Source organism: Qipengyuania seohaensis (assembly GCF_002795865.1).
In the GTDB taxonomy this organism is placed as follows: domain Bacteria; phylum Pseudomonadota; class Alphaproteobacteria; order Sphingomonadales; family Sphingomonadaceae; genus Qipengyuania; species Qipengyuania seohaensis.
In genome coordinates this window covers 1981128-2038232 of sequence record NZ_CP024920.1, presented here as the reverse complement: position 1 = coordinate 2038232, position 57105 = coordinate 1981128, and the positions used below count along the sequence as shown (strand labels likewise).

General features: G+C 62.7%; 52 protein-coding genes and 1 tRNA gene (2 of these 53 running past the window's edge). 32 read left to right on the top strand and 21 right to left on the bottom strand.

Annotation, left to right across the window (positions count from 1 at the left end; all coding sequences use genetic code 11):
• On the top strand, nt 1-1512 hold the 3' portion of the coding sequence (locus CVE41_RS09975) for a putative bifunctional diguanylate cyclase/phosphodiesterase (protein WP_232725643.1). The gene continues 27 nt to the left of window position 1, outside the view; only the last 1512 of its 1539 coding nucleotides appear in the window; its start codon lies beyond the left edge, outside the window; its stop codon occupies nt 1510-1512.
• 106 nt (nt 1513-1618) lie between these two features.
• Nucleotides 1619-2965 (top strand): methyl-accepting chemotaxis protein, encoded by a 1347-nt coding sequence (locus CVE41_RS09970; RefSeq protein ID WP_100260508.1) that lies wholly within the window; start codon nt 1619-1621, stop codon nt 2963-2965.
• Nucleotides 2966-2998: 33 nt separating this feature from the next.
• Here CVE41_RS09970 and CVE41_RS09965 read toward each other — a convergent pair whose 3' ends face one another.
• Both CVE41_RS09965 and CVE41_RS09960 read right to left on the bottom strand, forming a co-directional pair.
• A complete protein-coding gene (locus CVE41_RS09965) occupies nt 2999-6325 on the bottom strand; it encodes an amidohydrolase family protein (RefSeq protein WP_100260507.1) in 3327 nt (1108 codons plus the stop codon).
• 85 nt (nt 6326-6410) lie between these two features.
• Nucleotides 6411-7430 (bottom strand): LacI family DNA-binding transcriptional regulator, encoded by a 1020-nt coding sequence (locus CVE41_RS09960; protein ID WP_100260506.1) that lies wholly within the window; start codon nt 7428-7430, stop codon nt 6411-6413.
• 125 nt (nt 7431-7555) lie between these two features.
• On the opposite strand from CVE41_RS09960, the gene CVE41_RS09955 reads away from it, so the two are divergent.
• The 6 genes from CVE41_RS09955 (at nt 7556) to CVE41_RS09930 (ending at nt 16119) form a co-directional block, all read left to right on the top strand.
• Entirely contained in the window at nt 7556-7855 is a 300-nt protein-coding gene (locus CVE41_RS09955) for a PilZ domain-containing protein (protein ID WP_157799474.1), read from the top strand.
• A 210-nt stretch (nt 7856-8065) separates the two neighbouring features.
• Nucleotides 8066-9301, top strand: coding sequence for a hypothetical protein (locus tag CVE41_RS09950; RefSeq protein WP_157799473.1), 1236 nt, complete (start codon nt 8066-8068; stop codon nt 9299-9301).
• A gap of 45 nt (nt 9302-9346) precedes the next feature.
• A complete protein-coding gene (locus CVE41_RS09945) occupies nt 9347-10807 on the top strand; it encodes an O-antigen polymerase (RefSeq protein WP_100260503.1) in 1461 nt (486 codons plus the stop codon).
• 36 nt (nt 10808-10843) lie between these two features.
• A complete protein-coding gene (locus CVE41_RS09940; RefSeq protein ID WP_232725641.1) occupies nt 10844-12346 on the top strand; it encodes a flavin-containing monooxygenase in 1503 nt (500 codons plus the stop codon).
• 33 nt (nt 12347-12379) lie between these two features.
• Entirely contained in the window at nt 12380-13135 is a 756-nt protein-coding gene (locus CVE41_RS09935; protein WP_100260501.1) for a competence/damage-inducible protein A, read from the top strand.
• A gap of 56 nt (nt 13136-13191) precedes the next feature.
• The gene (locus CVE41_RS09930; RefSeq protein ID WP_100260500.1) at nt 13192-16119 is read left to right on the top strand and encodes a DUF2339 domain-containing protein; all 2928 of its coding nucleotides are present in this window, start codon (nt 13192-13194) and stop codon (nt 16117-16119) included.
• Between the two features lie 116 nt (nt 16120-16235).
• Here the strand turns inward: CVE41_RS09930 and rplA are convergent, their stop codons facing one another.
• Both rplA and rplK read right to left on the bottom strand, forming a co-directional pair.
• Complete coding sequence (gene rplA / locus CVE41_RS09925) at nt 16236-16928, bottom strand: 50S ribosomal protein L1 (protein ID WP_100260499.1); 693 nt, start codon at nt 16926-16928, stop codon at nt 16236-16238.
• A gap of 4 nt (nt 16929-16932) precedes the next feature.
• Nucleotides 16933-17364, bottom strand: a complete 432-nt coding sequence (rplK, locus tag CVE41_RS09920) for a 50S ribosomal protein L11 (RefSeq protein ID WP_100260498.1) — start codon at nt 17362-17364, stop codon at nt 16933-16935.
• Between the two features lie 443 nt (nt 17365-17807).
• On the opposite strand from rplK, the gene CVE41_RS09915 reads away from it, so the two are divergent.
• Together CVE41_RS09915 and CVE41_RS09910 are read left to right on the top strand one after the other, a co-directional pair.
• Nucleotides 17808-18464: a PspA/IM30 family protein gene (locus CVE41_RS09915; RefSeq protein WP_100260497.1), complete on the top strand. Its 657-nt coding sequence runs from the start codon at nt 17808-17810 to the stop codon at nt 18462-18464.
• Between the two features lie 111 nt (nt 18465-18575).
• Nucleotides 18576-19358 carry a CPBP family intramembrane glutamic endopeptidase gene (locus tag CVE41_RS09910; protein ID WP_100260496.1) on the top strand — a complete coding sequence of 261 codons (783 nt, stop codon included), beginning with the start codon at nt 18576-18578 and terminating at the stop codon, nt 19356-19358.
• A 79-nt stretch (nt 19359-19437) separates the two neighbouring features.
• Here CVE41_RS09910 and nusG read toward each other — a convergent pair whose 3' ends face one another.
• Together nusG and secE are read right to left on the bottom strand one after the other, a co-directional pair.
• Nucleotides 19438-19974: a transcription termination/antitermination protein NusG gene (gene nusG, locus CVE41_RS09905; RefSeq protein WP_100260495.1), complete on the bottom strand. Its 537-nt coding sequence runs from the start codon at nt 19972-19974 to the stop codon at nt 19438-19440.
• 47 nt (nt 19975-20021) lie between these two features.
• On the bottom strand, nt 20022-20228 hold the full coding sequence (secE, locus tag CVE41_RS09900) for a preprotein translocase subunit SecE (protein ID WP_100260494.1): 207 nt from the start codon (nt 20226-20228) through the stop codon (nt 20022-20024).
• A gap of 239 nt (nt 20229-20467) precedes the next feature.
• Between secE and CVE41_RS09895 the strand changes: the two genes are divergently transcribed.
• Nucleotides 20468-21991, top strand: a complete 1524-nt coding sequence (locus CVE41_RS09895; RefSeq protein ID WP_100260493.1) for an alanine/glycine:cation symporter family protein — start codon at nt 20468-20470, stop codon at nt 21989-21991.
• Nucleotides 21992-22086: 95 nt separating this feature from the next.
• Here the strand turns inward: CVE41_RS09895 and CVE41_RS14765 are convergent, their stop codons facing one another.
• The 3 genes from CVE41_RS14765 to CVE41_RS09885 form a co-directional block, all read right to left on the bottom strand.
• Entirely contained in the window at nt 22087-22236 is a 150-nt protein-coding gene (locus CVE41_RS14765) for a hypothetical protein (protein ID WP_177201804.1), read from the bottom strand.
• 119 nt (nt 22237-22355) lie between these two features.
• Complete coding sequence (locus tag CVE41_RS09890; RefSeq protein ID WP_100260492.1) at nt 22356-24152, bottom strand: DUF885 domain-containing protein; 1797 nt, start codon at nt 24150-24152, stop codon at nt 22356-22358.
• A 22-nt stretch (nt 24153-24174) separates the two neighbouring features.
• Nucleotides 24175-25995 (bottom strand): DUF885 domain-containing protein, encoded by a 1821-nt coding sequence (locus CVE41_RS09885; RefSeq protein WP_100260491.1) that lies wholly within the window; start codon nt 25993-25995, stop codon nt 24175-24177.
• A 315-nt stretch (nt 25996-26310) separates the two neighbouring features.
• On the opposite strand from CVE41_RS09885, the gene CVE41_RS09880 reads away from it, so the two are divergent.
• Together CVE41_RS09880 and CVE41_RS09875 are read left to right on the top strand one after the other, a co-directional pair.
• Nucleotides 26311-28371, top strand: coding sequence for a S9 family peptidase (locus tag CVE41_RS09880; protein WP_232725639.1), 2061 nt, complete (start codon nt 26311-26313; stop codon nt 28369-28371).
• A 73-nt stretch (nt 28372-28444) separates the two neighbouring features.
• A complete protein-coding gene (locus tag CVE41_RS09875) occupies nt 28445-28966 on the top strand; it encodes a hypothetical protein (protein ID WP_100260490.1) in 522 nt (173 codons plus the stop codon).
• Here the strand turns inward: CVE41_RS09875 and CVE41_RS09870 are convergent.
• Nucleotides 28963-29847 carry a MipA/OmpV family protein gene (locus CVE41_RS09870; protein WP_100260489.1) on the bottom strand — a complete coding sequence of 295 codons (885 nt, stop codon included), beginning with the start codon at nt 29845-29847 and terminating at the stop codon, nt 28963-28965. The two genes, CVE41_RS09875 and CVE41_RS09870, sit on opposite strands and share 4 nt — an antisense overlap.
• 124 nt (nt 29848-29971) lie before the next feature.
• Here CVE41_RS09870 and crtY point away from each other — a divergent pair, with 124 nt between their 5' ends.
• The 6 genes from crtY to CVE41_RS09840 are packed head-to-tail and all read left to right on the top strand — an operon-like array spanning nt 29972 to nt 37858.
• Nucleotides 29972-31156 carry a lycopene beta-cyclase CrtY gene (gene crtY / locus CVE41_RS09865; protein WP_100260488.1) on the top strand — a complete coding sequence of 395 codons (1185 nt, stop codon included), beginning with the start codon at nt 29972-29974 and terminating at the stop codon, nt 31154-31156.
• Nucleotides 31153-32694: a phytoene desaturase gene (locus tag CVE41_RS09860; RefSeq protein WP_100260487.1), complete on the top strand. Its 1542-nt coding sequence runs from the start codon at nt 31153-31155 to the stop codon at nt 32692-32694. The genes crtY and CVE41_RS09860 overlap by 4 nt, the downstream gene beginning before the upstream one ends.
• Complete coding sequence (locus tag CVE41_RS09855; RefSeq protein ID WP_100260486.1) at nt 32691-33272, top strand: LOG family protein; 582 nt, start codon at nt 32691-32693, stop codon at nt 33270-33272. The genes CVE41_RS09860 and CVE41_RS09855 overlap by 4 nt, the downstream gene beginning before the upstream one ends.
• A 29-nt stretch (nt 33273-33301) precedes the next feature.
• Nucleotides 33302-34288: a phytoene/squalene synthase family protein gene (locus CVE41_RS09850; RefSeq protein WP_232725638.1), complete on the top strand. Its 987-nt coding sequence runs from the start codon at nt 33302-33304 to the stop codon at nt 34286-34288.
• A gap of 52 nt (nt 34289-34340) precedes the next feature.
• On the top strand, nt 34341-36251 hold the full coding sequence (locus tag CVE41_RS09845) for an acetyl/propionyl/methylcrotonyl-CoA carboxylase subunit alpha (protein WP_100260485.1): 1911 nt from the start codon (nt 34341-34343) through the stop codon (nt 36249-36251).
• Nucleotides 36252-36307: 56 nt separating this feature from the next.
• Nucleotides 36308-37858, top strand: a complete 1551-nt coding sequence (locus CVE41_RS09840; protein WP_100260484.1) for an acyl-CoA carboxylase subunit beta — start codon at nt 36308-36310, stop codon at nt 37856-37858.
• Here the strand turns inward: CVE41_RS09840 and CVE41_RS09835 are convergent.
• Nucleotides 37855-39120 carry a multidrug effflux MFS transporter gene (locus tag CVE41_RS09835; protein ID WP_100260483.1) on the bottom strand — a complete coding sequence of 422 codons (1266 nt, stop codon included), beginning with the start codon at nt 39118-39120 and terminating at the stop codon, nt 37855-37857. The two genes, CVE41_RS09840 and CVE41_RS09835, sit on opposite strands and share 4 nt — an antisense overlap.
• 65 nt (nt 39121-39185) lie before the next feature.
• Between CVE41_RS09835 and dinB the strand changes: the two genes are divergently transcribed.
• Complete coding sequence (gene dinB / locus CVE41_RS09830) at nt 39186-40304, top strand: DNA polymerase IV (RefSeq protein WP_100260482.1); 1119 nt, start codon at nt 39186-39188, stop codon at nt 40302-40304.
• Here the strand turns inward: dinB and CVE41_RS09825 are convergent.
• The 6 genes from CVE41_RS09825 to CVE41_RS09805 all read right to left on the bottom strand — a co-directional run bounded on the left by CVE41_RS09825 (nt 40301) and on the right by CVE41_RS09805 (nt 43905).
• Nucleotides 40301-40771, bottom strand: coding sequence for an NUDIX domain-containing protein (locus CVE41_RS09825; RefSeq protein ID WP_100260481.1), 471 nt, complete (start codon nt 40769-40771; stop codon nt 40301-40303). The two genes, dinB and CVE41_RS09825, sit on opposite strands and share 4 nt — an antisense overlap.
• Complete coding sequence (locus CVE41_RS09820; protein WP_100260480.1) at nt 40759-41379, bottom strand: 6-phosphogluconolactonase; 621 nt, start codon at nt 41377-41379, stop codon at nt 40759-40761. The genes CVE41_RS09825 and CVE41_RS09820 overlap by 13 nt, the downstream gene beginning before the upstream one ends.
• A 72-nt stretch (nt 41380-41451) precedes the next feature.
• The gene (locus CVE41_RS09815; RefSeq protein WP_100260479.1) at nt 41452-41913 is read right to left on the bottom strand and encodes a Dps family protein; all 462 of its coding nucleotides are present in this window, start codon (nt 41911-41913) and stop codon (nt 41452-41454) included.
• A 107-nt stretch (nt 41914-42020) separates the two neighbouring features.
• Nucleotides 42021-42575: a hypothetical protein gene (locus CVE41_RS09810; RefSeq protein ID WP_100260478.1), complete on the bottom strand. Its 555-nt coding sequence runs from the start codon at nt 42573-42575 to the stop codon at nt 42021-42023.
• Between the two features lie 10 nt (nt 42576-42585).
• On the bottom strand, nt 42586-42747 hold the full coding sequence (locus CVE41_RS14985) for a hypothetical protein (protein ID WP_332835712.1): 162 nt from the start codon (nt 42745-42747) through the stop codon (nt 42586-42588).
• A gap of 24 nt (nt 42748-42771) precedes the next feature.
• Nucleotides 42772-43905 carry an alkaline phosphatase PhoX gene (locus CVE41_RS09805; protein ID WP_332835711.1) on the bottom strand — a complete coding sequence of 378 codons (1134 nt, stop codon included), beginning with the start codon at nt 43903-43905 and terminating at the stop codon, nt 42772-42774.
• Between the two features lie 89 nt (nt 43906-43994).
• Here CVE41_RS09805 and CVE41_RS09800 point away from each other — a divergent pair, with 89 nt between their 5' ends.
• A complete protein-coding gene (locus CVE41_RS09800) occupies nt 43995-44789 on the top strand; it encodes an SDR family oxidoreductase (protein WP_100260477.1) in 795 nt (264 codons plus the stop codon).
• A 5-nt stretch (nt 44790-44794) separates the two neighbouring features.
• Here CVE41_RS09800 and CVE41_RS09795 read toward each other — a convergent pair.
• A tRNA-Gly gene (locus tag CVE41_RS09795) sits at nt 44795-44868 on the bottom strand.
• A 113-nt stretch (nt 44869-44981) separates the two neighbouring features.
• On the opposite strand from CVE41_RS09795, the gene CVE41_RS09790 reads away from it, so the two are divergent.
• The 11 genes from CVE41_RS09790 (at nt 44982) to mmsB (ending at nt 54723) form a co-directional block, all read left to right on the top strand.
• Nucleotides 44982-46055 (top strand): PLP-dependent cysteine synthase family protein, encoded by a 1074-nt coding sequence (locus CVE41_RS09790; RefSeq protein ID WP_100260476.1) that lies wholly within the window; start codon nt 44982-44984, stop codon nt 46053-46055.
• A gap of 27 nt (nt 46056-46082) precedes the next feature.
• Nucleotides 46083-47297 (top strand): DUF819 family protein, encoded by a 1215-nt coding sequence (locus tag CVE41_RS09785; RefSeq protein ID WP_100260475.1) that lies wholly within the window; start codon nt 46083-46085, stop codon nt 47295-47297.
• A gap of 89 nt (nt 47298-47386) precedes the next feature.
• Nucleotides 47387-48883: a CoA-acylating methylmalonate-semialdehyde dehydrogenase gene (locus CVE41_RS09780; RefSeq protein ID WP_100260474.1), complete on the top strand. Its 1497-nt coding sequence runs from the start codon at nt 47387-47389 to the stop codon at nt 48881-48883.
• Between the two features lie 120 nt (nt 48884-49003).
• Nucleotides 49004-49429, top strand: a complete 426-nt coding sequence (locus tag CVE41_RS09775; protein WP_100260473.1) for a hypothetical protein — start codon at nt 49004-49006, stop codon at nt 49427-49429.
• Nucleotides 49430-49433: 4 nt separating this feature from the next.
• Nucleotides 49434-49922 carry a hypothetical protein gene (locus CVE41_RS09770; RefSeq protein WP_198507645.1) on the top strand — a complete coding sequence of 163 codons (489 nt, stop codon included), beginning with the start codon at nt 49434-49436 and terminating at the stop codon, nt 49920-49922.
• Between the two features lie 2 nt (nt 49923-49924).
• On the top strand, nt 49925-50221 hold the full coding sequence (locus CVE41_RS09765; RefSeq protein ID WP_100260472.1) for an I78 family peptidase inhibitor: 297 nt from the start codon (nt 49925-49927) through the stop codon (nt 50219-50221).
• Nucleotides 50218-50607 carry a RidA family protein gene (locus CVE41_RS09760; protein ID WP_100260471.1) on the top strand — a complete coding sequence of 130 codons (390 nt, stop codon included), beginning with the start codon at nt 50218-50220 and terminating at the stop codon, nt 50605-50607. Before CVE41_RS09765 ends, CVE41_RS09760 begins: the two co-directional genes overlap by 4 nt.
• A gap of 48 nt (nt 50608-50655) precedes the next feature.
• The gene (locus CVE41_RS09755; protein WP_100260470.1) at nt 50656-51801 is read left to right on the top strand and encodes an acyl-CoA dehydrogenase family protein; all 1146 of its coding nucleotides are present in this window, start codon (nt 50656-50658) and stop codon (nt 51799-51801) included.
• An 8-nt stretch (nt 51802-51809) separates the two neighbouring features.
• The gene (locus tag CVE41_RS09750; protein WP_100261477.1) at nt 51810-52865 is read left to right on the top strand and encodes an enoyl-CoA hydratase/isomerase family protein; all 1056 of its coding nucleotides are present in this window, start codon (nt 51810-51812) and stop codon (nt 52863-52865) included.
• A complete protein-coding gene (locus CVE41_RS09745) occupies nt 52862-53644 on the top strand; it encodes an enoyl-CoA hydratase-related protein (RefSeq protein WP_100260469.1) in 783 nt (260 codons plus the stop codon). Before CVE41_RS09750 ends, CVE41_RS09745 begins: the two co-directional genes overlap by 4 nt.
• 212 nt (nt 53645-53856) lie before the next feature.
• Entirely contained in the window at nt 53857-54723 is an 867-nt protein-coding gene (mmsB, locus tag CVE41_RS09740) for a 3-hydroxyisobutyrate dehydrogenase (RefSeq protein WP_100260468.1), read from the top strand.
• On the opposite strand, the gene CVE41_RS09735 is transcribed toward mmsB, so the two are convergent.
• The 3 genes in view from CVE41_RS09735 to gcvPA are tightly spaced (at most 16 nt apart) and all read right to left on the bottom strand, a layout consistent with a single transcriptional unit that may run on beyond the window.
• A complete protein-coding gene (locus tag CVE41_RS09735) occupies nt 54710-55444 on the bottom strand; it encodes an Nmad3 family putative nucleotide modification protein (protein WP_100260467.1) in 735 nt (244 codons plus the stop codon). The two genes, mmsB and CVE41_RS09735, sit on opposite strands and share 14 nt — an antisense overlap.
• 16 nt (nt 55445-55460) lie before the next feature.
• Nucleotides 55461-57068, bottom strand: coding sequence for an aminomethyl-transferring glycine dehydrogenase subunit GcvPB (gene gcvPB, locus CVE41_RS09730; protein WP_100260466.1), 1608 nt, complete (start codon nt 57066-57068; stop codon nt 55461-55463).
• Nucleotides 57065-57105, bottom strand: partial view of an aminomethyl-transferring glycine dehydrogenase subunit GcvPA gene (gcvPA, locus tag CVE41_RS09725; protein ID WP_100260465.1) — the end only. Its footprint extends 1327 nt past the window's final position; the window shows 41 of its 1368 coding nt (coding positions 1328-1368); the start codon falls outside the window, past its right edge; the stop codon is at nt 57065-57067. Before gcvPA ends, gcvPB begins: the two co-directional genes overlap by 4 nt.

The following is a 57105-nucleotide window of genomic DNA, read 5'->3' as shown; positions in this document are numbered from 1 at the left end:
CACCGCACGCAATTCTTGCTGTTCGCACCTATGGTGGTGTTAGCCGCGATCGTGTGCGCGACCGCAATCGGCGCGACGATGGCGATGTACAATTCGCTCGAAATAATACCCCTGATTTTCCTCGGGGGAACCGCCGCCTATACCCTCGCGACAGCAGCATTCGGGCTCATGGGCGCGCGGCACATGAAGAACCTGGAGACGCTCAGCAACACCGACAGCCTGACATTCCTGCCAAATCGGCGCGCGCTTCATTCCAGCATCCAGCGCGAAATCCGGAACGAGCAGGAAGTGGCCCTGGCAATGATCGATCTGGACGGCTTCAAGCTGCTCAACGATCACTACGGCCACTTTGTCGGTGATACTGCGATCAAGGAAGTCGGAAGCATCCTCGAAGAGGTCTGTGACGGCAACGCGCTGGTTCACCGTCTCGGCGGCGACGAATATGCAATCATGATGTCTGGCAACCTGGCCGGCACCCTTCTGGAGGGCATCTGCCGCCGTGTCATCGAACGTCTCGCCAAGCCCGTGGCCGTTGAGGACCGGCGACTGACCCTTGGGGCCAGCATTGGCCTGGTCCGTCGTATCCCGCGCGATTCCCTCACTTCCAGTGAACTGCTGCGCCGCGCCGACGTTGCCATGTACGCTTCCAAGCGTGGCGGGAAGATGCGCTGCACCTGGTTCTCCGAAGCATTCGACCAAAGCCGCGAGCAGCTCAAGGAACTGGACGACGAGCTGCGTTCCGCTCTCGCCAATGGGGAATTCCTCCTGAACTACCAGCCGCTGGTGGACAGTCAGACCCGCAAGGTGGTCGCAGTGGAGTGCCTGATGCGTTGGGAGCGTCCGGACGGCAAACGCGTCGGTCCGAATATCTTCATTCCGGTCGCAGAAGAATCGGGCCTGATCAATCCGATCGGGCTCTGGGTCCTTCGCAAAGCCTGCCAGGATGCGCTGGCGTGGGACGGCATTACTCTTTCGGTGAACATCTCGGCCGCCCAGCTGCGCAATCCCGAATTCCCGATCCAGCTCGGTCATATCCTGGAAGAAACCGGCTTCGATCCCGAGCGCCTGGAACTCGAGATTACCGAGACTTGCCTGGTGCTCGACCCGATCGTGGCAGAACGCAGCCTTGCCGTGATCCGCGGCTTCGGTGTGCGCGTGGCACTCGACGATTTCGGCACGGGATATGCTTCGATCGGCTTCCTTCGCCAGTTCCGCTTCGAAAAGCTCAAGCTTGATCGCAGCCTGGTGGTCCAGGCAGGCGAAGATGATGCCAGCCGCGCCATGATGCTCTCGAGCATCACGGTGGCCCGCGCCATGAAGATGGGTGTCACTGCCGAGGGTGTGGAAACCGAGGAACAGGCCGATCTGGTCCGGGCCGCAGGTTGCGACCAGATCCAGGGTTGGCTCTATTTCAAGGCCATGCCGGCCGAGGAAATCGAGCAGCACCTCGATCGACCGATTGCGATCGCGACCACCACCGCGATCGATCCCGGCAAGGCCAACGCAGCCTAACCGATCTTAACGCACGGTTTTCAAGAAAGACCGGCGCGAAGGCAACCGCGTTTACCATATCGAAAGCCTGTCTGGTTACCACGAGCTGTTCCTCAGAGGGGTAGTCATGAACGCCATCAGCAATTTCGACAAAGATCTGTCCGACGAGATCGCAAGTGTCAGCCTTTCGAACGAGGCGCCGGAAGTGGAAGAGTACCGCTACTGGCTGGCGAGGTGGTTCAATTCCCAGACCCTCGCGAACAAGATGAAGCTTGCCGTTCTCGCGCCGATGATCGGCACCTTCCTCATCTCGATTTTCGCTTACATCGGTTTCAGCAGCGATGCCGCGCAACCCGTTATGAGCGGGCTGATCGTCCTGGCGGCAGTGATCTGCCTGGTCCTGGGATATCTGGCGACACGCAGGATGATCCTGGACACGATCCGCCCCCTTAAAGCCGTTTCAGCCGGAATGGATGCCTTGGCCAAAGGTGATCGCGACATTTCGATCATCGGTACATCCCGCAACGACGAGATCGGCGATCTGGCCCGTGCACTGGAAATTTTCCTCAAGTCGGGCCACAAGCTCGACGAGTTGTTCGCTGGCCGCAAGGAGGCCGCAGAGCGCCGTAAGCGCGATATCGCAAAGCTGGCCGGATCTTTCGAACACGAAATCGGCGAGGTCGTCTCCGGCGTCGCCGCCGCTTCCAGCCAACTTCACCGGACCGCCGAAGAAATGGCCGCCACTGCTGAAGTGGCCGCGGTCAAGGCTTCCGAAGTCAGCGGGGCAATGGAACAGGCGTCGAGCGGGGTCACCGCAGCTGCCGCTGCATCGGACGAGTTTGCCATGTCCATCGGCGAAATCAGTCGCCAGGCGGCGCACTCTGCCGAACTGGCACGCAAGGCTGCCGATGACGCTGGCAGTGCCGACCAGACGATTTCGGCTCTCGCCTCTTCCGCCGAACAGGTCGGGCAGATCGTGGAGCTGATCCAGTCGATCGCCAAGCGCACCAACCTTCTCGCACTCAACGCCTCCATCGAGGCCGCGAGAGGCGGCGAAGCAGGCCGCGGCTTCGCTGTGGTCGCCAGCGAGGTCAAGGAACTAGCCACGCAGACCAGCCGGGCGACCGAGGAAGTGGCCGAGCAGATCCGCACCATGCAGAATTCGACCGGCGCCAGCGTGAATGCGCTGCGCTCGATCGGCGACCAGATCAAGCAGCTGGAGACGACTGCAATTTCGATCGCAAGCGCGGTCGATCAGCAGTCCGTCGCCGGTCAGGACCTGGCCCGCAGCATCGACCTGGCCGCTCGCGGGACCGACGATGTCGCCACCCATATCGGCGCGATGCGCGATACCAGCCTGGCGACCGGCGCCTCGGCGAGCCAGGTGCTCGCTTCGGCCAACGATCTCGAAGGCCAGGCATCGACGCTGCGCAGCCGTGTCGACAACTTTCTCGTCAACGTCCGCGCAGGCTGAAAAACGGGTCGCGGGTCGCTCCCGCGACCAGCCTTACTCCCACCAATAGGGCATGCGCTTCGCACTGCCGGTATCCACCTCGTTCATGCTGCGCGCGTCGTAAAGACGGCCGCCCAGCATGACCTGTTCGATATTGTCGGAGTTGTGAATGTCCGCGGCCGGATCGTCGGTCAGCACGACCAGATCGGCCAGTTTGCCGACTTCCAGGCTGCCCACGTCGCGTTCCATCCCCAGCGACTTTGCCGGTTCGATCGTGCCAGCACGCAAGGCTTCGACAGGGCTCATACCGCCTCTCGCGAAGCTCCACAGTTCCCAGTGCGCGGCAATGCCGGGCTGCTGGCCATGCGCACCGATGCTGACCTTGACGCCCCGCTGCGCCAGCTTCCGGGCTTCGCGCGCTGAATTGTCATCGACGAAAGCCCATTCCGGTGCCTTGGTCCGCCGCGCGGTGCTGGCAAGCAACAGCTTTGGCGGCGTGTGAACCAGCAACGGATTGTCGAACACGTCCGTCGCCTGGCGCCAATAGGGATCGCCGGCGAGACCGCCATAGGTGACCGTGAGCGTGGGCGTGTAATTCGTGTCCGACTGCGCGAACATCTGCAGCACATCCTCGTACATCACGTCGAGCGGGATATTGTGCTCCAACGTCGAATTGCCGTCCACGATCAGGTTCATGTCCATGCCGAACAGCGAACCGCCTTCTGCCACGACCAGCATGTTCTCCGCGCGCGCAGCAGCGGCAACCTGCTGGCGTTGTTCGCGGCGGGGCTGGTTATAGTTTTTCACCGAAATGCCGCCCTGCGCCTTGATCCGGCGGACATGGGCGAGCGCGTCCTCGTAGCTGTCGACGCGCGCATAAACGCTTGGTGCCTTGGCCCCGTAGATGATCTCTCCGGTCGAGAAGATGCGCGGGGCAAGCAGCGTTCCTGCCTGCTGGCGTTCAGCCGCAGCAAAGATCATGCTGGCAGAGGATGAGGGATCGTGGATCGTGGTCGTCCCCATCGCCAGGTTCTGGACGAGCGACCAGTTCTGCTGCGGGATAAGGTCGCCGGTCCCTTGCGGCCCGTGGGCGTGGGCATCGACAAGGCCCGGAATGATGGTCTTGCCACTCGCATCGATACGGACCGCACCGTTCGGCACATCGACCTGAGATGCAGGCCCGATAGCCGCAATACGGTCGCCATCGATGAGGATAGTCGCGTCCTCGATGGTTCCGGCACCATCGCCGGCCATGGTGTGCACGCGCGCTCCGGTGATGGCCACCAGGCCGCTCGACTTGTCGGCCGCGATCGTACGCGCCATCGACGTACCGGTGTCCGGCGGCGAGAACTTGGGCGCGTCTTCCGCTTGCGGCGCGCCTGGGGTCAGCGCCGATGTGCTTGCCCTGTATAGGGTCGGCCCCATCGACCAGTGCAAGGTCGAACCGTTCTCAGTCCAGCCGATGTAATCCGCGCCGCCCGTGCTCACCTTGGTCACGGGAAGCGAACTAGCCGTTTCGCCGACCGTCACGGCCTGCCCGCCCGGAAGCAGCGGCATGGCGAAGACCTCGTAGTTCTGCCGGAAAGCTACGTAATCGCCGCGCGGGCTTACGCGGAAGTCATTGGCCAGTTCTCCCTGCGCGTGAACGCGCCGGGCTTCGCCATCGAGATCGCTGGAGATCAACTGCAATTTGCCATCCGCGCTGGCGAGCATGAACAAGCGATCGTCGTCGCCGAACTGCGGGGTCGAACCGTTACGGGTAACCAGTCGCGCATCGCCACCGCCCGAAGGCACCACGTAGACGCCCTCGTTCTCGGAAAAATCGGGCGACGTCAGATAGCCGCCACTGCGCTTTTCGAAGGCGATGACGCTACCGTCGGGCGAGAATTGCGGGACGGCATAATGCCCACGCTGGCGCGTAACTGTGCGTTCTGCGCGGCCGCGCGCATCGGTAGTGACGATCTGGCCGAGGCCTTCATCGCTCCATCGCACGAAAGCGATGCGCGAACCGTCACGCGACCACGTCGGCCAAAGTTCGAGTGTATCTCCGCCGCCGGAGGTCAGGCGCTGCGGCGCGGCGTTGCTACCGACAGGCTTGGTGAACAGCTTGCCCAGGCTTTCGAAGACGATCGTCCGGCCGTCGGGCGATACAGTCGCAAAGCGCGGGATCTTGGCAGTAAAAGTGTCTGGTGCGACCTCGATCACGGGATGCGGCGCATCGGCAACCGCACGCGTATCGTCGATGCTGAACGGAATGTCGCGCGCGCCTGACCCGTCGGCTTCAACGCGCCACAGCTTGCCCCCCGCCCATGTCACGATGGACGCGCTATCGGGCGTCCAGTCCATCATGGGATAGACGCCGTAAACCGCCCAGGTTTCCTGCATGTCCAGATCGAGCTTGCCATAAACCATGCGCTCGCGGCCGCTTGCGATGTCCTTGACCCAAAGCTGGGACTGGTCCTTGTCGCGGCGCACGAAAGCGATGCTCTTGCCATCGGGGGAAGGCGTCGGACGCACCGAACCGCCGAAACCGCCAACGGCAGTCGTCACTTCGCCCGTATCGATGTCGTAACGTTCGACATTGAAGATGCCCTGGGTGCTGTCCTGGGCGTATTCGAAGATCGGCCCGCCCGTGACATTGCGGGTGTAGTAGATCGCATTGCCGTCAGGCGCGTAGATCGGTTCGCCCAATTCCTTCTGCAGGGCCTCGCTGGCGCGCTTCACCAGCTGGACACCGCCGCCACCCGAGACGTGGTAGAGCCAGATTTCGCCTGTGCCCAAGCTACGCTGGGTGGTGAAATGCTTCTTCGCCACGATATAGCGACCGTCGGGAGACCAGCTTGGCTGGTTGATCAGGCGGAAGTCCTCTTTCGTGACCTGCCGCTTGTCCGAACCGTCGCGGTTCATGATCCAGATATTGTCGCCGCCGCCCCTGTCTGAAGTGAAGGCGATCCGGTTGCCGTCGGGAGAGAAACGGGGCTGGACTTCCCAAGCCAGGCCCTCTGCAATTCGCGTCGGGGTGCCGCCGGTTATCGGCATAGTGTAGATATCGCCGAGCAGCGCGAATGCGAGCGTCCGGCCGTCGGGCGACACGTCGACGTCCATCCACGTGCCTTCTTCGGTGCGGATCGGCACTTCTTTCAGAACGGTGCCAGCCGGAGCCATGACGTCCCACTTTTCGGTGAAGGTTTTCTCGCCCTCAATCGGCACGGTTGCCGGCGCTGCGTCCACAATCTCCCCGCTTCCGTCGGGCGGCAGCGCGTCTTGCGAAGCGTCGACTTCCTGTTCCTCGACCGGATTGGGGCTCGGCTCGGCATCCTGCGCATGAGCGGCAGTCGCGCACAGGACGAGCGCGAGGGTGGAGGCAATACTCGATTTCATGACGGTCTCTCTCCCGGACATTCGGGGGCGACTTAGACCGTGCGTGAGGAGCTTTGCAAACGGGCGTTCGACGAACGACCGGAATTCAGGCAACGCTCGAGCGTTCGACAAGCTTTACAGGCACCCGCCTGACGCCTTGTTCTGCATCGCCTGCCAGCGCGGTTTCGACGAGCAATCTTCCAGCCTCCGCAAAATCCGGTTCCACGGTGGTCAGTGGCGGATTGCTGAATTCGCCCGACCCCAAGCCGTCGAAGCCCACCACGCCCACGTCCGAAGGCACGCTGAGGTCGCGAAGGGCAAGCTCCTCCAGCGCGCCAAGCGCCATCGCATCACACGCGAAGAACAGTCCGTCGAAATCCGTGCCGCTCTCCGTCAATCGGATGATCGCATTGCGGCCTTGCGAGACCCGGTCCGACCCTATCGAAACGAACGCAGGTCTCGCTTCGAGGCCCGCGGCTTTCATTCCGGCCTGGTAACCTTCGAACCGCTCGCGGAACTGCTTTTGCGAGGAATTGGGATCGCCGACGAAGACGATGTCCTTTGCACCGCCCTTGACCAGCCGTTCGACCGCGAGGCACCCGCCGGCCATATTGTCCGACCGGACCCACACCGCGTCATCGAAGGGAGAGCCCCAGAACGCGATGGAAGAACTTTCGTCTGCCACGGTGCGGAAATAGTCCCATGCGGGCCCGTTGGTGGCGGTGCCGATCACGACCACGCCATCTGCCTGTCGCCGCGCCACGTAATGGCCGAAAAGTTCGTCTTCCTGCGCTTGAAAGGACACGAGAGCCTCGTAACCCCGCTCTGCGGCGGCCGCACACGTGCTTCCCAGCAAGCTGTAATAGAACGGATTGATGGCTGCGGGCCCTTGGCCATCGCGGCCGATCACGACGATTGCGATGCTGCCGGTTTCGCCTTTGCGCAAGCCAGCGGCACGCATGTTGACATGATAGCCCAGTTCCGCCGCGGCCTGTTCCACCCTGCGGCGCGTGGCTTCGGTAATCGTTTCGGACCCCGAAAGGGCCCGGCTGACCGTCGATTGGCTTACGCCGGCCTTCTCCGCGACATCGATCGACGTCACACGGTGCGGCTTGTTTGTCGTCATACCTCTCTTTCGCTCCCTCGGCGCCCCTCTATAGCTAGTGGAAAGACGCGTCGAGTAAAGCCGCCCTGCTCTTGCACCATTTCCTGCCTCGTGGGATGACCAAGGCAGTATCCGGAAGGAACAGAATGGAACAGAGGCGCGAAGATCGACATTTCGTACGCGTTGCCGGTGCGTATCGGGAACGGCAGGGAGGGTCTCGCGATGTCTGGATCAAGGATGTTTCCGAGACAGGCTGCCGGTTCTTCGACAAGTTTTCGGTTCTCAAGGTCGGTACGGAAGTATCGCTCAAGCTCGGTAACGTCGGACCGCTGCACGCCCACATCCGATGGCGAGAGGGCAGCCTGGTCGGCGCCGAGTTCGACCACCCCCTTCACGAAGCAGTGCTCGGCCATATCGTCGCTTTCATGTCTCAAGACGAGGACTGACCTGCACTTCCTGTGCGAGCACTTGCGGTCGGGTCGAGCCGGATGCAGAGACGCAGAAATGGTTCGTGATCTCCCGTGAAAACCCGGCAACGCATCTTGCGAGGGGCGGCCGCAAATTTCGGCTCGCTGGCGACGCGGGTCGCAGCGCAATTTCTTACCCTCCCGATCCTGTTTTCAAGCTGGGATGCCGAGCGGGTCGGCGCCTGGCTGTTGCTGTTTGCCCTGCCTGCCTATTTCGGCTTCATCGCCACTGGATTTGCCGGGGCGGGCGGCACCGCAGCAGTGGCAGCGCACGAAAACGCTGATACGTCGCAAGCCAGGGCGCACTTCCGCTCGTCATGGTTGATTGCGACTGCGGCCACTCTCGTTCTAGCGGCAATCTTTCCTCTGGCACTGGCGCAGACGGGCGCCGCCATCGAGTCTCTGCGCTCGGTGCCGAAGGAGATGCTCGGCCAGACGCTTTTTGCGCTCGCCATCTACATTTTCGCAAGCAGCCAGGTCGCGGTGCTCGAGATCCCGTTTCGCGCGGTCGGCCGCTATGCCGATCATATTGCCTTCAATTCGGCCAGCATACTGGTCGAGATCGTTGTCATCGCCGCGTGCGTTAGCCTGTTGGACAGCATGGCAACGCTCGCCATGGCATTGGCGGTGACACGCATTGCGGCCGCAATCTGGATCGCTGCCCTGGCGCGGCGCACTGCCCCAGCGCTGTTTCATGGACCATCTTCTATGCTGCGGGAATCGACGAGGACGCTGTTGCTGCCCTCGCTCGCGCTCATGCTGCTGCCACTGGTGCATGGCCTCAACCTGCAGGGTTATGTGATGGTGATCGGCATTTCATCGGGCGCCGCCCTCCTGGCCGGTTTCGTCGCGACCCGGACACTCACCCGGCTGCTCGATCTTTTCACCAGCTTCAGCTTCTCGATGCAGTACTATGAAAGCACCCACCTGGACCCGGAGGACCTGGAAACCAGAAGACGTTTGCTGGCCATAATGACGATACTTGCGGTCTGTATCGCCGTCGTGTTCTCCGGCGCTTTGCTTATCCTTGGTGACTTCGCGCAGCGCGTCTTCACCCGCGCGCAAACGCCGTTCGATCCGATCGTGGCAGCGGTGCTGTTGCTTGCCGCCAGCTTCCGCGCACTGGCCGCCGCTCCCTTCGCCATGATCGCCGCAGCCAATCGCCACAGCGGGACCGTCACGTGGTATTTCGCTGCCTCTCTGGCGGGGATATTTGTGGCCGCATTTCTTGCGGACAAGGGCCATGCCCTGCCCCTGGTGGTTGCACCGATAGCCCTTGCAGAACTGTTCCACCTCATCCCTGCCTTCAGGGGGGCATTGCGGTTGTCCGGGCTGAGTTTCGGCGCGTTTACCGCAAGCCTGCTGTCACGGCAGCGGATAGGCGACATAACCTGGGCGCTGAGGGAATTGCGGAGAAAACGCTGAGCGCCTTGCCGGGCAGCACGCTGACGGCCTACCCTTCGCGCCGCCGTGTATGACCTGCTGCTCCTCGCATCGCTGCTGACGTTCGTTGTGACGAGCGTAGTCTACCTGCGGCATCCATCGGCCTGCATCATGCATCCGACCACTTTCTACCTGGCTTTCCATGGCCTGGTATTCGTGTTCCGGCCGCTTGTCGCCCGGGTCTATGATTTCAGTTTCGTCTACAGATTGTACGATTTCCAGCCGTCTATGAGCGACAAGATCACGGTAATCCTGGCGACGAATCTCGCCATGATCGTGTTCGTCGCCGCATCGCTGTACGTCGCCCCGAGATTACCGGTCGCGCTCGACCAGAACCGGTTCGAGAGCGCTCGCGCCGCGATGAAGCGCCCCATCCTGACAGTGTGCGCGGTTCTCGCCCCCTTGGCTATCTGGTCGCAGCTCGGAAACTGGCAGAGGCAAGCGGACAATTACGGGTCGATGATCCGCGATCTGTCGACCGGCGCGGCAATCAATACCGATGCGATCGGCTGGTTCACCGATGCTGCCTTGATCCTTGCACCGATAACCGTGCTGCTGATCTGGCTGGCACGTTATCGCTGGTGGAGTTGGGGCTTCTTCGTTGTCTTCGTGGTCTTGCAAGGTGGTGGCGGTACGCGCGGACCGATCATCTATACCGCCGTCGCGATCGGGATCCTCGCCTTGCTTGAATATCGCAAGCGGTGGGTGGACTGGCGCGCTGCCACGCTTGCCGGGCTTGCGATCCTTGCCTTCAACCAGATCGTCACCGACAGGGGAGCTGCCTTGCGCGGCCTCGCAGGCCAAGCCGGCGAGGCCGATTATGCGACCAACTTCGAACTAAGGCCCTTCGAAGGCATGGATTTCGCGAACCTCGAATATTTCGAGTACATTGTCTACGCGGTGCCCCAGCGCACGGGCACTTACGACTATTTCGCCAGCAATCTGCAGATATTGACCGAGCCCGTTCCTCGCGTCTTCTGGAAGGACAAGCCGGTCGGATCTCCGATCCAGTATTTCAGCCTATGGGATTACGGCACCCCGATCGGCATGACCGCATCGCTGCCCGGCCAAGGCTGGATGGCGCTCGGCTATCTTGGTGTGGCGATTCAGGCGCTGTTCTTCGCTCTACTCTATTCCGCGGCCTTTTCCCTCTTGCTGGGCCACCGGGCGACTCCGACGCGGCAAATCCTGTATGCGCTGATCGTCGCCACCGCGATAAACGTTTTTCGCGATGGCACGCTGGTGACATTCGCCCGTCAGATGCCGTTCTATATCGGACCGTTCCTCATGGTCCTTGCTCTCAAACGCATCCTGACCCAGCCAGAAATGAGTCGCGCGCTCGATAGCCAAGGGCCGGTAGCGGAATTTCTTGCGCAGTCGCCCGGCGAAAGGCGGCGGATCCTGGCCGCACAATCGGCGCAGCGCGATCGCCCACCTGAAGCTACGAATCAAGTTGCGGAAAGCAACCGAGACTGGCGCTTGCCCTAATCATGGGTTAGCCTGTCCTTCATGGGAGAGAGACCGATGAGCGACCGCGCCACTGATTTCGATGTTTTGATTGTAGGTGCCGGTATTTCCGGCATCGGCATGGCAGCGCACATGACGGCGAAATCGCCGAATCGCAGCTATGCGATTCTCGAACGGCGCGAAAATCTCGGGGGCACCTGGGACCTGTTCCGCTATCCGGGCATTCGCTCCGACAGCGATATGCACACGCTTGGTTTCGACTTCGAGCCGTGGAAACACGAAAAGTCGATTGCCGATGGTCCGGCCATCCTCGACTACCTGGAAAGGATCGCCGACGAACGCGGCATCCGCAAGCACATCCGCTTCGGACACAAGGTCATCGCCGCCGACTGGCGTGGTGCGGACGCGCGCTGGCATGTCACCGTCGAAGGCGAGGACGGGGAGCGCAAACACCTGACCGCCAACTGGCTGTATCTGGGCTCGGGCTATTACGATTACGACGAGCCTTACGACCCGGGTTTCGACTTCGGCGAGTTCGAAGGACAGGTGATCCATCCGCAATTCTGGCCCGAAGATCTCGACTATGCCGGCAAGCAGGTCGTCGTGATCGGTTCGGGCGCGACAGCCGTCACCATAGTGCCGTCGATGGCCGACAAGGCGTCCAAGGTCACCATGCTCCAGCGCACGCCGACCTGGATGTTCTCGCGCCCTGCGAAAGACGCGGTCGCGAATTTCCTGCGCAAGGTTCTGCCCGAAGAAACGGCGTACCGGATCACCCGCTGGAAGAATATCAAGATGCAGGATTTCAGCTTCAAGATGGCTCGCACCAAGCCGCAGAAGGTGAAGGATGGCCTCCACAAACGCATTCGCAAATCGATGGGCAAGGACTACGACCTGACGCCGTTCACCCCGCCCTATGATCCGTGGGACCAGCGACTGTGCCTCGTTCCGGACGACGACCTGTTCCAAGCATTGAAGAGCGGTAAGGCGGACGTTGTCACCGGCCACATCAAGGCATTCGAAAAAGGCGGCGTCCGGCTGCAGGACGACACATTCCTGCCAGCCGACATTGTTGTCACTGCTACAGGCCTCAAGCTTGCGGTCGCTGGCAAGATCGACCTGTCGCTCGAAGGAGAAAAAGTCGAGCTGGCGGATCACTTCTATTACAAGGGCTGCATGTTCTCGAACATTCCGAACCTTGCCGTGGTGTTCGGTTATCTCAACGCCAGCTGGACCCTTCGTGCGGATATCAATTCCGATTACGTGTGCCGCGTTCTCAACGAGATGGATGCGGTCGGCGTCGACGTGGCCGTTCCGGTGCTTCCCGAAAAGCACGGCCTGGAAGAAGACGATATCTTCGACTTCTCGTCCGGCTATATCCAGCGCGGGAAAGCCATCATGCCGAAGAATGCGGTGGGCTATCCTTGGCGCCTCAACCAGGAATATGTGCAGGATCGCAAGCGCATGCGCGAAGAACCCATCGACGATGGGATCCTCGCCTTCAGGCGCAAGGGCGCAAATTCGAAGTCGCCCGACGAAACTCTCGAAGCTGCGGAGTAGCTTTCCGCGTCAAGCGCCACTACGTCTGACCGCATGACCAAACGCATCTACACCGCAGGCCTCGTCGTCATCGGAGACGAGATCCTTTCCGGACGCACGCACGACAAGAACATCGCCCAGGTAGCGAGCTGGCTGCAGGTCCAGAATATCAGGCTCGCCGAAGTGCGTGTGGTCCCCGATGTGATCGACACCATCGTCGGGGCAGTGAATGCCCTGCGCGAAAGCTACGATTACCTGTTCACGACCGGCGGCATCGGTCCGACGCACGACGACATCACGGTCGATGCAGTGGCAAAGGCGCTGGGTGTCGATGTCGTCATCCACCCGGAAGCACGGGCAATCCTCGAACGCTATTACGAGGACAAGGGCGGGCTGAACGAAGGACGCTTGCGGATGGCACGCGTGCCCGAAGGCGGTGAACTGATCCCCAACAAGATGTCGGGCGCTCCCGGCATCAAGGTCGGCAATCTGCACCTCATGGCAGGCGTCCCGCATATCACGGCGGGCATGCTGGACGCTCTCACCGGGACGCTCGAGGGCGGTGAGCCCTTGCTCAGCGAGACGGTCGGCGGATTCATTCCCGAAAGCGAGATTTCCACCCAGCTTCGCGATGTGGAGAAGGCGCATTCCGAATGCCAGATCGGCAGTTATCCCTTCTTCCGCGAAGGCAAGGTCGGGTCCAATTTCGTCATCCGGTCGACCGATCGCGCCGCACTCGATGCCTGCATGGCGGAATTGTGCGAGCGCCTGACCGAAGAAGGGTTCGAATTTACCCCCGGTGGAATTTGATCCGCGCTTGCCTTGGGCATCGCCTGCGCTAGCCTGATTGAATACAAGGGGGTTTGATGGACTGGCTTCTTATCCTGGTCCTCTTCGGGGTCGCATTCTACCAGCGCTCGCATCTGCGCGCCCTTCAGCAGCGTCTTGAGGGGCTCGAAGGCTCGCTCGATCACGTGCGTGCGCTCCTGCGAGAGGGCGCAGCTGCCACTGCACCTGAGCGGGAAGCCGTGCCAGACGCTTCAAAGCCCGTCGATGAAGCGGTGCGTGCGGCGCCTGAACCAGCTGCTGCGCAAGAAGTTTCCGTACCCAAATCGGTCAAACTCGTCGGCGGTCCGAAAGACGTCCCGGCTGCAGCGATTGACGACACGCCCGTTCCTACCGAAGCGCCCGTTGGACCCACCGATACCGTCAAGCCCGGCCTTATGGAGCGTTTTTCCTTCGACTTCGAGGAGATCTTCGGGCGGAACCTGTTCGTCTGGATGGGCGGCGTAACCCTTGCCGTCACAGGCGTGCTGCTGGTGCGCTACTCGATCGAAGCGGGCCTGTTGACCTCCAGCGTTCGAGTGGCTCTGTCCTTTCTCTTCGGTATCGCCCTCCTCGGCGGAGCGGAAGCGGCCTACCGCAATGCCGAAAAAGTGCGCGACGAGCGCGTCTGCCAGGCGCTCGCTGGCGCAGGTCTCGCAACCCTGTACGCAGGCTTCTACCTCGCCGGCACCCAATACGGACTGATCGGCCAGACGTTCGCTTTCCTCGGCCTTGCGATCGTAACTGCTGTCGCGGTCGCCCTGTCCTACCGGTTCGGACTGCCGAGCGCGATCCTCGGCCTCGTGGGCGGGTTTGCCGCTCCCGCGCTGGTGGGAAGCGAAGAGGCGAACCTGCCACTCCTCGCACTGTACCTGGCTCTGGTGACAGGAGGCCTCACCCAGACCGGCAATCGCCAGCGGCGCCCGTGGCTCGGGATGGCGGCCCTGATCGGTGGCCTCGGATGGGGCGGTCTTTTAATCACGGGAACGGGCTTTTCCACCACCGACGTCGTGGCACTTGGTCTCTTCTTCGTACTGCTTGGCGCGATCCTGCCATCATTCCTTGCCACCGAGAAGTTCGAGCAGCCACTTCGTCTTGCTGCCGCCGCCATCGCCAGTCTCCAGCTGGCCGTCCTCGTCGACGAAGGCGGGTATTCTCCGCTCGCATGGGGCTTGTACCTCTTGCTCGGAGCGACGCTCGCCTTTTTCGGCTGGCAGAAGCCATCGATGCGCCCTGCGAATGCGGTGGCCGCAGCCATCGGCATCTTGTTGCTCGGCTTCTGGCGCGATCCCGCGACCGGCTCGCTAATCGCGGTCCTCATTGCGCTTACGGTCATGTTTGCGGGCGTTCCGCTGTTCCATGCGATTAAAGGCAAGGACCAACTGGTCGACCGCATCATGCTTGCTACGGTAACCACAGGACTTGGTCTTACCACTGCGCTGACACTCGACAGTTCTTCGAACCCGCTCGCAGGCATGGCGTGCCTCGCGCTCGCCGCTCTTCCTGTCGCCGGGGGGAAGGTCCTGTGGAGCCGCGCCGATAGCATCTCCCTTGCCTTAAATGTCGCTTCCGCCGGGTTGCTTGCCGGACTGGCCGCCAACAAACTCTTGCCCGAATGGACCCTTCCGGTCGCGCTTGGCACAATCGGCGCTGCGATCGCCTGGATCCTGCGCAACCGATTGGCAGAGCATCGCGCCTTCCTGGCTACGGCGTCCGCTTTCGCCCTCGCCGCAATCCTCAGCCTGCCTGCCACGACCGGCGGTCTCATGGAACTCGATGCGCTGTCGGAAACCGCACGGGATCCCCATTGGCCCGGCCTGCTTCGCTGGCTGGGTGCTTCCCTGCCACTTGTGGCGCTGACCTATTTCCTCAGGGAGAGGCTTCCGCGCACGATTGCCGAATTTGCCGCTGCGCTGGTCCTGTTCAAGGCTGCACTGCAAGTGCTTCCGCCGATACCCAGCGTGTGGCTGGCAGCAACTGCTGCCCTGCTGATCCGCTGGAAGCAGCCCCATCGCGAAGGCGCGATCCTCGGACTACTTTTGGCGACGATTGCCTGGGCCGCCGATCCGCTCGCCAGATGGCTTGAAAGTGGCGGAGGAGCGCTTCTGGGCGACCCGTTCCTGCTGACCGACCTTCCCAGCGTACGGCAGACGCTCGGCTTCATCCTGCCATTCGCAATCGTTCTCGGCACGGCGCGCATTGCCGAAAGCCGTCTAATCGAGCAGCGCGTGCCGCTTTACTGGGCTGCGCTCTTGCCCGCCTTCATCACGGCGCACGTCCTGTTCAAGCAGGTCTTCGCGGTCGAGACGCTGCTCGCATTCGAGCGGACCGGGCTGGCCGAGCGCATCCTGTTAGAGACGCTTCTACTCGGTGCTGCATGGCTCGCGGCCAAAGGTATCGCCGGTCTGCGCGCGAACTCCCTTATCGCAAGCGTCCTCGCAGGCACGGCGCTGGCACATTTCGCGCTCTTCACCGGCTTCTGGCACAACCCGCTCTTCGCACGGCAGGCGGTTGGCCCGGTACCCGTCGCCAATCTCGCCCTCGCCATGACCGTGGTGGCCATTGCAATTCTCCTGTCGCTCCGCGTGTGGTTGCCGCGTTTCCGGAGCACGATCGACGCCGCGATCATGGTCGTTGCGACTGTCGGCGCGATTGCTTTGCTGAGGCAGGTCTTCGCCGGCACCTACCTGGTTCAAACACCGATGAGCCAGTCCGAAGACCTGCTGCGGTCGTTCTTGGGAATCTTGCTTGGCATTGCCTTCCTCATGATCGGCAGCCGACGCGCTGAACGCAGCTGGCGGATCGGTTCGCTTGTCCTGATGACCGGCACAGTCATCAAGGTCTTCGGCTTCGACGCTGCCGGGCTTGAAGGACTGCTACAGGTAGCGAGCTTCCTCGCCCTTGGTACCAGCCTGATCGGGATCGGCTGGTTCTACAAAAGGCAATTGCGCGCCGCCCCGCAGGACTAGGGCAAACACCACACAGAGAAAGGGCCGGAGGCTTCCCCCCGGCCCGTTTCTTTTGCGCTACCGCTTCGCTGCATGAGCGCGGCGGTAGTCTGCCGCTCAGCGGACAGGAAAGAGCCTTATGCTCCCTCAACTTCGCCGAGGTCGACCTTGAGGCCCGGGCCCATCGAGGAGGTCAGCGTGACCTTCTTGACGTACTTGCCCTTGGCACCCGTCGGCTTCGCCTTGACGATTGCATCGGTCAGCGCCTTGAAGTTGGTCTTCAGGTCTTCGTCCTTGAACGACAGCTTGCCGATGCCCGAGTGGATGATGCCCTGCTTCTCGACGCGGAATTCGACCTGGCCGCCCTTGGCGTCCTTCACGGCCTGTTCCACGTTCGGGGTGACAGTGCCCAGCTTCGGGTTCGGCATCAGGCCCTTGGGACCCAGCACCTTACCGAGACGGCCGACGACGCCCATCATGTCCGGCGTGGCGATCACGCGGTCATAGTCGAGGTTGCCGTTCTGCATGTCTTCCATGAGGTCTTCCGCACCGACCTTGTCGGCACCGGCGGCGAGCGCCTTGTCGGCATTGTCGCCGCGCGCGAAGACAGCAACCTTGACGTCCTTGCCGGTCCCGCTCGGAAGCGAAACCATGCCGCGGACCATCTGGTCGGCGTGACGCGGGTCGACACCCAGGTTCATTGCGACTTCGACGGTTTCGTCGAACTTCGACTTGTGCTCGCGCAGCGTAGCGAGAGCTTCGTCGACGGTGTACAGCTTTTCGCTGTCGAGCTTGGCACGTACCTGCTGGTTCTTGGTCTGCTTAGCCATGATCTTAGCCCTCCACCACTTCGAGGCCCATCGAACGCGCGGAGCCTTCGATGATCTTCATTGCCTGGTCGATGTCGTTCGCGTTCAGGTCGACCATCTTGGCTTCGGCGATTTCCTTCACCTGGCTCTGCTTGATGGTTCCGGCCGAAACCTTGCCCGGCTCCTTCGAACCCGACTTCAGCTTGGCAGCCTTCTTGAGGTAGAAGGAAGCAGGCGGTGTCTTGGTGACGAAGGTGAACGAACGGTCGGCATAGACCGTGATTACGGTCGGGATCGGAGCGTTCTTTTCGAGGTCCTGCGTGGCAGCGTTGAACGCCTTGCAGAATTCCATGATGTTCACGCCGCGCTGACCCAGTGCCGGGCCGATCGGGGGTGACGGGTTTGCAGTGCCCGCGGGCACCTGCAGCTTGATATAGCCTTCAATCTTCTTGGCCATCACTGGCCTCCTTTCACACTGTCGGCCACGTTCTTGCGAAGGCGGCCTCATGTTAAGCGGTCGAGCGGTCCGCAAAGCAGACCTCCCGCGTGGGTATCCTAGCCATGGGCTTGGGAAGGCGCGCACATAGCGATTCTGCGCCCGATTGCAAGTGCGAAGCGCCCTGTTGGACGCCATTTGGACTTGTCCGTGGACTGCCCTACAGAGTGGAACATGTGGAACAGGGTCCTGGGCAAGAATTTCCCCGCACACATGGCGATCGCGCAGGTCAGACATAAGGCCGGGAATTAAGCGTAATTGCATGGCGGAAATCTATCCGCCGAGGGCAGTTGTAGGAAATCGTCATCTACAAGAACGGTAAATTCTTCCCTTTCGCGAACAGGAGGTTCTGTTAAGGACTCGAATATAGAATACGCCGGGACTTTTACTGAGGGGTGGTGGAAATGTTTCGTATTGCGATCGAAGTGAGGGATCTCATCTCGAGCAATGTATCAAGCGCGCTGGACAGGGCTTCCGATCCCGCCAAGCTGCTGCTGCGTCTCCAGCGCGAAATCGAGGAAGCGCTTGTCGGTCTGACGGGTGAGATGAGCAAGGCGCGCCGCTACACCATGCGCCTTGCTGCGCGGCTCGAAGATACGCGCGGCCAGATCGACGAATGGCAGGACAAGGCGAAGTCGGCGATGAACAAGGGCCGCGAAGACCTGGCTCGCCAGGCACTGATCGCACGCGAGGATACCCGGCTCGCCGCCAGCAAGATCGAGGAAGAAATCGCTGCCGTCGAGGCCAGCCTCATCGACATGCAGGAAGTCGAAATCCAGCTGGAAGCCAAGCGGGACGATGTCCGTATGCGGCTGGCCGATCAGCTGGCAGCGGACCGCCTTGCGCCCGTCGCCAGCCGGTCCGACAGCGGCGATAGAACCGTGGATCGCCGGCTTGGACAGATCGAGGCGCTTGAAAAACGCACCGGCTATGCGCTCGACGGTTCGCAAGCCGCTGCCCGCAAGGCTGCGGTCAACCGCGAGCTTGACGACATGCGCCGCGAAAGCGCGGTCGACAGCGAACTGGCCGCCTTGCGCGCCGAATCCGGCACCTCCACCTGACATCCTTCACGGCCCCCGGCGGCTATGGGCTGGGGATTTACCCATGACCTCCCTTGATGCGACGCGCCGCGTGCTGGATGCATCCGGGACACCAGCAGGGGATGGGTAGGAATGACCGGCAACACAACCGATGAAAGCAGCCTGATCGAGGGCGCAACACTGCACGGCGCACAGCCGGTCGCGGTTCCCGGCACCCTTGTCTGGGGGCGGTTCACGCTCCAGTTCATGACCGTCACGCTCCTGTTCTTTATAGCGTCGGTCCCGGCCGTGGTGATGTTCGGCATGACGTCCGAAGGCCTGATCGGATCGGTCGCCGGCAGCATGGCTGCCGCGCTCCTGCTGTGCTGGTTCTGGCTCAGCCGGGATGGCCATCTGGCCGCTGCATGGAATCTTCGCGCACCTACGAGCTGGGGCAATACCTTAGCCCTCGCCTCGCTCGGCACGGTACTGATCATCGCGTGGTTCCAGTTCGGATCATGGCTGGTCAGCCAGCTGGGCATCGACACCCCCAACGTCGTGGCGATAATGGATTTCGTCACCGAAAGCCCGATCAGCTTTGCCATGTGGATCGTCTTCGTCGCGTGGTTCGCCGCAGGTTTCGGGGAAGAACTGCTCTATCGCGGCTTCCTGATGGACCGGCTGCAACGCCTGCGCGGCATTGGCGACAAGATGTGGCTCGTGATTCTGATCCAGGCCGTGCTGTTCAGCTTCCCGCATCTCTACCAAGGGTTAGGCGGCGTCATCATCACCGGGGTGGTCGGCGCAGGGCTCGGCTATCTCCGTGTGCGATGCGGCGGCAATCTGTGGGCCTGCATCCTCGCGCACGCCGCGGTCGACACCATCATGATGAGCCTGGCCTATGCCAACAGCCTGGGCATGCTAGGCACCAGCTGAAGCCTGAAGCAGACGCGAAAAGGGGCGCCACTCGTCATGCGAGCAGCGCCCCTTTTTCCGAATCGCGTCGGTCGCGTGGTTACTTGACCAGTTCGACCTGTTCGAATTCCAGCTCGACCGGCGTTGCGCGGCCGAAGATCGAGACCGAAACCTTGACCTTCTGCTTGTCGAAATCGAGTTCCTCGACGAGGCCGTTGAAGCTGGCGAAGGGGCCGTCGAGCACCTTGACCTGGTCGCCGATTTCGTAATCGACGCTGACCTGCTTCTTGGGGGCCGACTTGGCTTCTTCGACACCGCCGAAATAGCGCGCGGCCTCCTTCTCGGAGATCGCCTGCGGCTTGTTGTTGTTGCCGAGGAAACCGGTGACCTTCGGCGTGTTCTTCACGAGGTGATACACGTCGTCGGTCATGTTCAGCTTGGCCAGCACGTAACCCGGCATGAACTTGCGTTCGACCTGGACCTTCTTGCCGCGCTTCACTTCGGTGACGGTTTCGGTCGGGACTTCGACTTCTTCGACGCCTTCGGACAGGCCAAGACGCTCTGCCTCGGCGATGATCGAATCGCGAACCTTGTTCTCGAAGCCGGAGTAGGCGTGGATGATGTACCAGCGTGCCATGATGTAATCTTTATCCTGTCGGAGGGTCTTGTCGGGCCGTTGGCCTGTCAGGCGAGGGTCATGAGCCAGCGCACAACTGCGCCGAACACCGAATCCACGCCGAGGAAGAAGAGCGAGAGGATCACCATCATGATGAAGACGAAGATCGAAATACGGATCGTCTCCTCGCGCGTCGGCCAAACGACCTTGCGGCCTTCGGTCTGCACCTGCCGGATAAATTCGGCGGGGGAGGTCTTGTTTCCTTTGTCGGCCATGGCCTGTCACTCTCGCACTTGAACTGCTCGTACCTTCCGGGATGGGGGTTTCGCCGCCCCGGTTCAAGTCCGGGAGGGGCTGTATCCATCATCAATGTCGGAAGACGAGAAGCCATGTAGGCTCCACCCGCGCAAAACGCAAGCGGGGGAGAGGCGCGCATTTGCGTCTTTCCAAGGCGACCAACCATCTCTAGCGTGCCCCACTTGATTTCAAGGGACGCGAGAGGGGTTTCCTAACCATGGCAACAAGCCAGGCACCAAGTCTTGGCGATCGGCTGGTCGAGCCGGTCACCAATGTATCCGATTTCATCTGGGTAGGTACGTGGAACGGGGCGGAAGTCCTGCCCTTCCCGCCGATGACCATCATCCTTCTGGGCATGGGCCTGTGGGTTATGATCGGGCTGCGGTTCTATCCGATCATCAAGCTGGGCAGCGCCTTCAAGGGCCTGTTTGCCGGCCGCAAGAGCCAGGGCGAAGGCGAAATCTCGCCCTTCGCCGCGCTTTCGACCGCGCTTTCCGGGCAGGTCGGAACGGGTAACCTTGCAGGTGTGGCCACTGCCATCGCACTGGGGGGACCCGGGGCGATCTTCTGGATGTGGATCACCGCCCTGTTCGGCATGGCCCTGGCCTTTGCCGAAGGTTCGCTGGCGATCCGCTATCGCGAACGCACCAGCGACGGCGTGCTGCGCGGCGGTCCGATGACCTACATCATGATGGGTCTGGGCAAGAAATGGACCTGGCTCGCCGTGGTATTCTGCCTCGGCACGCTGTTCTCCGCCCTGGTCACCGGCAACTCGATCCAGGCGAACGCCGTGGCCGACGGCCTCAACGAACTCTTCGGTATCGAGGAATGGCTCGGCGGCCTGATCGTCGCCATACTGGTGTTCATCGTCATCATCGGCGGCATCAAGTCGATCGGCAACGTGGCCGAGAAGGTCGTGCCGTTCATGGCGGCGGCCTATATTTTCATGGCAGTGATCGCGCTGATCCTGAACTTCGGTGATCTGGGCGAGACTTTCGCCCTGATCTTCAACGGGGCCTTCAACCCGCAGGCGGCCAGCGGCGGTTTCGTCGGCGCGGCGATCATCATCGCCATCCGCGCCGGTGTCGCGCGCGGTCTGTTCTCCAACGAGGCAGGCCAGGGTTCGACCGCCATCGCGCACGCCGTGGCACAGACGAACGACCCCGAAACGCAGGGCCGCATGGCCATGCTCGGCACGTTCATCGACACGATTGTCATCTGCACCATGACCGCACTGGTCATCCTGACTGTCCGCGGCGACTTCACCGCTGGCGGAGAGGCGGTGCTCCATGCATGGCAATCCGACAAGGTCGGCTTCGAGATGACGAGCGGCGCCTTTGCCGCCGCCTTCCCGTTCACTCTCGCCGGCGTACCGATCGGCACGCTGGTGGCGTCGATCGCGCTGATCCTGTTCGTCTTCACAACGCTGCTGACGTGGTCCTATTACGGCGAGCGGGCGATCACCTTCCTCTACGACCGCATGAAGGGTTCCACCCGCTCGGGCGAGAAGAAGCTGCATATGGCGTGGCGCGTGCTGTGGTGCGTGGTCATCTTCCTCGGCGCGGCCCAGCCGTCCGAGCTGGTCTGGCGCCTCGGCGACATCTCCAACGCCGCAATGGCGCTCCCGAACCTGCTTGCCCTCGCGCTGCTCAGCGGCGTGGTGTTCAAGCTTGCCCGGGGCGAAAAGGATGCAGGCCCGACGCACACGGCCGACACGCCGGAAGAACCGGAAGAGTACTGAACCCTTCCTGCCTTCCACGGCACAAAAATCAGGGGCCGGGGGTCTTTCGACCTCCGGCCCCTTCCCTTTTACGGGTGTCCTTGAGACTGAACCGCTTAGCGAGCCCCGAACAGGCGGGCGAAGAAACCCGGCTGCTCCATCGGGAGGATCTTGCCGTGGTGCTTATAGCGCAGGGACGCGTCGCTATAGGCCTTGGGCTTAACCCACCCATCGGGGCGGCTGCTATGGAAGGACAAGCTCGACATGGGTTACCTCCATGAAATACTTTCCCACCGTCCTGCCGCGTAAAACCCCCTAGTCGGCTTTCGGGTTCCCGAAATTCGTCATGCAAGGAAGCGCATGTCCCGTTTCGGGAATCGCGCCCTTACCTGCCACCGCCAGCGATCCACGCGTCGATCTTGGCTTCGAGCACCTCGAGCGGAACATCGCCTGTGGCCAGGACTTGGTCGTGGAAGCGCCGGACGTCGAAACCGTCGCCCAGTGCCGCCTCGGCCTTGGCGCGCAGTTGCTTGATCTTGAGCTCACCCGTCTTGTACGCCAGCGCCTGCGCCGGCATCACGATGTAGCGCGCCGTTTCGCTTTCGGCGAAATCGCGGGCCTGGCCGTTTTCGACCATATATTCGATGGCGCGCTCGCGGCTCCAGCCCTTGGCGTGCATCCCGGTATCGACCACGAGCCGAACGGCGCGGAGCAACTCCCCGCCCTGCAATGCTTCGAGGCGATGCAGCGGATCGTCATAGAGGCCGAGCTCGTAGCCAAGGCTTTCGGCATAAAGCCCCCAGCCTTCGCTGAAAGCGGTAAAGCCGCCATAGCGCATGAAATCGGGCAGTTCCTCGTTCTCGAAGGCGAGCATCGTCTGGAAGTGATGTCCCGGGTTGCCTTCGTGCATATAGAGGTTGATCGACGTTCCGAGCTGGCGCTCGGCCACGTTGTACCCGCTGAAATAGAAAGTACCCGGACGCGTGCCGTCGGGCTTACCCGCCATATAGGAAGCGGCGAGATTGAAGGCCTCGCGATATTCCTCGTAAGGTTCGATCCTGAGCGGCGTCTTGGGCTGGTTGAGGAAGAGGCGATCCATCAGCGGATCGACATCCTTGGCGACTTCGTACCACGCCTCCTGCAAATCGGCCTTGCTGGTATAGGTCGGCGACTTCCGATCGCCCGCCTCGGCGCGTGCCTGCGCAATTGCGGCATTGATCCGTGCCACTTCCGACAAACCCGTCTGGTGGATTTCCTCTGCCGTCAGCGGCAGGGTCGTCATCTCGTGGATGCGGAAGCCGTAATAATCGTCACCACCCGGATTTGCAGTCGCCGCAATCGTTTTGCGCGCCACGGGCAGGTACTCGTCCGCGAGAAAATCGCGCATCCGCTTCATTGCCGGGAACAGCGTTCCCTGCACCGTTTCGCGATAGGCCTTGGTAAGCCCCCGCTTCTCTTCATCGGCAAAGGTGCTCGGGAAGGCGGCGAGCGGCGCGTAATAAGGATTGGCATCGTCGGGCGCGTTCAGCTGCGTGTCGAACTGCTTGAGCATGATTTCGACTGTCAGGCTGGGCACCGTAATGCCCTGCGCCGCGCCGGTCCGCATTCGCGCGATCATCTGGTCGATGATCTTTGCGGCGTCCCGGTGGCGCGACAGATTGTTCTCGTAATCCTTGACCGTATCGAACGGCATCAGCGCGCCCGGTGCGGAAAAGCGCGGGTAGAACACGTGCAACCCGCGGAAGTGATCGATCGGCGTCGCAAGGACCGTTGGCAACACGTCGGGGGCGGTCTCCGCGATCCGGCGTTCCATCGTGTACTCGAACGTGTCGTAGACGATCCGGTCGGTTTCGCTCAGCGCGGAGCGATCGATGAGGCGAAGGGCGGCTAGATCGGCCTGGGCCGCCGCGCGCTCCTTGGCGTAATAGGCAGGCGAGAAGTCACCCAGCCGGTCGGCATCGGAAAAATCGCTACGGAAAAAAGCCGAGACCGGGTTGCGATCGAGATAGGCGGCTTCGCTGCGGACCAGCAGTTCGTCCAGCGCCGCGGCAGCGACAGCTTGCGAAGCGCTTGCACCCACGGCCTGCGCGGCGCTTTCGATACCGTTGGTTGCGGCGGTGCAGGCGCCAAGGCCCGATGCCATCACCAGGGCCAGCGCGGTGCGCGTTGCAGTCATATTCATAATGCCTCTCCCATCTTCAAATTTACTTGCCGCCGCCTGCAATCCAGCGGTCGATCTTCGCCTCCAGCACTGGCAGAGGAAGGCCGCCGCTGTCGAGCACCTGTGCGTGGAATGTGCGGATGTCGAAATCTTCGCCGAGCGCGCTTTCGGCCTTGGCGCGCAATTCCTGTATCTTCAGCGCGCCGACCTTGTAGGCGAGTGCCTGGCTGGGAATGGCGATGTAACGTTCCACTTCGGCCACCACTTCGGTGCGCGTCATGCCGGAGTTTTCCAGCATGAATTCGATGGCCCGCTCGCGGCTCCAGCCCTTGGCGTGAAGACCGGTGTCCACCACCAGCCGCATGGCGCGCAGCTGTTCGTCCTGAAGCGTGCCGTACCGGTTCCACGGGTCGTCGAAGAAACCCATCTCGTAGCCGAGTGTCTCGGAGTAGAGTGCCCAGCCTTCCACATAGGCCGTCGTCCCGCCGAAGCGCATGAACGCTGGCAGCGCCTCGTTTTCCTGCGCCAGGCTGATCTGGAAATGATGCCCCGGGGCGCCTTCGTGCAAGTACAGCGTCATGTTACCGGTCGTCAGTCGGCTGGGCAGGTCATAGGCATTGAAATAGAATGTGCCCGGACGCGATCCGTCTGCGGCACCGCTCTGATAGGACCCGCCAGCCTCGAACTTCTCGCGATACTCCTCGTATGGCTTGATTTCGAGCGGGGTCTTGGGAGTGAGCGAGAAATACTCCGGGATCTTCGCGTCGACCTGCGCACCGATGTCGTAATAGGTCTGCGTCAACGCCTCGCGGCTTTCGGGTTGGAACTTGGGATCGGTGCGGACATAGTCGAAGAATTCGTTGAGCGTGCCTTCGAAGCCGACCTCCGCCTTTACCTTTTCCAGCTCGGTCTTGATCCGGGCGACTTCCGACAAGCCGAGATCGTGCAGGTCGTCGGGCTCCAGCGGCAGGGTCGTGGTGCTCTCGACCAGCTGGCGGTACAAGGCTTCGCCGCCCTTCATCTGCGACAGGCCCACGCTCTCGCGAGCGGCAGCGTAATACTCATCGCGCAGGAAATCGCGCAGGCGCTCGTGTGCGGCGTAAACCTGAGCAATGCTGCCGCGATACTCGGCTTCCAAACGTTTTTTGTCCGCCTGCGAGAAACCATCCGGGAAGTTGGTCACCGGCATCCAGAACGGCGATTCCTCGATATCGAGAGCAAGCTGCGTGTCGAGCTGGCTGATGACATTCCCGATGGTCAGCTGGGTTTCCAGAACCCCGCTGTCCATTCCTTCGCGGAAGCGCGCAATCATCCGGTCGGTCAGCGCCACATAGTCGGCATGGCGTTTGAGGTTATTCTCGTAATCCTCGACGGTATCGAACGGTGCCGCGCTCTCGCCGCTGGCGAAGCTGGGATAGAATGTGTGAAAACCGGTGAAATGGTTGACCGGACGCACTTCGGTCACGGCGAGGATTTCGGGGGTGAGCCCGGCCAGCGCCTCACGCTGGTTGTAAGCGAAGACATCATAAGCGATGCGATCGGTCTCGGAGAGCTTGCTCCGGTCGATTTCCGCCAGCTTTGCAAGGTTCAGCTGCGCATCGGCGCGCGAGGCATCGCTGAACTCGTCGGTGTAGTATTCGCCGATCCGGTCCGCATAGCGCAGATCGCCGCGAAACAGCGCGGACAGGGGATTGAGCGTCAGGTCGCGCTCGTCGGCATCTTCGAACAACGCGAACAGCAGGTCATGTTCGCTGGCCTCGTCGCTGGCGGTTGCCGCGGGCGCTTCCGCCATGGGCGGCACACTCGCACAGGCAGCAAGCGTGAGTGCGGACGCGCCGATAAGCGCAGTGCGAAAGAAATGCATGGCGAAAGGTCCCTGTCTGAATTTTGGCAGGGCCTATGCCCCGCCGCCCGCTTCGACAAGCGACAAACGGACCGGCGACAGAGGATGTTCGATCAGGGGCAAGCGCCGCGAGCGCTACGGCCTAGTCGATCACCCGCCCGCGAACCATGACCCAACCTGCATTTTCGAGCACGCTGACATCGTCGAGCGGATTGCCCTCCTATGCCGCGATGTGGCGGAAAAGCCCGCACAATTCGCCGCCGACAAGCCCCGGTTTGCCCTTCGCCGCGCTATCGCTATGTAGCCGGGCAGAAGATTCTTGCAGGAGAGAACATCTTGATTACCCTTCGTCGCCTTGCAGTCGCCACCGGCCTGCTTGCCACAGCTTCCATTTCCGCTCAGGCGCAGGCGCGCCCGATGACGCCCGAAGACGTCGCCGCGCTCGAAAGCGTCGGCACGGTCGCCGTTTCGCCCGATGGCAGCCGCATCGCCTACACCACCGCCAGCCTGCCCGACGTCACCGAAGGCGAGGAAAACGGTTCGACCACGCAGCAGCTGAACGTCGCCTACGGTCCTGCCAACGCGCGTGAATTTCTGCCCGAAGACATGAGCGTATCGGGCATCTCCTTTTCGCCCGACGGCCGCATGATCAGCTTCGTCTGGGCCGACGGAGACGATGACCGCGCGGTCTGGGGCATTCCAGTAGACGGCGGCGCGCATCGCAAACTCGCCGCGGTAAAGGACGCCAGCGTGCGCTCCTATGCCTGGGCTCCGGACGGCTCGGCGATCTGGATGCTGGCTTCCGCCGAAGACGACAAGGACCGCGAAAAGCAGTCCAAGGCCGGCTTCAACGCGATCGTCTATGAAGAAGAGGCCCGCCTCAACCGCCTGTTCGCAGCCAAGGTCGGCGGTGAAGTCGATGCAGAGCCGACCGAGCTGACCATCCCGGGCTATGTCAGCGGCTTCCACGTCGCGCCGAACGGCACGACCGGCGTCGTCGAAAGCGCGCCCACGCCGCAGATCGACGACGAATACACGTCCAAGCGTGCGCACATCATCGACCTTACCAGCGGCAAGGTCCTCAACGTGGTCGAAACGCCCGGCAAGCTCGGCGATATCGAGATTTCGCCCGACGGCACGCAGCTGTCCATGATCGCCGGTGTCGACATGAACGATCCCGCAGACACGACGCTGCACCTCGTCGACGTGGCAACCGGTAACTACCGCGCGCTCAACGCCGGCGCCGCAGAAGCAGCCGTCGACGCGGAATGGCTTCCCGACGGCCGCCTTGCCGCAGTCATCCACACAGGAGTTCAGTCGTCGCTGCGCGTCTACAATGCCGATGGTTCGGTCGAACACGAGCATGACGGCGGCGACCTCATCCTCAGCAGCGTCGAGGCAGGCGGCAATGTGGTTGCAGTCGAGGCAAGCAGCCCGAAGCACCCGACCGAGCTGTTCGTGTGGAAGGACGGCGCATTCCAGCGCTGGACGCAGCACAACAGCTGGCTGTCCGAAATCGATTTCGGCGAACAGCGCGCCTTCACCTTCACCGCGCGTGACGGCCAGCAGGTCGAAGGCGTCTTGATCGAACCGGTCGGCGGTACCCCTCGCGGTGGCGCTCCGCTGATCCTGAACGTCCACGGCGGCCCCGAAGCGCATGACAGCAATGGCTGGCAGACCGCCTATTCCAAGCCGGGCCAGGTCGCCGCAGGCCAGGGCTATGCGGTCTTCCTGCCCAACTATCGTGGGTCCACCGGTTACGGCACGGCTTTCTCCAAGCAGCACCAGGGCCGCTATACCGATCCCGAGTTCACCGATCTCGTCGATGCGAAGCGCGCGCTTGTCGAAGCAGGCGTTGCCGATGCCGACCGCGTCGGTGTGACCGGCGGTTCCTACGGCGGTTATGCGACCGCATGGACGTCGACCTACTTCAGCGACGAGTTCGTGGCTGGCGTGATGTTCGTCGGCATTTCGAACCAGATCTCGAAGTTCGGCACGACCGACATCCCGTACGAAATGTACAATGTGCACAGCCGCGCATGGCCGTGGGACGACTGGCAGAAGATGCTCGAAGTCTCGCCGATCTATCACGTCGACAAGGCCAATACGCCGCTGCTCATCATGCACGGCGCAGAAGACACGCGCGTCGCGCCCAGCCAGAGCTACGAGCTCTATCGCTCGATGAAGGTGCGCAAGCCCGACGTGCCCGTACGCCTCGTGCTCTATCCGGGTGAAGGCCATGGCAACCGCAAGGCAGCGGCACGCTACGACTACAATTTGCGCATGATGCGCTGGTTCGACACCTACCTGAAAACGGGCGACCGCGATGCGGCCTTGCCCGACAGCCGTCCCGAGCTTGCCGACGGCACTGTCGGCACCGCGTCGAAGGGCGACTGACCAAAAATAGGCGAAAGCCTTAACCCGATCGTGCTAATGGCCTGCCAATTCCAAGTTGCGGAGTTGGCAGGCCATGATCGGATTACTGAGCATCGTCATCGGGCTGGCCATGATTGCGGCCGGTCTCGGAATGTTTCCCGACCTCGAAGAAATCCCGACTTTCTTGGGCATTATCTTCGTCATCTTCGGGGCGATCCTGGTTTGGGCCGGCATCTACAACATCTGGCTGGGTATCCAGCGCAGGCGTGCCTATGCGGGCGGACGAGAGCGCAAGGGCACCGCGCGGCTGTTTCACACGCCGACAGGGGATGATGGCAGCATCTATGTGATGTTTGCGACCAGCTATGGCGAATGGCTGGTGAGTGTCAGCACTTCCGGCATCGAGCACCTGCTGGACGACCTCGGCGGAGAAGGCGTGCCGGCCAAAGCCTATATGGGCACAAACGACAAGCTCTACGGTCTCGACATAGGGGGAGTGCGGACGAAAGCGATCTCCGCAGGCGATCCCTTCGAAGGCAAGTTCCGTGACCGGATCGAGCGCGCGCAGGCATTGGCCGAGAAGCACTCGCGCCTCGCGACCAAGCGTAAACCCTAGAAGGTGTAACCCACCCCGAGCGCCACGAAGTACTGGTCGTTATCGCCGCGAATGCTCGTGAATGGCGTATCGGCAGCGTCGTTGACCAGCTTCGACCAGCCGCCGATCCCGATCACCGAGAGACCGCCATCGGTAACGTCGCCGCTGAGATCGTGCGCCACGAACAGGTTCACCCCATAGCTTTGCATCCCGCCCTCGGCCTGGAAGCCGGGCAGCAGGTCCGCATCGGGCAACAGCGGGTTAACCGTGGGCACCGAGTAGTAATAATCCGCGAAATCGTCGTCGATGAAGCTGGTGCTTAGCGTCAGCGAGGCGGCCGTCGCGCGGCTGAGCGGCGTGAAATAGGTAACCGAGGGACTGATCGTCATGCCTTCATGTGAGCCAGCGACATCCCATGTCGCATCCACGTTGACGCTCAGGCTATCAAACGGGTTGAGCACCTTGGGAAATGACACGCCGAAACTTCCGCCGATTTCTACCGCACGGTCGAGTTCGCCATAGGCTGCGACGATATCGTCGTTGATATCTTCTGCATCGACGCGGTCGCTACGCAGGCGGAACATGGGGCCGGCGGAGAAGTTGACCGTCGCATCGTCCCCGTCGGGAATGAGGTCGAGCGCAAGACCTGCCGGGCGCGGATTGATGTCTACGCCCCAGACCGAACCCTGCACGATCGGCAGGACATTGACGTTGTAATCGTCGCTGCCGGAATAGCTCGCATTATAGCCGACACCCACGCCCACGCTCAGGAAATCGCCGTCGAAAACGGTGGATGGCGGTCCGCTGCGCGCACCTTCGACCTCTGCATAGTCCTGTGCTGCCAGCGGAGCGGTTGCGCACAGGCCCAGACCGGCTGCGCCAAGGATTGCGACGTATTTCATTGGAATTTCCCTCGAATTGCCCTTGTCCGCCCAACGACCGTGACCCGCAGGCGTTCCACGAACAATTCCGTGTCGGGCGAAACCGATTGCCGCGCACGGCCACGGGACGTAAGCGGTGGTCCCCATGGGGCGCGAATACGATATTGCCATTGTCGGAGGCGGACTGGCCGGAGGCCTCACTGCGCTCGCCATCCACCGCGCGCACCCGGCCATGCGTATCGCGCTTGTCGAAGCGGGCGAGAGTTTCGGCGGCAATCATCGCTGGAGCTGGTTCGAACACGATCTCGGCCAACAGGCGACCGAACTTCTTTCCGGATTCAAGGCAACCGGCTGGACCGGGGGTAATGAAGTCCGCTTTCCCGCCCATAGGCGCCAGTTGGCCGCAAATTATCGCTCCCTCGACAGCCGCGATTTCGATGCGCACCTTCGCCGCCAATTGCCGCAGCACGCGATCCTCACCGGGACGCGCGCCACCGGCCTCGCCGCGGACCGGATCGAGATCGGCGGCAACCCCGATATCAAGGCGCGCGCCGTGATCGATTGCCGCGATGCCGTGCCGAGCGAGCATCTTGCCGGCGGCTGGCAGGTTTTCCTCGGCCAGCATCTTCGCACCGGAGCACCGCACGGGATCGAGCGCCCCGTCATCATGGATGCCACGGTGGACCAGCCGGGCGCCTATCGCTTCATCTACCTGCTTCCGCTGGGCGAGGACGAGATCTTCGTAGAGGACACTTATTATGCCGACAGTCCGGTTCTCGACCGGGAAATGCTGGCGCGGCGGATCGAGGATTATGCCAAGGCCAAGGGCTGGCGTGCAAATGTGATCCACGAGGAAACCGGCGTCCTGCCTGTCATCACTGGCGGCGATTTTGCCGCTTATCGCGCTTCACTCCAGCAGCCCGGCGTGGCGCTGTCGGGCGCTCGCGGGGGCTTCGTCCACCCACTGACCAGCTACACCATGCCGATCGCGGCCGCGAACGCGCTGGCCATCGCCGGGGCTGCACATTTGCCCGGCACGCAGCTGGCCGATTTCGTCGAGAAACACGCGCACGACCATTGGCGTGGGACACGCTTTTACCGGCTCCTGGGAAAAATGCTCTTCGATGCGGCCATTCCCGAGGAACGATACCGTGTGTTCGAGCGCTTCTATCGACTGCCGGAGCCTTTGATCGAGCGGTTCTATGCCGCACGCTCGACCCGCTTCGACAAGCTGCGCATCCTCTCGGGCAAACCGCCCGTTCCAATTTCCCGCGCGGTAACGGCCTTGCTTGGCAAGGGCGCGCCGCTCGTCCATGAGAACCATCGATGAACGCCGAGACGACACCTCCCGCCCCTTCCGACGCTACCGAGATACCGCACACGGGCCGCACCGCCTGCGTGATCGGTTCGGGTTTCGGCGGCCTCGCGCTCGCCATCCGCCTCCAATCCGCAGGTATCGCCACGACGATTATCGAAGCGCGCGACAAGCCGGGCGGGCGCGCATACTACTGGGAAAAGGACGGCTTCACCTTCGACGCTGGCCCGACCGTCATCACCGATCCAGACTGCCTGCGCGAATTATGGGCGCTGAGTGGTCACGACATGGCCGACGATATCGAGATCATGCCGGTCATGCCGTTCTACCGGCTCAACTGGCCCGATGGCACCAACTTCGATTATTCAAACGATGAAGAGCAATTGTTCGGCGAGATCGCGCAGCTCAACCCGGCAGACGTCGCCGGTTACCAGCGCTTCCTCGAATATTCGGCAGGCGTCTACGAGGAAGGCTACGTCAAGCTTGGGCACAAGCCCTTCCTCGACTTCAAGTCGATGCTCAAGGCGGCGCCCGCGCTGGCCAAGAAGCAGGCCTGGCGCAGCGTCTATTCCATGGTGTCGAGCTATGTCGAAAACGAGAAGCTGCGCGAGGCGCTGAGCTTCCATACCCTGCTCGTCGGCGGCAATCCGATGAAGACCAGTTCGATCTACGCGCTGATCCATAAGCTGGAAAAAGACGGCGGCGTGTGGTGGGCCAAGGGCGGGACCAACCGCCTGATCGCGGCTATGGTCACTCACTTCGAACGCATCGGCGGCACCGTCCGACTTCACGATCCCGTCGTCCAGGTGCACACGCTGGGCAACCGGGCGAGCGAGGTGGAAACCCATTCGGGCTGGAAGGAGCGCTTCGACGCAGTCGCCAGCAATGCCGACATCATGCACAGCTACAAGAATCTGCTCGGCGAAACCAAGCGCGGCAAGAGCTACGCCAAGTCGCTGTCGCGCAAGAGCTTTTCGCCGAGCCTGTTCGTGGTACATTTCGGTATCGAAGGCACTTGGCCGGGCATCCCCCATCACATGATCCTGTTCGGGCCGCGCTATAAGGGCCTGCTGGAAGACATTTACGATCACGGCGTCCTGCCGCAGGATTTCTCGATCTACCTCCACCACCCTAGCGTGACCGATCCCGGCATGGCGCCCGAAGGCATGAGCACCTTTTACGCGCTCGTCCCCGTCGCCCACATGGGCAAGCTGTCGGTCGACTGGGAAGAGATGGGCCCGATCCTGGAGAAGCGCATCCTCGACGAGGTAGAGCGCCGCCTGATCCCGGACCTCCATGGCCGGATCAAGACCAAGTTCCACTACGCGCCGCGCGATTTCGCGATGGACCTCAACGCCCACATGGGCAGCGCCTTCAGCCTCGAACCGGTGCTGACGCAGAGCGCATGGTTCCGCGGGCACAATCGCGACGATGTGATCGACAATTTCTACCTCGTGGGCGCAGGCACGCACCCGGGCGCAGGCATCCCCGGCGTCGTCGGCAGCGCCAAGGCGACCGCGGGGCTCATGGTTGAGGATTTGCTCGAGAAATGAAGAGACTAGCGGTTTATTGCGGTTCCGCTTCGCCTGAAGATCCGCGTTACATCCAGCTTGCCTATGATGTCGGCGCCGGCCTAGCGGAGCGTGGCATCGGGGTCGTCTATGGCGGCGGCAGGCTCGGCCTGATGGGTGCGACTGCGCGCGGCGCGCTCGATGCGGGCGGCGAGGTGATCGGCATCATTCCAGACGCGCTTGCGAACTCGGAAGTCGCGAACCACGATTGCACCGAACTGCACACCGTTGGCGGGATGCATGAACGCAAGCAGCGCTTCACCGACCTTAGCGACGGGTTCGTCACGATCCCTGGCGGCGTCGGCACCATGGACGAGCTGTGGGAAGCGATGAGCTGGGCGCAGCTCGGTTATCATTCCAATCCGGTCGGCCTGCTCAACGCATTCGGCTTTTACGACGAGCTAATCGCCTTCAACCGCAAGATGGCGGACGTCGGCTTCGTGCGGCCTGCGCACCAGGGCATCCTCGTGCACGACACCACGTTAAGCGGCCTGCTTCAGCAGATGGAAAGCTATTCGCCGCATACCCCGATCTTCAAAATGAAAGCGGAAGACCTCTGAGCGCACAGCGTCCCCTTACCACGAGCAATTTGCGCGTCACTCCTGCGCGTGCAGGTGGCGGGCGCGAGCGTGCCGCCTTGGTCGCCAAGTCGTATGAGGCGATTGCGGAAGGCTCGCACAGCTTTGCGGCCGCCTCGAAGCTGTTCGACCGCGGCACGCGCGAGCGCGCATGGCTGCTCTACGCCTGGTGCCGCCGGTGCGACGATATCGCCGACAACCAGGACAAGGGCGGGCCACTGGGCGACCAGGGCGACCTGAAAAGCGCGGAAGACCGGGTCCAGGCAATCCGCGTCCTGACGAAGCGCGCTCTGGACGAACAGCCGACTGCGGATTTCGCCTTCGACGCCTTTGGGCAAGTGGCCGACGAATGCGGGCTCGACTGGGAGATGGCGAACGACATGATCGGCGGCTTTGCCCTCGACGCTACCCGCTGGCAGCCGCGCACCGAAGCCGACATGATGCGCTACTGCTATCACGTTGCCGGATCGGTCGGGATCATGATGGCCGTCATCATGGGCGTATCCAAGGACGACGGCGAGACGCTGGATCGCGCCTGCGACCTCGGCCTTGCCTTCCAGATCGCCAACATCGCACGCGACATTACCGAAGACGCGGAGGCCGGACGATGTTACCTGCCCGCAACCTGGCTGGCCGAACTGGATTGGGAAGCGGGCCAGCATGCCCTTCCCGAAAACCGTTTCAAGCTTGCCAGCCTGATGCCCCGCCTCATCGCGTTGATGGAAAAACACGAGGCCGCATCGAAGCTCGGCGCGAAAAAGCTGCGTTTCCGTCAGCGCTGGGCCGTGCTTGCTGCCGCGAATATCTACGGCGCGATCGGGCGCAAGGTGCTGAACCGAGGCCAGCTGGCCTGGGACAAGCGCGTGCGCGTCGGCGGACTGGAGAAAAGCTGGCACGTCACAACCGCCTTCTTCGAAGCGCTGTGGAACGGGCCGAGCGGGCCGGAGGAACCGATCATCTGGTCGCGCCACGATTTCAGGCCCGTCGCCGGTTGGTAGCTTGAAGCCAGGCGCTTGATGGATCTGGCCGCTACGGCTAGCGCGCATTCGTATGATTTCGAAACTCCTCATCGCCAATCGCGGCGAAATCGCCTGCCGCATCATCCGCACTGCGCGTGAAATGGGCATCGCCACCGTGGCGGTCTATTCCGACGCCGATGCGAAAGCGCTGCACGTGCGGCAAGCCGACGAGGCGGTACATATCGGCCCCTCGCCCGCCGCCGAAAGCTATCTCGTGGGCGAGAAGATCATCGCGGCGGCAAAGCAGACCGGCGCAAAGGCGATCCATCCCGGATACGGCTTCCTGTCGGAGAACGCGGGCTTCGCGCAGGCGGTGATCGATGCCGGGCTGATCTGGGTCGGACCCAAGCCCTCAAGCATTGATGCGATGGGCCTGAAGGATGCCGCGAAGAAGCTGATGCGCGAGGCGGGTGTGCCCGTCACTCCGGGCTACGAGGGCGAGGACCAGTCGGTCGAGCGCCTCAAAAAAGAGGCCGACGCCATCGGCTATCCCGTTCTCATCAAGGCGGTCGCTGGCGGCGGCGGCAAGGGGATGCGCAAGGTCGATAAGGCGGAAAACTTCGAAGCCGATCTGGAAAGCTGCCGGCGCGAGGCCAAGGCCAGCTTCTCCAACGACGAGGTGCTGCTCGAAAAGTGGATCACCTCGCCCCGCCATATCGAGGTGCAGGTGTTCGGCGACAGCCACGGCAATGTCGTCCACCTGTTCGAACGCGATTGCTCGCTCCAGCGCCGCCACCAGAAGGTGATAGAGGAAGCCCCCGCCCCCGGCATGGACGAGGCCACCCGCGAAGAAATCTGCGCCGCCGCCGTGCGCGCCGCCAAGGCGGTCGATTACGAGGGCGCAGGCACGATCGAATTCATCGCGGACGCCAGCGAAGGCCTGCGTGCAGACCGCATCTTCTTCATGGAGATGAACACGCGGCTTCAGGTCGAACACCCGGTGACCGAGGAGATCACCGGCGTCGATCTCGTCGAATGGCAACTGCGCGTGGCCAGCGGCGAGCCGATCCCGTTGCAGCAGGATGAGCTGTCGATCAACGGCTGGGCGATCGAAGCGCGGCTCTATGCAGAGGATCCGGCGAAGGGGTTCTTGCCGAGCACAGGGCGGCTTGAAATTTGCGATCTTGATCCGCCCTTTCCGTTCGTTCGGGTCGAAACCGGAGTCGACGTCGGCGGGGAGATTACTCCTTATTACGACCCAATGATTGCCAAGGTCATCGTATGGTCGGATCATTCGCGGGAAGAAGCGGTCAGCGATCTGGCGACGGCATTATGCGAATGCGCTGTTTGGCCCGTATCGACCAATCTGGGATTTCTCGTGCGGCTATTGGAGCAAGAACGCTTTTACGAATTCGATCTGGATACCGGGTTCATCGATCAAAACCTCGAAAGTCTCGTCGCGCGACCTGCTCCACATCAAGTCGCGCTGCAAACAGCCTGGAGCGTCTTTGCCAAGGCGGATCATAGCTTTGATACGAGGCAAGAAAATGTCGCTTCGGTCAACTCGCTGCAAGGGTTTCGGTTGAACGCTGATCGTAACTCGACTGCCGTTTTGTTTGACCAGTTTGGTCAGGCGCAACGTTTTGAAGTGCCTGAAGATGACCAGCTTCTAATGAAGGCTTACACAGCCGGCACGTCGGTAATCGTTCCGGATTCGGGTTTCCAATACGCCTTCTCGCTCACACCGCCTATTGGATTGGGCGCAGCCTCCGCCGCCGACGGCGCCATCCTCGCGCCCATGCCAGGCAAGGTCATCGCGGTCGATGTGGCCGAGGGCGATGCGGTCACCGCAGGCCAGCGGCTGATGGTGCTCGAGGCGATGAAGATGGAACACGCGCTCACCGCGCCGTTCGACGGGACCGTGACCGAACTCTCCGCTGCGACTGGCGGGCAGGTCCAGGTCGAGGCCGTGCTGGCGGTTGTCGAGCCGAAAGAAGAATAAGGCTTCCCTTTCACGCCCACCCTTGCAAGCGTGTCCACCGAGGAGAGAGGGCACCTATGAGCTGGCAGGACGAACTCGACGAATTGCGCCGACGCGAGGCGCTCGCCGAACAGATGGGCGGCGAGGAAAAGGTATCGCGCCAGCACGCGCGCGGCAAGATGGACGCCCGCGCCCGGCTCGCCGCGCTGGTCGATGACGGCAGTTTCCGCGAAATCGGCAAGATCGCGGGCAAGGCGAGCTATGACGAGAACGGCGATCTTGCCGGTATTCTCCCCGCCCCCTTCCTCTTCGGCAAGGCGCTGATCGAAGGGCGTCCGGTCGTCGCCACGGCGGACGATTTCACCATTCGCGGCGGTGCGGCGGATGCAGGGATTTCCCGCAAGATGGTGCAGGCCGAAAAGATGGCGCACGAGCTCAAGCTGCCCATCATCCGCATGATCGACGGCACGGGCGGCGGCGGCAGCGTCAAGACGCTCGAACAGATCGGTGCGACCTATATTCCCGCCGTGCCCGGCTGGTCGGACGTGGTGAAGAATCTCGATACCGTGCCTGTTGTCGCGCTCGCTCTCGGCCCCACGGCCGGGCTTGGCGCGGCGCGTGCGGTGGCGAGCCATTATTCGATCATGGTGAAGGGCCTCAGCCAGATCTTCGCCGCCGGTCCCGCCGTGGTCGACGGCCTCGGCGACAGTTACAGGGGATCGACCGACCACAACCAGGCGAAGGAAGACCTTGGCGGCAGCGGCATCCATACCCGCAACGGCGTGATTGACGACGAGGTCGCCAGCGAGGCCGAGGCCTTCGCCCGCGCGCGGCATTTCCTGTCCTTCATGCCCGAACACGTCGGCCAGTTCGCGCGCCGCTCCAATTGCACCGATCCGGTCCACCGCCGCGAGGAAGCGCTGCTCTCCCTTGTCCCGCGAGAAGACAAACAGGTCTATTCCATGCGCCGCTGCATGGAGATGGTGTTCGATACCGGCACCGTGTTCGAAATCGGCCGCATGTGGGGCCGCGCCTGCATCACCGCCCTTGCCCGCCTCGACGGCTGGCCGGTCGCGGTCCTCGCAAGCGATCCCTCCTATCTTGGCGGATCGTGGGAGGCGAAAACATCCGAAAAGGTCGAACGCTTCGTGAAGCTGGCCGACCAGTTCCGCCTGCCGATCGTCCATCTCGTCGACAACCCCGGCTTCATGATCGGGCGCGAGGCGGAAATGGCAGGCACCATCCGTTACGGCGTCCAGGCGATGAACGCGATCTACAAGGCAAGCGTCCCGCTCGCCTCTGTCGTGCTGCGCCGCGCCTATGGAATTGCGGGCAGCGCGATGAGCAATGCAGAGACGTACCAGTACCGGTTCTGCTGGCCCTCGGGCGATTGGGGCTCACTACCCATCGCTGGCGGGCTGGAGGTGGCCTACAAGTCCGAACTGGAGGCGGCTGAGGACCCGGCGGCGGAGCTGGCCGCCATCCGCGAACGGCTGGACAAGGTCACATCGCCCTTCCGCAGCGCCGAACGCTTCAATGTCGAGGACATCATCGACCCACGCGATACGCGGCCCCTGCTGTGTGAATTTGCCGATCTCGCCTGGCGACGCTTGCACCCCGAAGCCTAATCGTCGTCGGGCATCTTCTCGCCGAACAGCTCGCCGCGTTCGGAAAACAGAACGAAAGCAAGGCTCAGGACCGCCGTCACCAGCAGCGCTGCTGCCAGCGGACGGGCGGTCCCGTCATAGGCATAGCCGACGAATGCTCCCAGCAAGGCGCCGCTGGTCATGCGCAGGAAGCCTTGTGCCGAAGACGCGGCACCCGCGATATGCCGGAACGGTTGCAAAGCGATGCTGCCGAAATTCGCGCCGATGAAACCCAGCAGGCTCATGTTTGCCGCCATCAAGGGCACAAAAGTCCAGAGCGTCTCGTCCGGCTGGTTCGCGAAGTAGAGCTGTGCCGCTGCCACCGCGATAAAGGCGAACAGTGCCGCGTGGCTGACCTTGCGCGCTCCGTAGCGTTCGACAATCCGGCTGTTCGACCAGTTGGCCAGCGCCATGCAGCCTGCACAGATCGCGAAGATCAGCGGGAAGCGGTCGCCCGCGCCGAAAGCTTCGCCAATCAACTGCTGCGAGGAATTGATGAAGCCGAACAATCCGCCGAAGACCAGCGCGCTGCCAAGCGTGTAGCCGATGGTTTCACGCAACGTCACCGCGCTTTTCATATTCCGGGCGATGGGGCCGATACGGATTTCCTGACGGTCCTCTTCGTGCAGCGTCTCCGGCAGGCGGAAGTAGACCCACGCGCTCATGACTACGCCGGCCACCGCCATGCTGACAAAAATCCAGCGCCAGTCGCCGAGCAGCAGGAGCACGCCCTGACCGATGCTGGGCGCGACTGCGGGGACGAGCAGGAAGATCACGAAGATCAGGCTCATCATGCAGGCCATCTTGTCGCCGCCCACCCGGTCGCGAATGATCGCTGGCGGAAGGGCGATGATCCCGGCTGCAAAGAAGCCCTGCGCCGCGCGCAGCACGACCAGCATGTCGAACGTGCTGGCCAGCGCGCAGGCGATGGAAAGCGTGATGTAGAGGAACAGGGCCACGAACAGCACGGGCCTGCGCCCGTAGCGGTCGGCGAAGGCACCCGGCACCAGCGTGCCGATCCCTGCAGCGAGCAGGTAGGCCCCGACCACGAATTGCCGGTTGTTGCCCTGCGCGCCCAGATCGGTCGCCAGAGCGTCGAGTGCGGGCAGGATGGCATCGATACCGAAGGCGTTGAGCGCCATCAGCAGCGCCATCATCCAGATCAGCTCGCGCTCGCCAATGGGCGCGCGGGTGGCGGCCTCGGCAGTGAGGCGTTCGCCCGTCGCAAGTTGATCGTTTCGCATTTGCACAAAATGGCGGGTGCCGCACAAGGTTCCGCTTTGCAACCTGTATCGCTATCTGGAAGAGCATGACCGAGGCACAGGACAGGGACGATGACGAGGAGGCCGATGGCCTGCGCAAGATCATCCATGTCGACATGGATGCCTTCTTCGCCAGCGTCGAACAACGCGACAATCCGGACCTGCGCGGCAAGCCCGTGGCAGTCGGCGGAGCGAGCGGACGCGGCGTGGTGGCCGCGGCCAGCTACGAAGCGCGCAAGTTCGGCGTGCGCAGCGCGATGCCGTCAGTGACGGCGAAGCGCCTCTGCCCGGACCTCATCTTCTGCAAGAGCCGATTCGACGTATACCGCGAGGTCTCGCAGCAGATCAGGGCGATTTTCCGCCATCACACCGAACTGGTCGAACCGCTCAGCCTCGACGAGGCCTATCTCGACGTGACCGAAGACCGGCTGGGCATAGGCAGTGCGACCCGCATCGCCGAGCTGATCCGGCAGGAAATCCGCGCCAAGACGAAGCTGACCGCCAGCGCCGGTGTCAGTTACAACAAGTTCCTCGCCAAGCTGGCGAGCGACCAGAACAAGCCCGACGGGCTATGCGTCATTCGCCCGGGCCAGGGCGCGGATTTCGTCCAGTCCCTGCCCGTCAGGCGGTTCCATGGCGTCGGCCCGAAGGCAGAGGAAAAGATGACCCGCCTCGGCATCGCGACGGGTGCGGACCTCGCGGCCAAGGACATCGAGTGGCTGCGGGCGAATTTCGGCAGCTTCGCAGACTATCTCTATCGGGCCGCGCGCGGCATCGACCTGCGCCCGGTGCGCGCCAGCCGGACCCGCAAATCGGTGGGCGGCGAACGTACCTTCAGCCGCGACATTTCCTCGGGATCGGAACTGCGCGAGACGCTGGAGAACATCATCGACATCGTGTGGGAAAGGATCGAGCGCGCAGAGGCGAGCGGTCGCACGGTCACCCTCAAGCTGAAATACACCGACTTCCAGATCTTCAGCCGCGCCAAGTCCGTGCCAAGGCCGATTTCCGACAAGGCGGAATTCGCGAGCGTGTCCCGCATCCTGCTCGAAGAGGTCCTTCCTCTCCCCATGCCGATCAGGCTGATGGGGCTGACGCTTTCGAAGCTCGAAAAGGACGAAGAGGAAGAACCGCGGCGCCCCGACGCGCAGCTAACCCTGCTCTAGGCGGCATTCGCGCGCCACAAGGCCAGCCGCTCGTGCGTGCGCGGGCTCAGCGGCTCGGGCAGAGAATGGGTGGGAAAGAAACGTGCTTCCACGATTTCGCGGCCATCGGGTTTGGGCAAGTCGTCGATGACGGCAGCAAAGATATGTGCCGTATGCGCTGCGCCCGACAGTTCTTCTTCGATGGTGCCGATAGGCCTTATCGCTCTGGCTTCGCAGCCGACCTCTTCGCGCAATTCGCGCCGCGCGGCCTGTTCCGCCGTTTCGCCGCGATCGATGCCGCCGCCAATGAAGAACCAGCCCTCGGGCCCGTAGCTGTGGCGCACGAGGAGCAATTGCCCGCCGAGGTCGCGTACGATCACGCTCACCCCGTCGCGGGTCGTACCGGTGGATTTGCGCAGGCGCGCGCGCAATCGGTAGGCGATGCGAAGGGCGAGCCGGTGCAGCGGCGCCGGGATCAGGTGAAACATGTGACGGGCTGGCTCGCACCTTTGAGGAGCCGTGCGACCGGCAGGTCGCTCTGTCCCGATACGGCATCGTCGAAAACTGTGCGCTTGTCCGAACCACGGATCACAAAGGCGATCTGCGCGGAATCGAGCAATGCCGGCAGCGTCAGGCTTATCCGGTCGAACGGAGCTTCCGGCGGCAGGGGATCGGGCGTCAGGCGGATGATCCGGCGTTCTTCATCGAGCTGCGGATCGGTGTTGGGAAACAGCGAAGCGATGTGACCGTCCGCGCCCATGCCGAGCCAGGCGAGATCGAAATGCGGCACCGCTTCCATGATCGTCAGCGTCACCACTTCCGCACCGGCCGGTTCGAACAGGGCCCTTAGCTTGCCCGTATTCGACGCCTCGTGGTCTTCGGGAACGATGCGATCGTCATTCGGCCACACGACCAGCCGCGAGAAATCGAGGTCGTGTTCTAGCAGCCTGGCAATGATCGGGAACGGCGTCGAACCGCCGGGGACGGTGATCGTGACCGGCCCTTCCCCTGCATCCAGCGCCTCGGAAAGCCGTGCGGCGAGCCAGTCGGCAATTGCTTCGTCGCTCGCCCGTTCGATGATCGTTACGTCTGCCATGGCACACACATACAACAAACCCGCCCGCACCCAAGGTGCGAACGGGTTGTGAATTGGTATTTTTTGCGAAGCTTACTTGCTTGTCTGGTTGAGGAACCAGATGCGCTCTTCACACTGGTCGATCCAGTCGTCGACGATGCCGCTCGTGGCATTGTCGCCTACGGCCTCTGCCTCTTCCTTCACCTTGCCGAGACGGTCGTGCAACTTGCGGTTGTCGTCGCGCAGTTCCTTGACCATTGCGTCGGCCGTAATCGTCACATCGTCCTGGTCCGCGATCTTGGTTTCGCTGGCGACCGATCCGATCGAGGTCAGCGTGTATTCGTCGTTCTTGCGCACACGCTCGCCCAGATCGTCGACCGTCGCGATCAGCTGTGCTGCCTGCTCGTCGAACAGGACGTGCAGGTCGCGAAAGCGCGGTCCTGCGACGTGCCAGTGGAAGTTCTTGGTTTTCATATAAAGCGCCAGCGTGTCTGCAAGCGCACCATTTAGCGCGGTTACGAGACCGGCTTTCGAATTGTTGCCGAGTTCGGCCATGGAAAATCCCCTTCGAGAATAGTGAACTGTATGTCCAACCAACGGCGACACGGACGAAGGGTTTCATTGTCTTTGACAGTTGCAGAGATCGAGTGAGGCGATTCTTCTCAATAAAGTCGAACGGAAATTCCGATCAACATCGCGCCAACGAAGACGATACCCGCCAAGCCCAGTCGAACCGCGCGATGCGGCAAGGCGCGAAGCCTTTCGCCCAGGATATAGCCGGTCGCGACCGCCGCCACTCCGCCTATTGCCCCGCCAAGCGCGGCCATCTGCGGGAAAGCGAGCGCCGCACCCAGCGCGAAAACCACGAAGCGTGCCGCATCGGTCACCTGGCGCAGGGCCAGTCCAAGCCCGATTGCAAAGAGCGAGCGGGTGGGTTCCGCAGGCGGTTTGCCCCGATTTGGCCACGCAAGCTCGAAAGAGGCGAGCAGAAGCGCCATCGCGACGAACATCTGCGCCGTGTTGACCGACAGCAAAGCGGCGAACTCGCCCCCGGCCCAGCCCGCCAGGGCGCCCGTTCCCGCCGCACTCGATACGCCCGCCGCGAGCAGGCCGGGCGAAGAACCCAGCCTCGCCCGCAGGTCGGCGATCAGCAACTGGTCGCGCGCGCCGATCGAGAGCGTGAATGCCGCGACGAGGGCGAACAGCAGCGCGCTCATGGATTGCGGGTCAGGTCTTCCACGGACCGGTGATAGCTATCGTGCGCGTCGGCGCATAGGCATTGACGAAGAACCACTTCCCGTCGGGCGAGAAGCACCCGCCTGCCAGTTCGGTCTGCATCCGCAGGCGACCAAAGGCATAGGGCTCGCCGGACGGTGTGATGCCGCGCAAGTGGTTGTCCACGATCGGAGTGTACTAGTCTTCGCAAACGATGAGGTGTCCGTTCGGACCCACGGTGAGATTGTCGCCGTAATTGAACTGCGAGGCGCTTTCGCTTTCGAAAAACAGCTCGAAACGGTCGGGAGCTGCGCCGCGTCCCGGAACCAGCTTGAACACCTGGCCATATTTCGCCGCGCCACCGCTGGTCGAGCAAACGTAAAGCTCTTCCGTGCCCATGTGGATACCTTCGCCGCGCGCGATGATCGATGCGCCTTGGGCAGCCGCACGTTCACGCAAATCGTCCTCCGGCGCCTCCACATCGTCCAAAGCGATCCAGCGCACTGGATAGCTTTTCCCGACCGGCATCAGGGGCGCATCGTGGTTGCGGGTATCGGGCATGGCGTCGATCACCATCGCTTCCAGCCTGCCGCCTTCTGCCAGTTTGCCGGGTACCTTGGGGATGAACCGGTAGAGCACGGAATCGCCGCGATCTTCGGTCAGGTAGACAATGCCGGTTTCCGGATCGACGCAGGCGGCCTCGTGATTGAACCTGCCCATCGCCTTGAGCGGTTCGGGATTGACCAGCCCTTCGGCATTGGCCGGGATTTCGAAGACCCAGCCATGGTCGCGGCCCAGCTTGTCGGGCGCGATATTTTCGGGCTCGGTGACATATTCCTCGCAGGTCAGCCAGCTGCCCCAAGGCGTCACGCCGCCCGAACAATTGCGGATAGTCCCGGCCAGCGAGCGATATTCGCGCTTCTTCTCCAGCGTCGCCGCATCTAGCACCAGCGTCGTGGTACCACCCGGAAGCACCGCCCTGCCCGCGAGCCTGTCATACCCGTCCGCGATCGCCCCGCCGCTCTCGTCGAAGGGGGTGAGTTCATGATTGCGCACCAGTGCGATCTCTCCGCCGGGCAGCGGCAGGCAGCCCATCCCGTCGGCCTTGTCCGGAACCGTACCGCCATCGCTCATCGCGTCGCCAAGGCTTGAAAGCAGGCGGTAGGAGAAGCCTTCGGGAAGGTCGAGCAAGCCGTTCGGATCGCGGACCAGCGGGCCGTATCCCGCATCCGTCAGTTCCGCTCCGCGCGTCATGCACCCGCTCAGCGTCAGGGCGCCAAAGGCGGTTGCGGTTGTGGACAGGAACTGGCGGCGCTGCATCTGGGTGTTCATTTCTCTCTCCATTGGCCCGGCGGCCTCGCCATGCGATAGCAGCGTGAAATCCAAATGACAGCAGGCCAAATGAAAACAGGGAGGAAGGAATGGAACTGAAACCGGGTATGGCAGCAGTGGTCACCGGCGGCGCATCGGGTCTGGGCAAGGCGAGCGCAAGCGCGCTGGCGGAGGCGGGGCTCAAGGTCACTATTTTCGATGTGAACGAGGAAGCCGGAGAAGCGCACGCAAAGGAAATCGGCGGCCATTTCGCCAAGGTCGACATCACCGACGAACAATCGGTGGTCGACGGTTTCGCCTCCGCCCGAACGGCTCACGGCCAGGAGCGCGTGACCGTGCATTGCGCCATGACCAGCCGCCGGGGCAAGACGCTGGGCTGGGACAAGGGAACGGGCGGCTACAAGCGCCTTTCTACAGAAGACTACGCATTCGGCGCTGAGGGCATCCTAGTCTCGTCCTACCGAATCGCTAGCCACTCGGCACTCGGCATGGCCAACAGCGAGCCGCTCAACGAAGATGGCGAGCGCGGGGCGATTACCCTGACAGCAAGCGTAGCGGCGCAGGATGGGCAGATCGGCCAGGTGATCTACGGCAGCTGCAAGGCAGGCGTGAACGGGCTGGTCCTGCCTATGGCCCGCGACCTGATGGACCTCGGCATTCGCGTAAATTCCGTCATGCCGGGCATCTTCGCGACGCCGCTGATGCTGGGAATGAAAGACCGGAACCCGCAGATGTGGGACCAGCTCAACGCCAGCGTGCCCTTCCCCAAGCGGCTCGGCAAACCGGACGAATTTGCATCGCTCATCGTCGAAATCGCCCGCAACAGTTACATCAACGGCCACCAGTTCCGCCTCGACGGCGCGATCCGTATGCCGCCGAAATGAGGTCATGGAGCGGGTGAAGGGAATCGAACCCTCGTCGTCAGCTTGGGAAGCTGCTGCTCTACCATTGAGCTACACCCGCTTGGTGGAGCGGCGCTTGCCATGGGCCGCGGCTTGCGGTCAATCGATTCGGTGAGCGGCGGAAAACCCGGGGCGGCGGCTTCACCTTCACGGCCAAGCCTATAGAAGGACTGGATGACGACGGACCGCGAATGGGTGAACTGGGCGATCGGGCGGATCGAGGCCGATTTCAATCGGTCTGCGGACACGCATCTCATCCCCCTGCCCGTCCCCGCGCTTCCCGACATCGCCATTTATCTCAAGGACGAATCCAGCCACCCGACTGGGAGCCTGAAGCACCGGCTCGCGCGCTCGCTGTTCCTTTACGGCCTCTGCAACGGCTGGATCTGCGAGGGCACGGCGATTGTCGAAGCGTCGAGCGGGTCGACCGCGGTTTCCGAAGCTTATTTTGCGCGGATGCTGGGCCTGCCCTTCATTGCCGTAATGCCCAAGAGCACGGCGCAGGCCAAGATCGATGCCATCGCGTTCTATGGCGGCAAATGCCACTTCGTCGATAATCCCGGCGAAATATACGACGCGGCGCAGGCCTTGGCCGACGATCTCAAGGGCCACTACATCGACCAGTTCACTTATGCCGAACGGGCAACGGACTGGCGCAGCAACAACAATATCGCCGAATCGATCTTCGCCCAGATGCAGCGCGAGCCGCATCCGGTGCCGCGCTGGATCGTGTGCGGAGCAGGAACCGGCGGGACGTCCGCCACCATCGGCCGCTTTGCCCGGTACAATCGCCACGCCACAAAGATCTGCGTCGCCGATCCGGAAGGTTCGGTGTTCCATCGCCATTGGGCCGACCGCAGCATCCGGCGCGTCGACCATCCCTCGGGCTGTATCGAGGGCATCGGTCGCCAGCGGGTGGAGCCCAGCTTCCTGCCGGACGTGGTCGATGCAATGGAATCCGTGCCCGACGCCTGCTCCATCGCAGCCGCGCACGAGGTGAGCGAACGGCTCGGGCGGCGATGCGGCGGATCCACCGGCACCAATGTCTGGGCCTGCGCCAAGATCGCAGCCGACATGGCCGAACGCGGCCTCAAGGGGTCGATCGTCTCGATCCTGTGCGATGACGGCGCGCGGTATGCGGACACGATTTTCGACGACGATTGGCTTGCAAACAAGGGCTTCGACATCTTGCCCCAGCGCAAGAAAATCGCCCATTTCTTCGAAACCGGCACATTCGCTGCCGGTTGACACAGCCCTTCCCGGGAGAGATTTCACGTGATTACCGACGACCGCATCATCCTGGGCCTGCTGGGCCTGGTGCTCGCCTTCGTATTCGTGACGCGCGATCGGCCCGGATGGCAGAAGTTCTACACTTTCGTGCCGATTATCCTGGTCTGCTACCTCGTTCCCTCGCTGATGGTGACCTTCGGGCTCATCGACGTAAGCGAGAGCAACCTCTGGACCGTGGCGAAGGACTTTTTTCTGCCCGCAGCGCTGTTCCTGATGACGCTCAGCATCGATTTGAAGGGCATTCTGGGCCTTGGCAGCAAGGCGATGATCATGTTCCTGACCGCTACGCTGGGCATCGTGATCGGCGGACCACTGGCTCTCTATATCGTGGCGCAGTTCGATCCCTCGATCATCGGGACGGGGCAGGATGCGGCATGGCGCGGCCTAGCGACACTGGCGGGTAGCTGGATCGGAGGCGGTGCAAACCAGACCGCGATGCTGGAAGTCTACGGCTACAACATCGAGAAGTATTCCGCGCTCATCGCGGTCGATATCATTGTCGCCAACATCTGGATGATCTTTCTGCTCTACGGTGCAGGCGCGAGCGAGAAGGTCGACCGGTGGCTTGGCGCGGACAGTAGCGCCATCGACCGGCTGCGCGACAAGATGGCCGATTACACCAGTTCGGTAGAACGCGTGGCGACGGCGAACGATTACGTCCTGCTATTCGGTGCTACGCTGGCGGTGGTTGGCCTGTGCCACCTTGCAGGGACCATGCTCGGCGGATTCTTCGCGAACCTGCAGGGCGAAGAGGCAACTCTGGCGAGCAGTTTCTTCTGGGTCGTTGTGGTGGCGACCACGCTCGGCCTTGCTGCCAGCTTCACCCGCGCACGCAACTTGGAAGGTGTTGGCGCGAGCAAGTTCGGCACGCTCTTCATCTTCCTGCTGGTGGCGATCATCGGCACCAAGATGGACGTCACGCAGCTGGGCGATGCGCCCGGCTTCATGGCCGTGGGCCTGATCTGGATGCTCTTCCACGTCATCCTGCTCCTTTTGGTGGCGAAATTGATCAAGGCGCCATTCTTTTTCGTCGCCGTGGGAAGCAAGGCGAATGTCGGCGGGGCCGCGTCGGCCCCCGTCGTGGCTGCTGCATTCCACCCGGCACTGGCTCCGGTCGGGGTGCTGCTGGCTGTCCTCGGCTATGCGCTCGGCACCTATGGCGCGATCCTGTGCGCACAGATGATGGCGGCGGTCGGATAGTCCCGAATGGCAAAGGTTTCATCTGAAACCGGTTGATTTCGGAGCATCTGCTTGCCACAGCCGTTGGCAAGAAAAGAGAGGATTTCCCCATGCGTCAGGTAGACCATTTCATCGCCGGTGGAGCCACCGGTTCCGCCACCCGCAAGCACCAGATCTGGAACCCGTCCACCGGCGAGGTCCAGGCCGAAGTCGCCCTTGGCGATGCGGCCCTGCTGCAGAAGGCCGTGGATGAAGCGAAGAAGGTCCAGCCCGAATGGGCAGCGACCAATCCGCAGCGCCGCGCGCGCGTGATGTTCGAGTTCAAGCGGCTCGTCGAAGCGCACAAGCAGGAACTCGCCGAACTGCTGTCGAGCGAACACGGCAAGGTCGTCGAAGACGCGCATGGCGATGTGCAGCGCGGCCTCGAAGTCATCGAATTCGCCTGCGGCATCCCGCAGGCGCTGAAGGGCGAATACACGCAAGGCGCTGGCCCGGGCATCGACGTCTATTCGATGCGCCAGCCACTCGGCATCGGCGCGGGCATCACCCCGTTCAACTTCCCCGCCATGATCCCGATGTGGATGTTCGGCATGGCGATCGCTGCCGGCAACGCCTTTATCCTGAAGCCGTCCGAGCGCGATCCGAGCGTGCCGGTGCGCCTCGCCGAACTCTTCGTCGAGGCAGGCGCGCCCGAAGGCCTGCTGCAGGTCGTTCATGGCGACAAGGAAATGGTCGACGCGATCCTCGACCATCCCGACATTCCGGCGATCAGCTTCGTCGGTTCGTCCGACATCGCGCAGTATATCTACTCGCGCGGCACGGCGAACGCGAAGCGCGTGCAGGCGTTCGGCGGCGCGAAGAACCACGGCATCGTGATGCCCGACGCCGATCTAGACCAGGTGGTGAACGATCTGGCGGGGGCCGCATTCGGCTCGGCGGGCGAACGCTGCATGGCGCTGCCGGTCGTGGTACCGGTGGGCGAGGACACGGCGGATCGCCTGCGCGAAAAGCTGATACCTGCAATCAATGCCCTGCGCATCGGCGTCTCGAACGATCCGGACGCGCATTACGGCCCCGTCGTCACGCCCGAGCACAAGGCGCGCGTCGAAGGCTGGATCGACACAGCCGAGAAGGAAGGCGCCGAGGTCGTCATCGACGGCCGCGGCTTCAGCCTGCAGGGCCATGAGAACGGCTTCTTCGTCGGCCCGACGCTGCTCGACCGCGTCACGCCCGACATGGAAAGCTACAAGGAAGAGATTTTCGGCCCCGTCCTCCAGATCGTGCGCGCCAAGGATTTCGAGGACGCGGTCCGCCTGCCGAGCGAGCACCAGTACGGCAACGGCGTTGCCATCTTCACCCGCAACGGCCACGCCGCACGCGAGTTCGCGTCCCGCGTGAATGTCGGCATGGTCGGCATCAACGTGCCGATCCCGGTGCCCGTCAGCTACCACAGCTTCGGCGGGTGGAAGCGCTCGGGCTTCGGCGATATCGACCAATATGGCATGGAAGGCCTGAAATTCTGGACCAAGGCCAAGAAAGTCACCCAGCGCTGGCCCGACGGCGGCGGTGACGGGTCGAACGCCTTCGTCATCCCGACGATGGGATAAGAAAATCGGGCGAGGCGTTAGAAAGAAATGACAGTGACTTTCTCCCGACGCCTCGCCCTTATCCTTTGCCCCATCTCGCTCGCAGCTTGCGGGAGCGCAGACGACAAGCCCTCGGAGCCTGTGACCGGCTCCGCACCGAAATCGGAAGCAGTAACGGCTCCGGAAACACCGCCTTCCGAACCTGAACCGGCGACCTTTGCCATGACAATGCCGCAGGAAATGCGCGGGATCTGGCATAAGGACATCCTCGGTCGCGCGCCCGATACTGAAGAATGCGATCCGCGCCTGCGCGGCACGATCGACTGGGACCGCCTCATCACGGTGCGCGACAGCGGCTACGTCTATTTCGAAATGAGTGGCCGGATCATGGAAGTGCATAATCGCACCGACACGATGATCGATGCCACTTTCGACACCACCTATGCCGATACTCCCACGAGCGAGCGGCGCGATTTCGCGCTGCAAAACGATGGGACGCTCGCTATCAATCTCGATGACGGCGACGGGGCGATGCAGGTCGTCCAGTACCGCCGGTGCCCGGAGTAAGCTCATGCGTAGGACCTCCAGCATTGCCGCCCTCGCCTCTCTCGCTCTCGTCGCAGCCTGCACAGAGCCGGTCGAAGACAGGCCGGAGCCGGAAGAGACCATGATGCCGGTCGAGCCCGATGGAGGCATCGGCGACGGGGCCACTCCGCTGCCCGAGCTTCTCGGCACGGCTATCCCGGAAACGCTACATGGCCGTTGGGGCCTCGTGCCTGCCGACTGTACCTCCACCGGGGGCGATGCGAAGGGGCTTATCACCATCGATGCGGAGCGGATCGAATTCTATGAATCGCGCGCCGTGGTCGAAAAGGTCGAGGAACAGGACACCGGCATGTTCCGCGCGCGCTTCGCCCTGACCGGTGAAGGCCGGGAATGGAGCCGCGAAATCGAGTGGCGCCTGTCGGAAGACGGCTCGCAGCTCACGCGCTCCGAAACCGGCGATGGTGCAATCGGCGGTCCGCTGACCTATGACAAGTGCGAACCCGAAGGAGAGTGACGATGAAAGCTGTTCTCGCCATCTGTGCCGCCCTGCCGCTCGCAGCCTGCGCGACAGTTCCGGCGCAGGACGAATTGCCGCCACCGCGCGATCCGGGATCATGCGATGCAGCCGCCGTCCAGTCCCACATCGGGCACGAGGCAACCTCGGAAATGGGCGCGGCGATCCTTGCAGAAAGCGGTGCGCGGACCCTGCGCTGGGGCCCGCCCGAATCCGCCTGGACGATGGATTATCGCACGGACCGTGTGAACGTGCGTTATGATCGCGACATGAAAATCACCGCGATCACCTGCGGATGAGCGAGCGGCGACGCACGACCTCGGGTTCGCCTTTCGAGGAGCAATTCGGTTTCTGCCGTGCAGTAAGGGACGGCGATCGCATCATCGTCGCCGGCACCGGCCCGATCGAGGACGACGGGTCGAGCACCCAAGGCGATGCCGCCGCGCAGGCCGCGCGCTGCTGCACACTGATCGTCCGGGCGATCGAGCAACTTGGCGGCTCTGCTGCCGACGTCGTGCGCACCCGCATGTTCCTCACCGATTTCGACGATCAGGCCGCCGTGGGCGAGGTCCACGCCCGCTTCTTCGGCGAAGCGAAACCGGCCGCAACGATGGTCGGCTGCGCATGGCTTTGCCGCAAGGAATGGAAAGTCGAAATCGAGGCGGAAGCAATCGTTCGCGGCTGAGGCCGCCCACCCCTTCCCTTGCCCCCGCGAGAGGTTTAGAGCGCCCTCATGACAGGACAATTCCAGCTTACCGAAGAGCAGCTTGCGATCCAGGAAATGGCGCAGCGCTTCACGGCCGACAACATCACGCCATTCGCCGGCGAATGGGACGAAAAGAGCCACTTCCCGCGCGATGTGATCAAGAGCACCGCCGAACTCGGCTTCGGCGCGATCTACGTCTCCGAAGAGAGCGGCGGGATCGGCCTCGGTCGGCTCGAGGCGGCGCTGATCATGGAAGCCATGGCTTATGGCTGCCCGACTACCAGCGCATTTATCTCCATCCACAACATGGCGAGCTGGATGATCGACCAGTTCGGGTCGCAGGACGTGAAGGACCGGTACCTTCCCGACCTCGTCAGCATGGAAAAAATCGCCAGCTACTGCCTTACCGAACCTGGCAGCGGCTCCGACGCGGCGGGCCTGAAGGCCAGCGCCGTACTGGATGGCGACCACTACGTCCTGAACGGCACCAAGCAGTTCATTTCCGGCGGCGGCGTCAACGACGTATACGTCACCATGGTTCGCACTTCCGATCACAAGACCAAGGGCATCACCTGCTTGGTGATCGACAAGGACACGCCGGGCGTATCCTTCGGCAAGCCGGAAAAGAAGCTCGGCTGGAATGCCTCGCCCACCGCACAGGTCATCTTCGAAGATGCGCGCGTGCCGGTCGCCAACCGCGTCGGTGACGAAGGCGAAGGTTTCCGTTTCGCGATGATGGGCCTTGATGGCGGACGCCTGAATATCGGCGCGTGCTCGCTGGGCGGTGCGCAGCGCTGCCTCGACGAGGCGGTTGCCTACACCAAGGACCGCAAGCAGTTCGACTCGGCGATTGCCGACTTCCAGAACACGCAGTTCATGCTCGCCGACATGGCGACCGACCTCGAAGCCTCGCGCGCCCTGCTCTATCTCGCGGCCGCCAAGGTCACCGACAACGCGCCCGACAAGTCGCGCTTTTCCGCCATGGCCAAGCGCCTTGCGACCGACAATGGCAGCAAGATCGTCAACGACGCACTGCAGCTGTTTGGCGGCTATGGCTACTTGAAGGAATACCCGATCGAGCGGTTCTGGCGCGACCTGCGCGTCCACTCGATCCTCGAAGGCACCAACCAGGTCATGCGCATGATCGTGGGCCGTGACCTTTTGCGCCAGTGAGCACCGAAATGACTGACGACATTCTGATCCACACCCATGGCCGCGTGGGCCATATTTCGCTCAATCGTCCCAAGGCGCTGCATGCGCTGACGCTCGACATGTGCCACGCGATGAGCGCGGCGCTTTCCGAGTGGGAGAAGGACGATGCTATCGAAGCGGTCATCCTCGATCATTCGGAAGGGCGCGGGTTTTGCGCCGGGGGCGACATCAACCTGCTGCGCCATTCCGCGCTGAACGATGGCGGCGAGAGCGGCCGCAAGTTCTTCCACGACGAGTACCAACTCAACCACCAGATGATGACCTATGGAAAGCCCATCGTGGCCTTCATGGACGGTATCACCATGGGCGGCGGCGTGGGTATCGCCCTGCCCTGCACTCACCGCGTTGCGACCGAGAACACCCGTTTCGCCATGCCCGAAACCGGCATCGGCCTGTTTCCGGACGTGGGCGGCGGCTGGCACCTCTCGCGCCTTGGCGGGCGGCTCGGCGAATTCCTTGCGCTGACCGGCGCGCGGCTCGACGGGGCGGAATGCCTCTGGGCCGGTATCGCCACCCATTACGTGCCGAGCGAGATGCTCCCCGAGGTCAAGGCGCGCATCATCGACAAGCCCGATCGTATCCGCGGCATCCTGTCCGAACCCGTCGGCACCCCGCCCAAAGCGCGGATCGAGGGCAATGCCGACAAGATCGCGAAGCACTTCGCCTCCGACCGTTATGAAGACATTCTCGCCAGCCTCGAAAAGGCGGCCGATGACGGTGACGAATGGGCGGCCAAGGAGCGCGACACGCTCGGCACCAAGAGCCCGCAGACCTGCAAGGTCGCGCTGCGCCAGCTGGCGACCAGCCGCGAGCTCGACAGTTTCGCCGACAACATGGCGATGGAATACCGCATCGCCAGCCGCGTTCTGACCCGCCCCGACTTCGCCGAGGGCGTGCGCGCGGTGATCGTGGACAAGAACAACGACCCCAAATGGGACCCGGCAACGCCCGAGGGCGTGAGCGAGGAACTGCTCGACAGCATCTTCGCCCCGCTTCCCGCAGACGAGGAATGGAAACCCCTATGAGTTACGAGACCATCACCGTCGAACAGCGTGACGCGGTCACGCTGATCACGCTCAACCGCCCCAAGGCGCTGAATGCGCTGAACAGCAAGGTGCTGGAAGAGCTGACCGAGGCGTTTGCCGCCTACCAGGCCGACAGCAGCCAGCTTTGCGCGGTCCTGACCGGTTCGGGCGACAAGGCCTTTGCCGCTGGTGCCGACATCAAGGAAATGAGCGAGAAGGCGGCTGCCGACTTCTACCTCGAGGACTTCTTCTCGCCCTGGACCAGCGAGATCGTGAAGAAGACCCGCAAGCCGTGGATCGCCGCGGTCAACGGCTTTGCGCTGGGCGGCGGGTGCGAGCTTGCCATGATGGCGGACTTCATTATCGCCAGCGAGAACGCCAAGTTCGGCCAGCCCGAAATCAAGCTCGGCGTTGCCCCCGGCATGGGCGGATCGCAGCGCCTGACCAAGGCCATCGGCAAGTCGAAGGCGATGGAAATGTGCCTGACGGGCCGCATGATGGGCGCCGAGGAAGCCGAACGCAGCAATCTCGTCGCGCGCGTGGTTCTGCATGACGATTTGCTCGACGATGCGATGAAAACCGCCGCGCAGATCGCTTCGATGCCGCCGATGGCTGCCATCGCGAACAAGGAAATGGTCAACGCCGCTTTCGAGACCAGCCTCGACCAGGGCCTGATCATCGAACGCCGCATCTTCCAGATCCTCACCGCGAGCGAGGACAAGAAGGAAGGCATGGCCGCCTTCGTCGAAAAGCGTGAAGGCAAGTGGAAAGGGCGTTAAGGCAACGCCCTTTCCTACAATGCCGCGCTGGCGTTAGCTGCGCTTTCAATGAAAGTTCGTCGCCTGAGAAAGCGGGCGCAGAGTGTAAACTTCGGGTTCATCCAAATAAACGCGTAAAATCAAAGGGATGGAATCGAATGGCACGGGCGACACACTGTCGCCTTTGTCACCCAATCGAAGCCCGGCAAAGACCGGGTAGACGGAGAGAGATCATGAAAATCGCCTTCATCGGCCTCGGCAATATGGGCGGCGGGATGGCCGCGAACCTCGTGAAGGCGGGGCACGAGGTGAATGCCTTCGACCTGTCGGAAGAGGCGCTGGCGACGGCCAAGGACAATGGCTGCGCGACCTTCACCGACGCGGCTGAAGCCGTGCAAGGTGTCGACGGTGTCGTGACCATGCTCCCCAATGGCGGGATCGTGAAGTCCGTCTACGAAGGCAGCGTGATCGGCAAGGCGCCCGCAGGCGCGGTGCTGCTCGACTGCTCGACCATCGACGTCGCCACCGCCAAGGACGTGAACGCCAAGGCCGAAGCCGCCGGATACGACATGGTCGACGCGCCCGTCTCCGGCGGGATCGCGGCGGCCAATGGCGGCACGCTCACCTTCATGGTCGGCGGCACCGAGAAGGCGTTCAGGCGCGCCGAAGAGGTGCTTCAGGCGATGGGCAAGGCGGTCATCCACGCAGGCGATGCTGGGGCTGGCCAGACGGCCAAGATCTGCAACAACATGCTCCTCGCCATCTCGATGATCGGGACCGCCGAAGCGATGAAGATGGCCGAGAAGCTCGGCCTCGATCCGCAGAAATTCTACGAGATCAGCTCGCAGTCCTCAGGCTATTGCTGGTCGCTCAACGCCTACACCCCGATGCCCGGCGTGGGCGTGGAAAGCCCGGCGGACAATGACTACAAGGGCGGCTTCGCCACGGCACTGATGTTGAAGGACCTGCGCCTGGCGATGGATGCGGCGAAGGATGTGGATGCGACCACCGTGCTTGGCGCGAAAGCGGCGGAAATCTACGAGGAACTCGCCAGGGAACACGGCGGCCTCGACTTCTCCTCGGTGATCAAGACGCTCTGAGGTCTTCCAGCACCGCCGCGAGCCATTCGCGCGGGGCTTTGCGCCGGCCGATGTCGGAAACGAATTCCTGACCGCGCGCGACGCTCTTCACCTTGCGTCCGCGAAGCCAGCGGTCCGCGCGGTCGTGATAGGTCAGTCCCCCGCGCTTCAGCCATTCCGGCCTGTTCCACAGCGAAGGCGGCCCTTCCTTGACCGTAAGCCGCAATACGGATGAGGCGCGCTTGGCCGTGCCACCCGGCCCGACATAAAGGCAGTCATTGCTGCCATGCATGGCGAGCGCGTGCGGGTGGCGATGTGCGCGAAATTCATCGCGCTCCTCATCGCTGCAGCTGGCGAGATGGACCATGCGCTTCACCTCCATCCAGCCGAAGATGCGGTGGTGGGGCTCGCCACTGTCCTCTTCGCGGAAGAGGCCGAAGAACAGGAAGATATCGCCCACGCCGACGCCCTGGTTGGCGAGATGCGTCTGCGCCGCGCCGACCTGTCCGAAGATGCAGGTGCCATCGCCCGTGAACATGGGATCGTGGTGGCACAGGTCCGCCGCGCCGAGCTTACCGCGACTGGCTGCCTGCGCGTGCTCGCCCAGCCCGAGCGCGCCATAGCTCGTGTTCGAGGCCGCGCCGGCGGGGATCGGCAGGCTTATCGGCACGCCGTCCACGATCGGCGACGGGCCTCCGCCCGCCGCGCTGTCGAAGCCCTTGCGGCTGAAGACGATCTTCATGACCGCCCCCGGGCGATCAACGACCGCCCTGCTCGCTCATCGTCGGTTGGCCCGACGGAGCCATCGGCTCCTCATACGCCAGCACCGGCTTGCGCGCGGCGAGCGTTTCGTCGAGGCGGCGGCGCGGTGCGTAATGCGGCGCGGTCTTCAGTGTCGCATCGCCGGACTTGGCCCGTTCCGCCACGCTGCGCAGCGCGGCGATGAACTGGTCGAGCGCAGCCTTGCTCTCGGTCTCGGTCGGCTCGACCAACATCGCGCCATGCACCACCAGCGGGAAGTACATGGTCATCGGGTGATAGCCTTCGTCGATCAGCCCCTTGGCGAGATCGAGCGTCGAGATATCCTCGGCGAAACCGGCGTCGGAGAACAGCGCCTCGTGCATGCACGGACCGCTCGGTCCGAAGGGCGCATCGAGCACATCGTCGAGACTGCGCAGCACGTAATTGGCGTTGAGCACCGCGTCCTCGGCGACCTGCTTCAGCCCGTCCGCACCGTGGCTGAGCATATAGGTCAGCGCGCGGGTGAACATGCCCATCTGCCCATGGAACGCGGTCATGCGGCCGAAGGCTTGTGTGTGTCCGTACTCGTCTGCGTTCTCTTCCTCGACGAGGTGCACCTCGCCATCCTTGTCGCGCACCACGTAGGGAAGCGGGCCAAACGGGGCGAGCGCTTCGGACAGCACGACCGGGCCGGAACCCGGGCCGCCGCCGCCATGCGGGGTGGAGAAAGTCTTGTGCAAATTGATGTGCATCGCATCGACGCCGAGGTCGCCGGGGCGCACCTTGCCGACGATGGCGTTGAAGTTCGCGCCATCGCAATAGACGAAGCCGCCTGCTGCGTGCACCGCGTCCGAGATCGCCTTCATGTCACGCTCGAACAGGCCGCAGGTATTGGGGTTGGTGATCATCACCGCAGCCACATCGGGGCCGAGGCGCGCCTTGAGCGCTTCGAGATCGACGCGGCCTTCGGCGGTCGCGGGAATATCTTCGACCTCGTAACCGGCAAAGGCAGCGGTTGCCGGGTTGGTGCCGTGCGCGCTTTCGGGGACAAGCACGACCTTGCGTGCATCACCGCGCGCTTCAAGCGCGGCGCGGATGCAAAGAATGCCGCACAATTCTCCATGCGCGCCTGCCTTCGGGCTCATCGCGACGCCGTGCATGCCGGTCAGGTCGATAAGCCAGTTTGCGAGCTCGTTGATGACTTCAAGCGCGCCGGGCACGGTCTGGACCGGCTGCAGCGGATGGACATCCGCAAAGCCGGGCATGCGCGCGACCTTCTCGTTGAGGCGCGGGTTATGCTTCATCGTGCAGCTGCCGAGCGGGAAAAAGCCGAGATCGATGCCGTAGTTCTGGCGCGAAAGACGAGTGTAGTGGCGCACCGCTTCAGGTTCGGACAGGCCCGGCAGGCCGATCGCCTCAGCGCGGTCCATGCCGCCGAGACGCGTTGCCGTGTCCGAAGGTTCGGGCAGGTCGACGCCAGTCGTCTCGACATGACCGATCTCGAACAGCAGCGGTTCTTCGAGCATCAGCGCGCGATTGCCGGTGACGGTGTCGGGGCCGCTCATCGCGTTGTGATCTTCGACCGGGGTACCGGGCTTCCAGCCGGACTGGTTGGGCGCGCTCATGACAGCACCTCCTCGAGAGCGGAGGCAAGGGTCTCGA

Coding starts and splice junctions, on each gene's coding strand:
- CVE41_RS09805 (WP_332835711.1), bottom strand. CDS start 43,905: ATGAACACCCAGATGCAGCGCCGCCAGTTCCTGTCCACAACCGCAACC.
- CVE41_RS09935 (WP_100260501.1), top strand. CDS start 12,380: ATGACCAAACGCATCTACACCGCAGGCCTCGTCGTCATCGGAGACGAG.
- rplA (WP_100260499.1), bottom strand. CDS start 16,928: ATGGCTAAGCAGACCAAGAACCAGCAGGTACGTGCCAAGCTCGACAGC.
- CVE41_RS09940 (WP_232725641.1), top strand. CDS start 10,844: ATGAGCGACCGCGCCACTGATTTCGATGTTTTGATTGTAGGTGCCGGT.
- CVE41_RS09790 (WP_100260476.1), top strand. CDS start 44,982: ATGACGACGGACCGCGAATGGGTGAACTGGGCGATCGGGCGGATCGAG.
- CVE41_RS09835 (WP_100260483.1), bottom strand. CDS start 39,120: ATGCGAAACGATCAACTTGCGACGGGCGAACGCCTCACTGCCGAGGCC.
- CVE41_RS09840 (WP_100260484.1), top strand. CDS start 36,308: ATGAGCTGGCAGGACGAACTCGACGAATTGCGCCGACGCGAGGCGCTC.
- CVE41_RS09955 (WP_157799474.1), top strand. CDS start 7,556: ATGGAACAGAGGCGCGAAGATCGACATTTCGTACGCGTTGCCGGTGCG.
- dinB (WP_100260482.1), top strand. CDS start 39,186: ATGACCGAGGCACAGGACAGGGACGATGACGAGGAGGCCGATGGCCTG.
- mmsB (WP_100260468.1), top strand. CDS start 53,857: ATGAAAATCGCCTTCATCGGCCTCGGCAATATGGGCGGCGGGATGGCC.
- CVE41_RS09815 (WP_100260479.1), bottom strand. CDS start 41,913: ATGGCCGAACTCGGCAACAATTCGAAAGCCGGTCTCGTAACCGCGCTA.
- CVE41_RS09845 (WP_100260485.1), top strand. CDS start 34,341: ATGATTTCGAAACTCCTCATCGCCAATCGCGGCGAAATCGCCTGCCGC.
- CVE41_RS09765 (WP_100260472.1), top strand. CDS start 49,925: ATGAAAGCTGTTCTCGCCATCTGTGCCGCCCTGCCGCTCGCAGCCTGC.
- CVE41_RS09915 (WP_100260497.1), top strand. CDS start 17,808: ATGTTTCGTATTGCGATCGAAGTGAGGGATCTCATCTCGAGCAATGTA.
- CVE41_RS09770 (WP_198507645.1), top strand. CDS start 49,434: ATGCGTAGGACCTCCAGCATTGCCGCCCTCGCCTCTCTCGCTCTCGTC.
- CVE41_RS09750 (WP_100261477.1), top strand. CDS start 51,810: ATGACTGACGACATTCTGATCCACACCCATGGCCGCGTGGGCCATATT.
- crtY (WP_100260488.1), top strand. CDS start 29,972: ATGGGGCGCGAATACGATATTGCCATTGTCGGAGGCGGACTGGCCGGA.
- CVE41_RS09890 (WP_100260492.1), bottom strand. CDS start 24,152: ATGAATATGACTGCAACGCGCACCGCGCTGGCCCTGGTGATGGCATCG.
- CVE41_RS09855 (WP_100260486.1), top strand. CDS start 32,691: ATGAAGAGACTAGCGGTTTATTGCGGTTCCGCTTCGCCTGAAGATCCG.
- CVE41_RS09930 (WP_100260500.1), top strand. CDS start 13,192: ATGGACTGGCTTCTTATCCTGGTCCTCTTCGGGGTCGCATTCTACCAG.
- CVE41_RS09910 (WP_100260496.1), top strand. CDS start 18,576: ATGACCGGCAACACAACCGATGAAAGCAGCCTGATCGAGGGCGCAACA.
- CVE41_RS09760 (WP_100260471.1), top strand. CDS start 50,218: ATGAGCGAGCGGCGACGCACGACCTCGGGTTCGCCTTTCGAGGAGCAA.
- CVE41_RS09810 (WP_100260478.1), bottom strand. CDS start 42,575: ATGAGCGCGCTGCTGTTCGCCCTCGTCGCGGCATTCACGCTCTCGATC.
- gcvPB (WP_100260466.1), bottom strand. CDS start 57,068: ATGAGCGCGCCCAACCAGTCCGGCTGGAAGCCCGGTACCCCGGTCGAA.
- CVE41_RS09970 (WP_100260508.1), top strand. CDS start 1,619: ATGAACGCCATCAGCAATTTCGACAAAGATCTGTCCGACGAGATCGCA.
- CVE41_RS09800 (WP_100260477.1), top strand. CDS start 43,995: ATGGAACTGAAACCGGGTATGGCAGCAGTGGTCACCGGCGGCGCATCG.
- CVE41_RS09960 (WP_100260506.1), bottom strand. CDS start 7,430: ATGACGACAAACAAGCCGCACCGTGTGACGTCGATCGATGTCGCGGAG.
- CVE41_RS09780 (WP_100260474.1), top strand. CDS start 47,387: ATGCGTCAGGTAGACCATTTCATCGCCGGTGGAGCCACCGGTTCCGCC.
- CVE41_RS09875 (WP_100260490.1), top strand. CDS start 28,445: ATGATCGGATTACTGAGCATCGTCATCGGGCTGGCCATGATTGCGGCC.
- secE (WP_100260494.1), bottom strand. CDS start 20,228: ATGGCCGACAAAGGAAACAAGACCTCCCCCGCCGAATTTATCCGGCAG.
- CVE41_RS09755 (WP_100260470.1), top strand. CDS start 50,656: ATGACAGGACAATTCCAGCTTACCGAAGAGCAGCTTGCGATCCAGGAA.
- CVE41_RS14765 (WP_177201804.1), bottom strand. CDS start 22,236: ATGTCGAGCTTGTCCTTCCATAGCAGCCGCCCCGATGGGTGGGTTAAG.
- CVE41_RS09745 (WP_100260469.1), top strand. CDS start 52,862: ATGAGTTACGAGACCATCACCGTCGAACAGCGTGACGCGGTCACGCTG.
- rplK (WP_100260498.1), bottom strand. CDS start 17,364: ATGGCCAAGAAGATTGAAGGCTATATCAAGCTGCAGGTGCCCGCGGGC.
- CVE41_RS09885 (WP_100260491.1), bottom strand. CDS start 25,995: ATGCATTTCTTTCGCACTGCGCTTATCGGCGCGTCCGCACTCACGCTT.
- nusG (WP_100260495.1), bottom strand. CDS start 19,974: ATGGCACGCTGGTACATCATCCACGCCTACTCCGGCTTCGAGAACAAG.
- CVE41_RS09860 (WP_100260487.1), top strand. CDS start 31,153: ATGAACGCCGAGACGACACCTCCCGCCCCTTCCGACGCTACCGAGATA.
- CVE41_RS09825 (WP_100260481.1), bottom strand. CDS start 40,771: ATGTTTCACCTGATCCCGGCGCCGCTGCACCGGCTCGCCCTTCGCATC.
- CVE41_RS09820 (WP_100260480.1), bottom strand. CDS start 41,379: ATGGCAGACGTAACGATCATCGAACGGGCGAGCGACGAAGCAATTGCC.
- CVE41_RS09895 (WP_100260493.1), top strand. CDS start 20,468: ATGGCAACAAGCCAGGCACCAAGTCTTGGCGATCGGCTGGTCGAGCCG.
- CVE41_RS09870 (WP_100260489.1), bottom strand. CDS start 29,847: ATGAAATACGTCGCAATCCTTGGCGCAGCCGGTCTGGGCCTGTGCGCA.
- CVE41_RS09965 (WP_100260507.1), bottom strand. CDS start 6,325: ATGAAATCGAGTATTGCCTCCACCCTCGCGCTCGTCCTGTGCGCGACT.
- CVE41_RS09735 (WP_100260467.1), bottom strand. CDS start 55,444: ATGAAGATCGTCTTCAGCCGCAAGGGCTTCGACAGCGCGGCGGGCGGA.